This is a genomic window from Blautia sp. OF03-15BH (assembly GCF_003463065.1).
Classification (GTDB): Bacteria; Bacillota; Clostridia; order Lachnospirales; family Lachnospiraceae; genus Limivivens.
This window is the reverse complement of sequence record NZ_QSCM01000003.1, coordinates 230687-288357: the sequence shown is the minus strand read 5'-3', so window position 1 is coordinate 288357 and position 57671 is coordinate 230687. Positions and strand designations below refer to the sequence as shown.

The following is a 57671-nucleotide window of genomic DNA, read 5'->3' as shown; positions in this document are numbered from 1 at the left end:
GCTTCTGTCAGTGGGAGTTGAAAGCTCCCACTGACAGATCGCGAAGCGGATTGCGAATGTCCGCTTTACGAACATATGTGAAATGACACTGGTAACAGCGTGGAAAAGGCAGTTGAGCAGAGTACGGTTTTCCAGGAAAAAATCACGAAGATTTTCATCAATCGTAAAGACACAATGGCGGTGTTTGACATTAATCAGCTTAAAGGACATGGAAGTAGTACGTTCCATAGAATATTTGTTTCCGCAGGTAGGGCAGAAACGACTGTGACAACGGAATGGAACAAATTTAAGCTTGCCGCAGTGCGGACATCCATACATGGCACCGCCAAAAGATGGATCACCACAGTTGATCATCTTATCAATGTTTTCCGTCTCAGAAGATCTGAGATAGAGTGTACATTTAATTTCTTCATAGTAGTCAGTAAAGATTCTTTGTAAAATATTCATAAGGCTATTATGCAGAAAAAAGAAACACCTTACTTTTTCAGCTTTAAGCCATCTCGGAATGCTTCGCCCACACGCTCGGTGACTTTATAATAGCCGTGAGTGTAGGGGTCAAATGCGATGGCGTTGACCTTAGACATATCAATTTTTCCATCCACCATAACGCTCTCATCGGCAGTGATATTGACCACCTTGCCAATGACGCCGCATCCGTATTCATTGTTCTGATACTCGATGAACCTGCACTCCAGGCAGATCGGGAACTCGTTGATGACAGGGGCATCTACTGTTTCTGCTTTGCTGGCTGTCAGACCGCTGCGGGCAAATTTATCGGCAACTTTATTGCCGGACTCTATGCCGAAATAGTCTGCTTCCACTATGTGGGCAGCATCGGCAATGCTGACGGTGAATGCTCCCCGTGCCTTGATGTTCTGTACGGTCTTGTGTGTCTCGGTGAGGTTCAGAACAACGGAGTCCCGCTCCTGCATGGTGCCCCATGCGGCGTTCATGACATTGATGCTGCCGTCCTCGTTGTAAGTTGCAACCATCAGAACCGGCATGGGAAAAATGCCTTCGGTAATTTTCAGTTTTGTTCTCATGATAACTCCTCCTTGTGATCATATTGACAGGACTGTTCATCCTGCTTATAATTATATCCACGCAAATTATAAATTCAAGTACTGATAATTATGACAGGTACTATCTTAGGAGAAAGTGAATGATACAGAACTATATTGAGAACGCCAATTTCGAAGATACCGGCTTTGCCTACACGTTGTCGCTGATCTCCGGCAAGCACAAGATGGTCATTCTTTACTGCCTGATGGAGTTTGAGACGGTGAGATTCAATGAGTTGAAACGGTATCTGAAAACCATTTCCGACAAAACTCTCAGCACGAATCTCAAGGAGCTGGAAGCGGATAAACTGATCGCCCGCACCGAGTATCCGCAGATCCCGCCGAAGGTGGAATATACGCTTTCGGAACGAGGAAAAACGCTGATGACTGTGCTGGATCAGCTCTGTGTCTGGGGCGAGGAGAATCGACTGACAGAGTGACAACTTCAAGATTGTGTAATTTTGAAATTAAAAAAAGGAGGAATCGTGTACGATTCTTTAGGTATTTATCTATGAGAAGAAAAGATCGAGAAGTAACAAATATTATTGAAATTCTGCAGATTATTGAAAAAGCGAAAGTCCTGCATCTTGCTTTGTTTGATGCTGATTATCCCTACATCGTTCCACTTCACTACGGATACGAATATACGGAGGGTATCTTGATTTTCTACATGCACTGCGCAAAAGAAGGGCATAAGCTGGATCTGATCAGAAGTAATCCAAATGTGTGCATTGAGGTAGAAAGTGATGTTGAGCTTATATCCGGCGGAGATGTAGCTTGCAAATACGGAGCATCATTTGCATCTGTGATTGGGCGTGGCCGTGCAGAATTAACAGAGGATGTGCAGGAGAAAATACGAGGCCTTTCGCTCTTTATGAAAAATCAGACGGGTCGTGAATTCAATATCAATGAAGAGATGGCATCGACAGTAGAGGTCATCAAAGTTGTTATCTCAGAGTTCACAGCCAAATCAAGATCGAAAGATTAACAGCATGAGCTTTACGTTTATGCTGATTATATGAACGCAGATAAGCATTCCCCCGCTTCAAGTGCGCGGAGCACTAAGCGGTGGGTGAGGGGGGATGCTTATGTCAGTGGGAGTTGAAAGCTCCCACTGACAGATCGCGAAGCGACTGCGTTCATGAGCAAGTAGCGAAGCGGATTGCGAATGTCCGCTTTACTGTCCAAGTAAAAACCCCGCAGCACCAGTTGGATATTTACACCCACGCCACAGGCAGGATTGGTGTGGATGTCCTGATGGAGCAGGAGCTTGTTGCCCTCTACTGCCCGATAGGCATCCAGTAGAGAGATTTTCTCCGGCTCACGAGCCAGAGCAGGTCGGAGATGTCCCTTCACGCTGACCAGCAGTCCTCCCTTCCGCAGGGCGGACATGAGCTGGCGCACATAGGCAGGATTCGTCTGAATGCTATCTGCCAGCTTGTTACTGGTCAGGTCGCAGTCTGGGTACAGAGCGATAAAAGACAAAATATGAACAGCGTCGCTAAGGCGGGTAGAATATTTCATGGCCTGATCTCCTTTTTTTAATGTTATTTTTATTATAACAGCATATTGACAGTGACACTAGAGGATGCTAAAATACTTTGAAGTAAGAATAAAAATAACATCCAATCAAAAGGAATGGTGAAAATGAACTTCTATGATGATTTGGTCATGCAGACCCAGATGAATTATTCCAGGCACTATCCTATCTATGCTTCCGGCAGTACGCCTTATCAGCTGACTGACAAAAAGCCGCTGCCGTATAGCGAACAGATCCATCGTTTGGTACAGGAGGTAAAGGAAGCTGACTGTGTGGTAGTGGGCGGAGCCTCCGGCCTGTCCGCTGCCGGTGGTGGAGATTTTTACTACGAGGACAACGACTCCTACCGCAAATACTTCCGGCCTTTTGCTGAGAAGTACCACTTCAAAGGTGCTTTTGCAGGGATGATGCACCCCTGGAAGACAAGGGAAGAGTATTGGGGGTATCTCGCCACCTTCCTTCACACCACCCAGACCGCACCTGTGCGTCATTCCTATTTGGATTTAGACGCTTTGTTGAAAGGCAAGGACTTCTTCATCCTCACCACTAACCAGGATACCCAGTTTGTCAAACTCTACCAGGAGGAGAAGGTGGCAGAGATCCAGGGAGATCACCGCTTCTTCCAGTGTGCAGCCTGTTGTACCGATGACACTTGGGATGCGGTAAAGCCGGTGGCTGATATGGTAGCCGCTATGGGGGATGGCACGAAGATTCCCACGGATCTCATTCCCCGGTGTCCTCACTGCGGCGGTGAGGCATTCCCCTGGGTGCGAGGATATGGGAATTTCCTGCAAGGAAAGAAATATGAAGAACAGTACGAAAAAATTTCTCGCTACGTACTGGAACACAAAGACAGCAAAATTCTGTTCCTGGAGTTGGGCGTTGGCCGAATGACTCCCATGTTTATCCAAGAGCCTTTCTGGAACCTGACCCTCAGCTTTCCTCATGCTCGATATATTGCTATCAACAACAAGTATGACTTCCTGCCCAAGCAGTTGGAGGACAAGGGCATGACCATTGTGGCCGACATTGCTCAAGTGCTACGGGATGCACGGGATACCATGGACAGCGGAGATAACGGTCAATGAGGGTTGGAAACAATTCTTGCTGTTGGAACTTGGCGTGGGTGAGATGACACCCAGTATCATCAAATTACCCTTCTGGGAACTTACTGCCAAAAACGAAAACGTCTTTTATGCATGTCTTAATCGAGAGGCAGCTCATAGGCCAGAGCATCTGCGGGGACGCAGCCTGTATCTGCAAGGAGATTTGGCGGAAACTCTAGCTGCCCTCCGGCAGGAGCGATCCATCGCAGCAACCATAAAATAGAAAAGGAGCGAACGAATATGATTGATTGGAACCCTATTGCGGAAAAATTCAGAGAAGCGGACGCTATCCTGATCGGGGCCAGTAACGGCCTGTCCATCACCGAAGGACTGCATTTGTTTGCGGACAATGCGGCCTTTGAAAGACTGTTTGGGGATTTTAAACGGAAGTACGGCCTTGGGTGCATTTTGCAGGGCATGATGGCCGGATGGCCCAGCGAGGAGGAAAAATGGGCCTTCTGGGCCCGGCTCATCCATCATTACTGCGGGCAGTACCAGCCTACGCCGGTGATGAACGATTTAAAGGCCATTGTAGGAGAAAAAGATTACTTTGTCGTCACATCAAACGGAGAAGGTCACTTTGAACTGTGTGGTTTCGATCCGACGAAAATCTATGAGATTGAGGGCAACTGGTTTACGATGCAGTGTGCCCGCCCCTGCCACGACACCCTCTATCCTAGTCTGGAGGTGGCCGAAAAATTATCGGCTGCCGAACAGGGCGGCCATGTGCCTATAGAGTTGGTGCCGCGCTGTCCCAAGTGCGGAGGTCCCATGGACATCCACATGGGTGCGGGTCAGAGAATGATTCCGGATACCGCTGCCCAGGCACGGTTCCAAAACTTTCTGAAGATCTACCACGGAAAGAAACTGGTGGTTCTGGAGTTGGGCATTGGCTGGCGCAATCAGCTGATCAAGGCTCCGATGATGCGCCTGGTGGCCGACGAGCCAAACGCCACTTATGTGACCATCAATCTGGGGGAGATCTACATTGCGGACAATATCAAAAAGAAGTCCTTCGGACTGGACGGGCGGCTGGACGAGCTGCTGCCTGCTCTCCGGGAGGCGTGCGAGGCATGACGATTTCGGAGCAGGTTCAAAATGACTATACAAATGCATAAAAAGGTTAAAATCACCGTGCTGCGGATGGAATATTATTAGGAACTGGCAGAACAGTATGCAATTCCTAATTTGGGGAAGTGTCCTTTTCATCAGAAAGGTCAAGTGCTGTACAGCGATGGCATCAATCCACCGGATGGGATGTGTGGCGTTGCTTGGCAGGTGATTGCTCCCATGGAGCGTCAGTTATCCTTGGGGGAACCAGTTCAGCCGTCTGGCACTTGGCTCAATGATGATACGATTGGTGTGTTTGCATGTCCAGACGGGATCCGGCCTGTTATTTTTCTCTTGGAGGTGGAGTAAGGAATGCAATGGGTAGATGGAAAGATTCGATGCCATTGGGTGAACCCGACTAATACCACTTATCTGCGATACCATGACGACGAATGGGGCAGACCGGTCCACGATGACCATATGCTGTTTGAAATGTTGATTTTGGAGAATTTTCAGGCAGGCCTCACCTGGGAATGTGTCTTAAATAAACGGGAAGCGTTTCGCCGTGCTTTTGACGGGTTTGATTTACGGAAGGTGGCATCTTATAGCGAAGAAAAATTGACGGCTCTGCAAGCTGACTCCGGAATCATCCGTAACCGGCTGAAAATACGAGCTGCAGTGGTCAACGCACAAGTGTTTCAAAAGATACAGCAAGAGTGGGGCAGTTTTGATCGATACTTATGGCATTGGACAGATGAAAAAATCATCCAAGAAGTAGACAAGGTCAGCTCACCATTATCTGATGCCATCTCAAAAGATTTGAAAAAGCGGGGCATGAAGTTTGTGGGGACCATAATCATCTATGCCTATTTGCAGGCGGTGGGAGTTATCAACTCTCATGAATCAGGTTGCTTCCTGAATCCTTCGCAGCAGTAGAAAATGTAGAAAATAAAACGCCGGGAAGTTGACTCAAATTGTCAATGCCTCCCGGCTATTATCTTGCAGATATTAATATAGTTAGAATCATGGTATATATTTCATTCCCCATTGGGAAATGGCGTAAAAAACCGGAAGCAGATCCTGCCCTTTCTCAGTGAGGGAGTACTCCACTCGCAGAGGCATTTCATTATATTGGATACGCTGAACCAATTCATCCGCTTCCAGCTCCTTCAGGGCGTTGGTCAGAGCCGTATTGGTAATGGGTTTGAGAACTTTTTTCAGTTTCCCAAAATGCATTAATTCTACAAAAACATTATACACAAATCCGCTTTTTTTCAATCCCACCACAGCCCTGCATAGAACGCATAAAATTCGCCGGAAAATGGAACATGTAACCTTATCGTTATCTATGAGATGGAAGAACCAGAACAGATTTCCCTGAATGATCATTATTTATCCAGTGATTCTGGAATTTCCAGAATCTTTATCGGAAAAAGCAGAATGCAGGAAAGGATTATCTTCATAAGGTTACCAGATGGCTTGCGGAGTACTGAAAAGAAGAAGGGATGTTCGTTTTGCAACGACCGAAGCGGAGTGCGTAGACAGCAGCGATTTACGCAGTAAATCAGCGGATTTCCGTTAAATTTATCAAATCGGATATAAAAATACACCTTGCATCTGTTATTATGTGCTCGGAAGAGATATAATGAAGAAGAGTAAGAAGGCGGATTGCGCATGTCCGTCTTGCCAATGAGAAAGTCGATTAAAGGAGGACAAGTAAATGAGTAGAGTAGATTTTGGTGTAAAGCCGGTCATGTATCCGATGCCGGTATTGATCATCGGTACATATGATGAAAATGGTGTTCCGAATGCCATGAACGCCGCATGGGGAATGATCACGGACAGGAATGAGATTTCCATCAGTATGTCGGAGCATAAGACAACGGAAAACATTGCAAAGACCGGTGCATTCACGGTCAGTATGGCAACAGAAGATACCGTTATCCCGTGCGACTATGTTGGCATAGAATCTGCAGGAAAGGTGCCGGATAAATTTACCAGGGCTGGTTTTCATGCAACGAAAAGTGAGAAGGTCAATGCACCTCTGATCGACGAACTTCCAATGGCGCTGGAATGCAAATGCAAGAGCTTTGATAATGGCATTCTGATCGGTGAAATTGTCAATGTGAATGCAGATGAAAGGATTCTTACGGATGGGAAGATCGATCCGAAGAAACTGAAACCGATTACCTACGATCCGGTCAACAATACTTATATCGGTCTTGGCGAAGTGGCAGGGAAAGCCTTTGGAGATGGAATGCAGCTGAAATAAAGAGGTGATACTGATGAAACGGAAAATAATCATCGCTGTCGTTGTGCTCATCGCTGTTCTGGCGGTGATAGCCATTGTTTCCATTCTGGCACAGACACCGGCATTGATATGACAGAAGGAGAGGAAGAGGAATGCCCTTACAGATTGTCAGAAATGATATTACAAAAATGAACGTTGACGCAATCGTCAATGCAGCCAATACTTCCCTTCTGGGAGGCGGCGGTGTGGACGGCTGCATTCATCGTGCCGCCGGACCGGAACTGCTTGCAGAATGCAGCACACTGCACGGCTGCGAGACTGGCAGTGCAAAAATCACAAGGGGATACCGCCTGCCTTGCAAATATGTGATCCATGCAGTCGGCCCGCGTTGGCGGGATGGCAGGCATCGGGAACAGGAGCTTCTGGAATCCTGTTATCGGACATCTTTGAACCTGGCGAAAGAAAATGGTTGTCAGTCGGTGGCCTTTCCGCTGATTTCCTCCGGCATTTACGGCTATCCGAAAGATCAGGCGCTGAAGGTTGCAGTCGATACCATCAGCGCATTTCTGCTGGAAAATGAGATGATGGTCTACATCGTTGTCTTTGACCGGAAGGCATATCAGATCAGTGGAAAACTATTTGCCGATATCACGGCGTACATAGATGACCGGTATGTGGATGAACATACTGACAGCCGGGCAGAACAGAGACGGCGGCTCGAAGCGTTGGCAGAGGAATCCTGCTTTGAAGCTGCACCTGCCCCGCTGTCGCCCGAAGCAATCGGTAAATCTTACAGCAGTCAATCTCTGGAAGAGGCACTGGGGCAGATAGATGAGAGCTTTTCGGAAATGCTGCTGCGGAAGATTGGTGAAAGCGGCATGACGGATGCCCAATGTTACAAGAAAGCAAACATCGATCGGAAGCTCTTTTCCAAAATCCGCTCGGATAAATTCTATAAGCCATCCAAACCTACGGTGCTGGCATTTGCCCTGGCTTTGGAACTGCCGTTTGCCCAGATGCAGGAGATGCTCGGCAAGGCAGGTTTTACCCTTTCCCATTCGAACAAATTCGATATCATTGTAGAATATTTTGTCGAACGGGGAAACTATAATGTATATGAAATCAACGAGGCACTGTTTGCTTTTGACCAGAGCCTGATCGGAGCATAAGGACAAAGAAATGTCGCTTTCCATGCGACCACTCCACAAAAGAAAATCGCTATACTATGGCTGTAAGGTACGAAACCGAGCAGCCATATGCGCGTGTAATGAGCCCAAAGTTCGAGCTTGCTCGAAACCTTGGCGAATACCGCGACAGCGAGCCCGCAAGGGCGAGATTTTGGGAGGACAAGCATATGAGAAAGAATTTAATAGAGATCGTTTTTATTTTAGACCGCAGCGGTTCCATGAGCGGACTGGAACGGGATACCATCGGCGGATTCAATTCCATGATTGAGCAACAGAAAAAAGCAGAGGGCGAAGCACTGATCTCAACGGTACTGTTTGACAATGTGAGCGAAGTCCTGTACGACCGTGTAAACGTAAAGGACATCCGATCGATGACTGACCGGGATTACACGGTTCGCGGATGCACGGCACTTTTAGATGCCATCGGCGGTGCGATTCATCACATTGGAAATGTTCATAAGTACGCACGACCGGAAGATGTCCCGGAGCATACCATGTTCGTAATCACTACGGACGGAATGGAAAATGCCAGCCGCCGGTACAACAGCGAAAAAGTGAAGCAGATGATTGAGTGGCAGAAAGCGAAATACGGTTGGGAGTTTTTGTTCCTCGGTGCCAATATTGACGCAGTTGAGACCGCAAGTCAGTTCGGAATCGGCGCAGATCGTGCAGTCAACTATCAGTGCGACAGTGAAGGAACCGCGTTGAATTATGAGGTGGTCAGCGAAGCGATCAGCTCTGTCCGGTGCAGTGCCCCGCTGAGTGCAGACTGGAAAAAGCGTATAGACGAGGACTACAAAAAGCGTGGAGGCCGCAAGCACAAGTAAGTGTTTTTTGAAGCCGGGGTGATGATTCACTCCGGCGTTTTCTTTGGCAGGAACTGCCGTTGAAGCATCCGGAACGGATGCGCAGCCCGATGCCGCAGGCAGCGTTCTATGGGGATTGGGGAGTTTCCCCAACAAGCAGAAAATCGCTTTCGTGTCACGAAAGCCCTGCTTGCAGAAGAGTGGGTTCTAAAAAAATCGTTCAAAATTTGGAAGAACTTTCGATTGATTTTGTTCGTTTCTTGGAGTAGAATATAAAAATGAGAAATTTTAACTTGCTGCGAGTGACTTTAGACATCGAAAAAGAGGTTCCGTATGGATTTCATGACGATTAAGCAGGCTTCTGAAAAATGGGGCATCTGCACAAGGAGAGTACAGACATTATGCACGGAAGGGCGAATTGATGGTGCCGAGCGTTTAGGCCATCAGTGGGTCATTCCTATTAACGCCGAAAAGCCGAAGGATGCCAGAATCAAAAGCGGCAAATACATTAAAACAAAATCCGGAAATGGAGAGAACGAAGATGGAAAGAAAACCGTATAGTGCCGGAGCAGTGAAATTTTCGTTCTGGTTCATGGAATTTCGGAAAACCGTGCAGCTTTTGAGCGAGGGTAAGAGCTTTGCAGATATTAAAAAGTTGAATGAAGAGACAAACATCTATGGTGCACCGACAAAACTACGAGCGCAGCAGATTTATTCTACCGTAACAGCCCGTATCAAGACATTAGATGAAAGCTTTTATCCAATCTTTTTGAGCAGTGATCTTGCTACACAAAAACTATTTGTGCTGACTGCGGCTCTTTTGCATGACACGCTGTTCTTTGATTTTGTGTATGAAGTAGTGCGGGAAAAAATGATTCTTGGTTCCGATGAGCTGACGGATGCGGATATCCGGATATTTTTCAAAAATAAACAGGAACAGAGTGAGAAAGTGGCTTCTCTTCAAGACTATACGCTGCGCCGCCTCGGTTCCTGCTATAAAACGCAGCTTTATGAAGCGGGGCTTTTAGAAAGCAACCGGGCAAACAGCACAAGAAAAATACTGAAGCCAATTCTTGATATTGCATTTGAGCATTGGCTTTATGACCATGATCTTGGCATCATGGTAAAAACACTGACGGGGGTAAGATGAAATGGATTTAAGCCAAAGACTGGACGAGATGGAGCTTGCAATCCATAAGCCATCTTTCCGAAAAGGAACAGGCCGCGCAAATGAGGTCAACTATTGGGTGTTTGATTATCCACCGGAAAAGGAACTGGAAGTTCGGGAGCGTGTAGAGTATCTGAAAAATAAGAATGACCGGGGCGATGATGATTTTGAGCTTGTGGTTTTTGACCTGTATGATATCATCATTGACTTTTTGGAAAAGAAAAACTTTATGGAAAAGTGCTATGACTTTGAAAAAAAGCGAGGAATCGAGCGTATCGTCAAGGCAGTGACCAACTCCATGAAGGTGAATGACGATGACAGCCTGATCGTGCAATATATCAAAGAACATACGCCGGAGAATGCAGTCGTGTTCTTAACCGGTATCGGCAAGTGCTATCCGATTTTGCGCTCCCACAAGGTGCTTAACAACTTGCATCAGGCATTTGTGCGCTGCCCGGTCGTGATGTTCTTTCCGGGAACCTATAATGAGCAGGAGCTGATCCTGTTCAATGAGATTAAAGACGATAACTATTACCGGGCATTCCGACTGGTAAAGTAATGGATGGAGGAAACTGTTATGCAGATCAAGGACATGTTCCGAAAGAAAATTGACCGTGAGATACAGGGCGTTATCATTGTCGGTCAGGGTGAAGAAACAAATGTAGCGCAGGAGCTGGAAGAGTACGTTGTGACCCGTGAGCTTCAGCGTCATTTTGCGGATTTCTTTGCAGCATATAAAAAAGGTATTCAGGAAACCACACCGAAAATGGGTGTCTGGATTTCCGGCTTCTTTGGAAGTGGTAAATCTCATTTCCTGAAAATCCTGTCCTATCTGCTTCAGAATAAACAGGTCGGAGACAAACATGCCATCGACTACTTTATCGAGGATCAGAAGATTACCAATCAGATGGTGCTGGCAGATATGCAGCTGGCAGCAAACACCCCATCGGACGTAATTCTTTTCAATATTGATTCCAAAAGCGATTCTAATGGCAAAGAAAATAAAGATGCCATTGTGAACGTATTCCTGAAGGTTTTCAATGAGATGCAGGGCTTCTGCGGTTCCATGCCGCACCTTGCTGACCTGGAGCGCAGGCTTTCCGAGGAAGGACGTTTTGAAGAGTTTAAGGAAAAGTTTGAAGAAGAGTATGGCGATCCGTGGGAAAGCTCTCGTCAGGACTTCGATTTCATTCAGGATTCCGTTGTCGATGTTCTTTCTGACATGGATTTCATGAGCGAATCAGCTGCCCGTAACTGGTGCGAGAAAGCAACCGAGAGCTACCAGATCAGCATTGAGGATTTCGCCAAGCGTGTAAAGTCCTATATTGATAAAAAAGGGAACAACCATCATGTTGTCTTCCTTGTGGATGAGATCGGCCAGTACATTGGTGATGATTCTAAGCTGATGCTGAACCTTCAGACAGTGACGGAAGAACTGGGCAAGGAATGCATGGGCAAGGCTTGGGTAATCGTAACGAGCCAGCAGGATATCGACTCCATTACCAAGGTGAAGGGTAACGACTTCTCCAAGATTCAGGGACGTTTCGATACACGTCTTTCTTTGTCCTCTGCCAATGTGGACGCTGTTATCAAAAAGCGTATTCTGGATAAGACAGAGACCGCAGCACAGAGCCTGCGTCTGCTTTATGACCAGAAAGCAACCATCATCAAAAATCTGATTGTCTTCAACGACGGCGTGGAGAAAAAACTGTACGCCAACGCAGAAGATTTTGCAGAGGTTTATCCTTTTGTTCCATACCAGTTTAATTTGCTTGCCAGTGTGCTGACCAGCATCCGTACCCACGGTGCATCCGGTAAGCACCTGTCCGAAGGTGAACGTTCCATGCTGGCTCTGTTCAAAGAGTCTGCCATGCAGCTGATGGACGATGAGATGGGGGCAATCGTGCCGTTCTATCGGTTCTATGATGCATTGGAGAATTTTCTCGACCACAGCCACAGCAGCGTGATCATCCGCGCCTATGACAACAGCTATATCAACCCGGAAAAGAAGGAAAAAGATGTCTTTGCGATCAATGTGTTGAAGACCCTTTTCCTGATTAAATATGTTCTGGAGATTGAAGCCAATGTAGACAACATCGTCAGCCTGATGATTACCAGCATTGACGATGATCGTATTTCTTTGAAGGCACAGGTGGAGGATGCACTGAAAGTGCTGATGCGCCAGATGCTGATCCAGAAGAATGGCTCCATCTATGTATTCCTGACCGATGAGGAACAGGAAATTAACAACGAAATCGAAAAAGAAAATGTGGAGATGCCGGAGGTCATCACGAAGATTGCGGAGATGATCTATGAGGACATTTTCTCCAGCAAGAAGTATCAGTACCCCAGCTTTGGCGGACGGTATGCGTTCTCTTTCAATCAGACAGTGGATGACCGCCCCTATAAGGCAAACCAGAATTACGATATCGGCCTCCGTGTGCTGACCCCGTGGTATGAAGGCGGCACCGATGATGGTACGCTGCGCCTGCTCTCTGGCCAGGGCAAGGAAGTCCTTGTGGTTCTGCCGAATGATGATGCGTTCCTGACGGAAATGCGGGCATACTTGAAAATAGAGCGGTTCCTGCGCAAGAATACCTCTGTGCAGCTTGCCAAGTATGAGACCATTAAGGAAGCAAAGCGCGTGGAGATGCGGGAACGCAACGGTAACGCCAAGCTTTATCTGACGGAAGCTCTGAAAGATGCTACCATCTATGTCAATGGCGATGTGTTGCACACTTCCGGCAAGGAAGTGACCAGCCGCATCAACGAGGCAATCGGAAGATTGGTGCAGACGGTTTACCACAAGCTGTCCTACATCGACGCAGCGATGGGCGAAGCAGACATCCGGAAGATGTTCAAGACCAGCAATCAGCTGTCGCTGGCACTGGGAGATACCGGAGAATCCAATGTTCACGCATTGGATGATGTGCTGCAATTCGTGGCGGGCAATTCCCGGATGCACATGAAAACTTCTATGAAAACCATCAAGGATCGCTTTATGAAAGCACCCTATGGCTTTGTGGAAGATGACATCCATTGGCTGGTGGCACGTCTCTTTAAGCGTGGAGATCTGTCCTTTACGGTCAATGGTGAGAGCGTCAATTTGAACAACCGTTCCGAAGAAGAAATCATCGGCTATATCACGAAGAAGCAGTTCGTGGATAAGCTGCTGACGGAAGTGCGCGTGCGGGTACCGGAAAACCAGAAAAAGGCCGTCCGCACCGTAATGAAAGAGCTGTTCAAGGTGGCACCGCCTGCCGATGACGAAGATACCATCATGAAGAACTTCCAGCATTACTGCGAGAATCGAATCACCGAGATTGAGCGGCTGGAACCGAAATATGAGAATTACACCTATCCCGGAAAAGAACTTCTGGAAAAGGGCAAGAAGCGGCTTTCCGCACTGGTGCAGATTCAGGCACCGCTGGAATTCTTTAAGACCGTATTTGACGAGCAGGACGATCTGATGGATTTTGGCGAGGACTATGAGCCTATCCGTGATTTCTTTGGCAGTGAACAGCTGACCATCTTCACTCGTGCGCTGGATATGCTGAATATCTACGAGGACAGTAAGACCTACATCGTGGATGCAGAACTGGAGGACGTGGTGGCCAAGATGCGCACCATTGTCCGGATGCCGAAGCCCTACAAGGAGATTCCGAAGCTGCCGGAGCTGCGCGAGAAGTTTATGAACTGCTATATGCGCATTCTGGAAGAGCAGGCAGAGCCGGTCAAGGATTCCATCAATCAGGATCGGAACCGTGTCTTTGAAGTGCTGAACACCAAGCCCTATAAGGATGCGAAGTTCAACCGTTATCTGGAACTCTTTAAGGAGATCATGGACGGTGCGGAGCACTGCAACAATGTTTCCACTCTGCGCAGCTATGCAGATAAGGCGGAGGCACTGAAGCTGCGCCTGCTCAACGAGATGAACGCAGAGGACATTCGCCTTGCGAAGGAGGCAGCGGCAAAGGCCGAGGCAGAGCGCAAGCGTCAGGAAGAAGAGGCGGAAAAGCGCGGCGAGACCGTGAAACCGGCAGAAAAGGTGGCAGAACCGCAGCCGGTATATAAGGTGCGCACCACGAAGAATGTTTCCATCAAGACGGTTGCCAAGACTGCATCGTGGCGGCTGGAGAGCAAGGAGGATGTTGATAAATACCTTGCTGCATTGCGCGAAAACCTGCTGAAAGAGATGGACGAAGATACAATCGTCAACATTGAACTATAAATGACAGGAGGATTGGCTCCATGAACAAGACAGCCATAAAAAATTTTGCGATCTGGGCGCGGAATAAGCTGATTGCAGATGTCAGCTATGATGCCCGCCTGATCGGTATTACGGAGGACGGCATTGCCAAGCCGCTGCCGCAGAGCTTCGGCGGCACTCAGTTCTTCGATATCGGCACCGCAGAACCGTATTCGATTTCCGGCGAGGCCGTGCGGCAGCGTGACAAGTTGATAGAGGTCATCCAGCAGAAGGAAAAGGATACCGACTACAAAACCGCATATCAGTATGTGATCGAGGAGGTTGCCTATACATGGTTCAACCGCCTGATTGCGATCCGTTTCATGGAGGTCAACGACTATCTGCCTTCCCATATTCGAGTGCTTTCTTCCGAGAGTGGAAAGTTGGAGCCAGATCTGGTCACGACACCGTTTGACGCAGAGCTTCCCTTCACTGCGGAGGAAGAAGCTCAGATTTTCCAGCTGAAGCAGGACAATAAGCTGGACGAAGTGTTCCGCATCCTGTTCCTGAAACAGTGCAACGCCCTGAACGAGATTTTGCCTGCGCTGTTTGAAAAGACAAAGAACTACACCGAGCTGCTGCTCAGTTTGTCCGTTATTGACCAGGATGGTGTAGTCTATCACCTGATTCACGATATCCCGGAGGATGACTTCAACATCGAGCGCGGCGGTCAGGTGGAGATCATCGGCTGGCTGTACCAGTATTACAACACTGAACCGAAAGCGGCTGCCTTTGCAAAGAACGGTAAGATCACCAAAGAGGAAATCCCTGCCGTGACCCAGCTGTTCACCCCGGATTGGATCGTCCGTTACATGGTGGAAAACAGCCTTGGCCGTCTGTGGGTGGAAGGACACCCGGAATGCGGCCTGAAAGAAAACTGGAAATACTATCTGGAAGAGGCACAGCAGGAGCCGGAGGTGCAGGCAAAACTGGCGGAAATTCGTAAAGAGTACGCTGCCCTGAACCCGGAGGATATAAAGCTCATCGACCCCTGCATGGGTTCCGGTCATATCCTGGTATATGCTTTTGATGTGCTGATGCAGATTTACGAGAGTGCCGGCTACAGCCAGCGCGATGCCGCAAAGAGCATTCTGGAACACAACATCTACGGTCTGGACATTGACGACCGTGCCTATCAGCTGGCGTACTTCGCCGTGATGATGAAAGCACGGCAGTACAACCGCCGTATCTTAAACGGTGAAAACACCTGCCATGTCTATGCCATTCAGGAAAGCAACAGCATCAACCGTGCGCACATGAAATATTTCGGTGCAGGGATGGACAATATTGAGAAAAACGCCGCCAAGATGCAGCTGGAAGGTTTGCTGGACACCCTGACCGATGCCAAGGAGTACGGCTCTATCCTGAATGTGGAGAGCTACAACTGGGATTTGCTGCGTCGGTTTGTGGCAGCGGAAGACACCGCAGGTCAGATCAGCATGGACAGCATGGGTGTGGAAGATACCGCTGAACAGCTGAACCGGCTCATTGATATCGGCGAGAGCATGGCACGGAAGTATTGGGTTACCTGTACGAATCCACCCTATGCCGGAACCAGCAATCTGAGCGCAAATGTCAACAACTTTGTCAAGAAGAATTATCCAGATAGTAAGGCTGATCTTTATGCTGTTTTTATTGAGCGTTGCCGTCAGATGACTGTAAACAACGGGTTTCAGGCAATGATTACGCAACATAGCTGGATGTTCCTTTCCAGTTTTGAAAAGTTGCGCGAAAAGATGATGCTGATCGAAACAGTCAACATGGCACATCTTGGGGCAAGGGCTTTTGAGGAAATTGGCGGCGAGGTGGTGCAGACTACATCGTTTGTACGCTGTGCAAACCATGTGAATGGTTATAAAGGTACTTATTGTCGCTTGATTGAGCCTACTTCTCAGCAGGGAAAAGAAGATATGTTCCTTGCAGGGGAAAATCGCTATACTGCAAATCAAGATGACTTTGCAAAAATACCGGGAGCACCGATTGCATACTGGATTGGTCAGAATGTGTTTCGTGTCTTTTCAGAAAAGTGTGTGCGCAATTATGCAGAGCCGCGTCATGGAATGTCAACAGGAAATAACGATTTGTGCCTTAAAGTATGGTTTGAAATTAGTGAAGATAAAGTTTGTTTTGATGCGGGTAGCTTAGATGAATTCGATTTATCAAAATGTAAATATGCTCCCTATAAAAAGGGCGGATCTTTTAGGCTATGGTACGGCAACAATGATTATGTAATTGCGTATGATAAGAAATCACGCCAAGTTATGGAAAAACTATCGGGATATCGGTCTTCGAGTACTGGCTTCTTCTTTAAGCCATCTATAAATTGGTCTGATGTTAGCACGTCCGCATTTGGAATGAGAGTATCACCAAAGGGATTTGCTTTTGATGGTCGTGGTGCATCGATGTTTTGTGATAGCAATATAATGCTGTATATTGCGGCATTATTGGCCTCAAAATTTACAACATATATTCTGAATATTTTGAATCCGACGTTGACATTTAATATTGAAAATGTTGCGGCTATTCCTGTAATTATTGATGAAAGCCAAAAAGGTCAAATTGAATGTACTGCTGAAGAGAATGTTCAACTTTCAAAAGATGACTGGGACTCTTTTGAAACCTCTTGGGATTTTAAGAAGCATCCATTACTCCGCAACGTTTCCACGATTTCCGAAGCCTTTACCCAGTGGCAGGCGGAATGCGATGACCGTTTTAACCAGCTGAAAGCCAACGAAGAAGAGTTGAACCGTATTTTTATCGATATTTACGGCTTGCAGGACGAGCTGACCCCGGAAGTGGAAGATAAGGATGTGACCGTGCGCAAGGCGGACTTGCAGCGGGATATCAAGAGCCTGCTCAGCTATGCCGTGGGCTGTATGTTTGGCCGCTACTCGCTGGATAGACCGGGCCTTGTGTTTGCAGGCGGCAATTTTGATGCAGTATATTGGAGGTACAAGGGACAGGCTGCATTAGATGAAAATGGCGACCCAATCGAAGGTGGATATGCAGGAATTTCCTTGGCAGAGTATCATTATCCGAAGTTCCATGATACAGATGACTGGGAAACTGCAACTTGGCTTTCGTATGAACCAGACGCCGACAACGTTATCCCTATCACCGATGAAGAATATCTGGACGATGATATCGTATCGCGCCTGTGTGCATGGCTGAAAGTGGTTTATGGTGCTGATACGCTGGAAGAAAACCTTGATTACATCGCAAAAGCCCTCGGCAATAAGGGCAGCACCAGCCGGGAGATCATCCGCAACTACTTCCTGAACGATTTCTTCAAGGATCACTGCCAGACTTATTCTGTTACCGGTTCCGGCAAGCGTCCGATCTACTGGCTGTTTGACAGCGGCAAGCAGAATGGCTTTAAGGCACTGGTTTACCTGCACCGTTATACGCCGGACACCATCGGTAACCTGCGTATCGACTACCTGCACAAGATGCAACGTGTGTATGAGTCCGAGATCAATCGGATGCAGGATATGATGGATCACAGCGAGAATGCCCGTGAGGTTGCAGCAGCCTCCAAGCGTAAGGATAAACTTGCCAAGCAGCTGAAAGAATGCCGGGAATATGATGAGAAGATCAGCCATCTGGCACTTTCCCGTATCGAGCTTGACCTCGATGACGGCGTAAAGGTCAACTACCGTAAGCTCCAGACTGCGCAGGACGGCAAGTTCTATGAGGTGCTGGCAGACAGCAAAAACATCATGGCGAAGCAACGAGGAAAAGTGTGACCGTGCTTGCATGAGTCGCACCTTGACGAGTGCCGACATCGAGGCGACAGCCGAGATGGTGAAAGAAAAGAAATAAGAGGAACAGGAGGCGTTTGCAATGATTTTGTACCACGGAAGCAATGTTATCGTAGAACAGCCGAAACTTATCCGGCAAAATCGCTATCTGGACTTCGGTTTTGGATTTTATACCACCACCAACCGCGATCAGGCAATGAACTTCGCTCAGAAGGTCACAGATCGCCGCAAAACAGGAGCCGCTACGCTGAATATTTATTCCGTAGAAGAAGCAGTGGCTTTCAAGGAGTGCAGCTTGCTGCGCTTTGATAGCCCAGATGAAGCATGGTTGGATTTTGTAGCTGAGAACCGTCAGGGAACCTATCAGGGAAAGCAGCATGACCTGATTTATGGTGCTGTGGCAAATGATGATGTGTACCGCACCATTACCCTGTATATGACCGGAGTGTTGGATAAGGAACAGACACTGGCGGCACTCAAGATTCGGAAATTGTTCAACCAGCTGGTGTTTGCAACTGAGAAGTCTCTGCAATACTTGCATTTTGAAGGGAGGGAGCTTGTATGAACGAAGATCAGTTCAGCGCAATGCTTGCAATCATTGTGCCGCCCATCATCGAACAGATTACAAAAAACAGCAATGTGGATGATGAGAAAGCGATTTCTCGCTTTTATCAGTCCAAGCTCTATCAGGAACTTTCGGATGAAAAATCGAAATTGTGGCACTACAGCCCGATGACGCTGTATACCATGTATCAAGATGAACTTCTGACAGGCTCCTATGATTACCCGGAGGAGGCGTGAGCAATGAGCAAAGAATCCAATTTTTTGATTTATTGCATGGAGCGGTACCGTCATTTCAAAGGGCTTTCCGGTGCAGATGTAGCAAAGACTTTTGAAGAGTATGGCATCTATGGGTATATCACAAAATATTTTGAATCACTGCACACAATGGGGGATCATTGTATCGTGCAGGATATTGACGATTATATTAGCAGCATCACAGGCAATAAACGGATCAAGGCGTAACTGCCTGTATGATATTCCCCAAAGGGCGGAATCTATCAAGTAAAGGAAATTGATATGGCAGAATTGAACTTGAAACAAATTATAGACCGCCTGAATGCGGAATTTACCGGGGAGACCCGGAAACTGGTTTTCTGGTACGATGACAAGGCAGAATTTGCCGAGGATATGGAGGCGGTGGAGCTTCAGAATGCGAAGATCTACCATCTCCAGCCGGATAACCAGTTCTATACAAAGTATTTTCTGGAGCGTTTGGATAAGACCACGAATTATCTGATCTATGCACCGTTTCCGAAGCCGGATGTAAGGGACAACCATCTGGAAGACACAATGCTGTATTCCAGACGGTTCTTTGCCGACCGTGCTTCCCTCCTGTCGGTTGACCTCGGTATTGAGGAAAAGTACAAGCCGGTTATTGAGAAGCACATCAAGTTTTTCGCCAACAAAGAGCGCACTCAGCGGTTCTATGATTTGGAAATTGAGAACTTTAATGAAGAAAATATCCTTGTCGGTCTGCTGAGTGCAGTCTGCAAGGCGCGTACCTGCTCTTTTGAGGAAGTCGTGCGCATCGTGTTGACGGATGGCGAGCTGGTGGACAATGCTTTCTTGCAGGAGTTTGAAAAATACGATCTGCTGCCTGCATTCTGGCAGCTCTGTGAGCAGCATTTCGGATACACTGATACAAAACCGAGTTTGGAACGGCTGCTGGTGACGCTGTTCGTCACTTATACTGGGCGATATGTGCAGGCAGAACTTCCGGCAGCATGGAAGAGTTTTGTCTCCTACAAGTCCGGCAATATCATCGCATTTCTCGATAGTTTGATGAATAGCGTCCTGTACCGGGACAAATACGATGCTTTGTCGGCGCACGTTGCCAAAGGGCTGAATGTTCTTTCGGCATTTGCAGGAATGCGAGTGGACGATTTGGTGGAGTGCGACACTTTCCTTGCCGTGGATCAGGTGTTGGTAAAGTGGCTCATTGGCAGACTTGTTTCGGAAGATATCGGCGCAATCGTAAACGGATTTACCATTTCGGAACTCTGTGAAAAACGGGCTAAAATGCACTTTGGCAGAAAAACCGGGAAAACCTATCAGATGCTTTCCAGCGCGTATAGCATGGTGAAGGAGGCAGATTACCATGCCGCAGATGGCTTAAAGCCAATCATCGACCGATATCTTGCTGCGGATTACAATATGGATCAGCAGTATCGGAAATTCTACTATTATTACGACCAGCTGGAGAGCACGGAAAGTTTTGAACCGCTTCGGGAGCTGGTGGAAAATATTTACACGAACGAATATCTGGCTTGTCTGCTCCCTGCCTGGAATGCCGGAATTCAGCAGGATGCCGCATTTTCGGCAATTCCGTTGCAGCGGGAGTTTTACAATACCAACCTGCGCTATACCAAAGAACGCACCGTGGTCATCATTTCGGATGCCATGCGTTACGAGGTCGGACAGGAGTTGTTTGCCAGAATGCAGGATGACCCGAAATGCACGGCAAAACTTTCTGTACAGTTGAGTGTTCTTCCGTCTTATACGAGGCTCGGTATGGCAGCACTTTTGCCGCATAGGACACTGGAAATGACGGATGATTTTCAGGTGCTGGTAGATGGTATCCTTTGCGATAATCTGGCAGGTCGGCAGCAGGTGCTGCAAAGCTATAACCCGGATAGTGTCTGTGTACAGTTCGATGATATCAAAAATCTGAAAGTGGCAGAGCTGCGAGATGTGCTGACAAAACGTCAGATCATCTATGTATACCATAATCAGATCGACGCGCGTGGAGACAAGGCAAATACCGAGGATGAGGTGTTTCATGCGTGTGAGGAAGCCGTTCAGGAAATTGTGGATTTGATTCATCGAATCTCCGTCAGCGGCAACACCTATCATTTTATCGTCACTGCCGATCATGGCTTTATTTACAAGCGTGATAAGCTGACAGAAAGTGACAAGATTTCCGGGAAAAGTGCGGACAAAGCATTTGTCAATCGCAGATTTATTGTGTCCAAGGCGACACTGGAAGATGATGGCATCGACCATATGAGCATGGGACGCATTCTGGGGAACGAGGACAGCAAGGTGGTGTCCTATCCTGTCAGCAGCAATGTCTTTAAGGTGGCCGGAGGCGGTGCTAACTATGTGCATGGCGGTTCCTCACCGCAGGAAATGCTGGTGCCGGTGATGGAGTTTAAGATGGAACGCGGTCACATGGAAACAAAGAATGCAGAAATTGCTCTGGTCAGCATCGTCCATAAGATTACGAACCTGATCACTTCCATGGACTTTATCCAGTCGGATGCAGTCAGTGATACTGTAAAAGCGGCAAAATACCGTATTTTCTTCCTCTCAGAAGACAATGAGAAGATCTCGAACGAAAACAGCTATGTGGCGGACAGTCGCGAGGAAAATGCGCAGAAGCGTATCTTCCGGATGCGTTTCACATTCAAGAATAAGAAATACGACAAGGACAAGCAATATTACCTTGTGGTTTATGACGAAAAAAGCGGTCTGGAGCAGTGGAGGCAGCCTGTTGTTATGGACATTGCCTTTGCGGATGACTTTGGATTCGGATTCTGATATAGAGGAGGCAGGAATTCCGTATGGAAATGATGGATATGGCGGCAGATGATACCCGTGAAGAACTGCGTCGGAAGCTGCGCAACAACTTTGACGGTCGGATCGTCCGCAAAGACCTGACAAAGAAAATAAAAGAAGGAGCGAATGTTCCGGTCTATGTGCTGGAGTTTCTGCTGGGTCAGTATTGTAGTTCAGACGATGAGACAATCATTGAGCAAGGCGTTCAGAATGTGAAACGTATTCTGGCAGACAATTTTGTCCGCCCGGATGAGGCTCAGAAAATTCTTTCCCAGTTGCGCAAGAACGGGAGCCATACCATTATTGATATGGTGACCGTGCATCTGGACATCAAAAAAGATTGCTTTTTTGCGGAGTTCTCTAACCTTGGTCTCACCAATGTGCCGATTACGGATGATTATCCGGAAAAATATGACCGGCTGCTTTGCGGCGGTATCTGGTGCATTGTGCAGCTGGAATATGAGTCTGAGGGAGACAGCAGCTTTGGAATCACGGATATAGATGGACAGCCGATTTCCTCTAAACAGAAAAAGCATAAGGACATCTCTCCCATCAGCATCCATAAGCTGACTCCGATCCAGATGCCCCATATCGACATCGAAGAAGTTCGAGAGGGACGCAAGGCATTCACACAGGAAGAGTGGATGGATGTTATGCTGCGTTCCTGCGGATATGAGCCGGAACAGCTGAACAATCGGGAAAAGTGGCTGCTGCTTGCGCGTATGTTACCGCTGGTGGAGAACAACTTCAATCTTTGTGAGTTGGGGCCGCGCAGCACAGGCAAGTCCCATATCTATAAAGAAATCAGCCCGAACAGTATCCTGGTATCCGGTGGTCAGACGACCGTTGCAAATCTGTTTTACAATATGGGGCGCAAAACCGTAGGTTTGGTAGGCCTATGGGACTGCGTTGCCTTTGATGAGGTTGCCGGAATCAAGTTTAAGGACAAAGACGGCATTCAGATTATGAAAGACTATATGGCTTCCGGCTCCTTTGCCCGTGGCAAAGAGGAAAAGGCAGCATCGGCATCTATGGTCTTTGTAGGAAACATCAATCAAAGCGTGGATGTGTTGCTCAAGACTTCCTCTCTGTTTGACCCGTTCCCGCCGGAGATGGGAACGGACACAGCCTTTCTTGATCGTCTGCATTGCTACATTCCAGGCTGGGAGATTCCGAAGTTCCGTCCGGAGCATTTTACCAATGATTACGGCTTTATCACGGATTACTTGGCAGAGTTTATCCGAGAACTGCGGAAAGAACAGTATGGTGATGCGTTGGATAAGTATTTCCGCCTTGGAAAGAATCTGAACCAGCGCGATACGATTGCTGTCCGCAAGATTGTAGGCGGTTATGTGAAATTGCTTTATCCCGATGGAGAGTTCACGAAGGAACAGATTGAAGAAATTCTTGTATTTGCACTGGAAATGCGCCGTCGTGTCAAGGAGCAGCTGAAAAAGCTGGGTGGAATGGAGTTCTATGATGTGAACTTCAGCTATATCGACCTTGATACCTTTGAAGAAAAATTTGTCTCTGTGCCGGAGCAGGGCGGCGGCAAACTCATTCCCGATGGCATCTGTAATCCGGGACAGGTATATACCGTAAGTCAGGGTAAGTCTGGTATGATCGGCGTATTCCGCCTCGAAAGCCAGATGCTGCCCGGTAACGGAAAATTTGAGCGCACTGGCCTTGGCAGCGACCGTGACTGCAAGGAATCCACGAATACGGCGTTCAATTTCCTGAAAGCTAACGGAAATCGTATCAGTGGCAGCATCAGTACCACGATGCGGGATTACATCATCAACTATCAGGATTTGCAGGGCATTGGCATGACCGGAAAGCTGGCATTGCCTACATTGATTGCACTATGCAGCATCGCTCTTGGACGGCCTACGGTCAGTACACTTGCCGTGCTGGGAGAAATCAGTATTAGCGGCACGATTCTGAAAGTGGACGAACTTGCCAATAGTTTGCAGGTGTGCCTCGATAGCGGAGCAAAGAAAGTGCTGCTTCCGATTACCAGCGCAGCAGACCTTGGCACCGTGCCGCCGGAGCTGGTGGGCAGTTTTAATCTGATTTTCTACAGCAGTGCGGAAGATGCGGTGTTTAAGGCGTTGGGGGTAGAGTGAGTATGTTTGAAAATGGTTTGACATGGGTAAAGGCGGATTTTCATCTCCATACCCATAAAGATAAAGAGTTTAAGTATTCTGGTGAAGAAAACAGTTTTGTTAAGGAGTATATAGCCCAGCTAAAATCAGAGAGTGTCTCTGTTGGAGTGATTACTAATCACAATAAATTTGACGAAGGCGAATATAAAGCCTTGAAGAAAAGCGGGCGAAAAGAAGGTATTCTGATTTTGCCAGGTGTTGAATTGTCTGTAAAGGAAGCTAATGGGATACATACTCTTATTGTATTCAATCCGGATGAATGGATTGTTAATGGGGAAAACTTTATTGCTCACTTTCTGATAGAGGCATTTGCTGGAATATCAAATGCTGAAAATAGAAATACAAGATGTAAATTTGATTTGCGAGATGTCATCGAGGCTTTAGATTCTTATGGAAAAGACTATTTCATTGTATTTGCTCATGTTGATCAAGGTAGCGGATTGATGCAGGAATGCTCAGGAGGCTTGTTGGAGTCTTTATCTCAGATAAATAAATTCAAGAGCAGAGTCTTAGCTCTTCAAAAAGTACGAAAGCCAGAAACAATGAGTACTTTCCAAAGATGCTTGGGGTATTCTTGCGCTCAGGTGGAAGGGTCTGACCCTAAATCAATATCCAATGTCGGACATTGCGATAGAGCTACATATCTGAAGATTGGAGACTTATCATACGATTCAGTGAAATTTGCATTGACCGATTTTCAAAATCGGGTTTCGGGATTCATGCCGCAACTTAAACATGGGGTTATTGAATCGATTTCTTTTACAGGTGGAAAGTTAGATGGCGAAACAATCTATGTATCTCCAGCATTAAACACACTCATAGGAATCCGTGGAAGCGGAAAATCATCAATCCTAGAAGTGTTACGTTATGCATTTAACATCCAACCGGAAAGCGATAAAGAGTATAAAGAAGGGCTGGTCAAGTCGGTACTTGGTTCTGGCGGACAGATAACAGTCAGGGTTTGCGACAAATTCGGGAAAAAATATGAAATTCGACGTATTTATGGGGAACGGCCTAATGTCCTTGATGAAAACGGAAACGATCTCGGAATTTCTATAGACCAAATATTGAAAAATATTCTATATTTCGGACAAAAGGATCTATCGCAGAGTTCTTCATATGAGTTGCAGTTGTTAGATCATTTAGTGGGAAATAAAATCGGAAATTTTAGCCAAGAACTGGAAGGTTTTCATGCTGAAATTGAGGATGCAATCAAACAACTGTTAGATGTAGAAGCGATTCCAACTGAAATTGAAGATCTTAACACGCAGAAAAGCAATTTTGAGCATAATCTTCAGATTTTTGAGGAACGGGGTGTGGCAGACAAATTAAAAAAGCAGACGGGGTACGGCCTCGATAGACAGAAAATCAACGATGTAAAAATAGATATTATCAGAGATATTGCAGCTATTGAAACTATGGTCGCTGGAATAGTCACAAGAAATGATGCATTGGATGGCTATACAAGTGAATATAATGCAGAGTTAATTGAAGAAGCAATAGCTGTGCTTGGGTCAATTAGCACCCAGATCGATAGTATAAAGAGTTCACTGGTTAAGCTTGAAAGTTTGCGAGATGATTTGTCATCCATACTAACAAAACTTGATAACAAAATGGAACTGCTTAAAGGTGAATTTGCGGAGATTAAGCGTCAAATTGGTGATACAGAACTAGATGTAGACGCTTATCCACAGCTAAAGGCCAATCTGGAGTCGGTCAAAGCCAAAATAAAGAATTTAGTTGAGAAAATGGGTTCGCAAGACACCATAAAAGGTGCTTTTCGTGCATCTATGCGTAAGAGAAATGAATTGTTAGCACATGAATTTAGCGCCTATGAATCCGAAGTAAAGGCAATAAACGAAAGCCAACCAGAACTGTCCGTAGAGTTAACGTTCAAGGGAGACAAGGACACTTTTAGAGATTTGCTTAAGAATGCGTTCAGAGGTTCTAACTTAAAAGACGCTAAGCGGCAGATACTTTCTGAGAATTTTCCGGATTTCCTAGCATTGATTGACGATATTATTTTGGATGATGGAAAAAAGTGCAAAGCAATTCTTTCGGAAAACGAGTACGGAAAAGTGAAGGAAAAAATTATATCGCAATATGGTGAACTAATCCGTAAAGTTACGCCCAATAAGGTGGAGATCAAATATCACGGGAAATTGCTTAAGCAACATTCGCTGGGACAGCGCGCATCTGCACTTGTGCTGTTTATTCTTACGAAAAGCGAAAACGATGTCATCATTATAGATCAGCCAGAAGACGATTTGGATAATAAAGTGATTTATGATGAGGTAATCAAGGCCATTCGAGACAAAAAAACGGACATTCAATTCCTATTTGCAACGCATAATGCTAATATCCCGGTATTAGGAGATGCCGAAAAAATAGTGGCGGCTGAATACAGCGAAGGTAAGATAATACCTATACAGGGAAATATAGATAGTCCAGCAACGCACAAATTGATAGTTGATATCATGGAGGGTGGACAAGAAGCTTTTGAACGCAGACAAATGATCTACACAGCATGGAACTAATGATGTCACGTTCTGTAAGAGCGTATTGTGAAGCTACTGATGAGCTGGAGGCGTTTATTCTCAATAAGGACTTGGATGTAAACGCGATTGTAGGGAGAATTTGAGATGCAAGTGAGCTGTTATAAGAGATGACACGACAAGAATTATTTACATGGATACGTCAGCAGTACGGCACAGAGCCGGAGTACCCCTGGCATGACTGGAATGCTGTGCTGCGGCACAATGACAATAATAAATGGTATGGTGTAGTTCTGGAAGTATCGGCTGATAAGTTGGGATTGCCGGAGGCAGGCATTATTGATGTCCTTAATGTGAAAAGTGATCCGCTACTGATCGGCTCTCTTCGCGGGCAGGACGGCTATTTTCCGGCCTATCACATGAACAAGGAAAAATGGCTCAGTATTCAGCTTGGCAAAACGGAATTGGATGATGCCATCAAAGACCTGCTTTCTTTGAGCTATGAGTTGACAGCACCGAAAAAGCGCAACCCAAAATCGTCTGCACTATGCCGATTTCGGCATAGTGCAGACGATTTTATAGTCTTTATCCGGAAATAATTGCATCTGAGATACTGGCCTATAAGGAATGGTATGAGGATTGAAATTGTAAAAAGCAACCGAAGAAAACACGCGAAAATGTTGCCAAGACAAGCAAACAGTAGAAAATCATAAATTGTGATACCAAGAAAGGAGCTGCATTATGTATGGCGAACAGATAGTTGCATCAGGAGCACTGCATCTCATTCCGTTGGACAATATAAATGGATATGATGTCAGGCCTGGATTTTATGAAATCAGTGGAGCGACGGCACTGAGAGAGGGCGTGAATTTTACGGTCTGTTCTCTGGAAGCATCCAGTGTGGAGCTGCTTCTTTATCACAGGGGTGACAAGGAGCCGTATGCAGTTCTTCCTTTTCCGAAGCATTATCAAATCGGCAGTGTTTATTCGATGATTGTGTTTGGACTGGATATTTATGATTTTGAGTATGCGTACCGTGTGGATGGAGTGCATGATCCGGAAAAGGGGCTGATTTTTGACAAAACAAAACCGCTTCTGGATCCGTATGCGAGAGCGGTAACCGGACAGAGTGTATGGGGGGAGCAGCCAAATCAGGATCATGACTACCATGCCAGGGTTGTGGTGAATGATTTTGATTGGGGCGATCATGCAGATCCGATGAAACCGATTGAGGATCTGATTATATATGAGCTTCATGTCCGGGGTTTTACAAAAGACCCTTCTTCCGGTGTTTCTCACCCGGGAACTTTTGAGGGGATCCGGGAGAAAATCCCTTATTTGAAGGACCTTGGAATCACAGCCGTTGAATTGATGCCTGTCTTTGAGTTTGATGAGACAATGGGAAGGCGTGAAGTGAATGGACGGATGCTTCTGGATTATTGGGGATATAACCCGGTAAGCTTTTTTGCACCGAATACCAGCTATACGGCGAACAAGGAGTTTAACCGGGAAGGTGATGAGCTGAAGGCACTGATTCGCGATTTGAATTCCAATGGTATCGAAGTGATTCTGGATGTCGTTTTTAATCATACGGCAGAAGGAAACGAGCAGGGACCGTTTTTCTCATTTAAAGGATTTGATAACCGGGTTTACTATATGTTGACACCCGATGGGATGTATTACAATTTCAGCGGCTGCGGCAATACCTTGAACTGTAATCATCCGGTGGTGCAGATGTTGATCCTGGAATGTCTGCGGTACTGGACAATTGAGTATCATGTGGATGGCTTTCGGTTTGATCTGGCGAGTATTCTGGGGAGAAATGAAGATGGATCGCCGATGAGTCAGCCGCCTCTTCTGAAAAATCTGGCAGAGGATCCGATCCTTCGCAATGTAAAATTGATTGCGGAAGCCTGGGATGCAGGCGGACTTTATCAGGTCGGAAACTTTCCGGCTTTTTCACGTTGGGCAGAATGGAACGGGAAGTACCGGGATGATATGCGGAGCTTCCTGAAGGGCGATTACTGGTTTGCCGAAGCAGCAGCAAACAGGCTCACTGGTTCGGCAGATCTCTATTCCGGCCAGTATCAGGGCTATGACTCGTCGATCAATTTTCTTACCTGTCACGATGGTTTTTCGCTTTGGGACCTTTATTCCTATAACGAAAAGCACAACGAAGATAATGGTTGGAACAATACAGATGGAAGTGACGATAATCGTAGCTGGAACTGTGGCGCAGAAGGTGAGACATCTGATCCGGAGATACAGAAACTGCGCTTCCAGATGATAAAAAATGCCTGCATGTCTCTGATGTGCAGCCGCGGAACGCCGATGTTTCTTTCCGGGGATGAGTTTGGTGACACCCGTTTTGGAAATAATAACCCGTACTGTCAGGATAATGAGATATCCTGGCTGAACTGGAATCGTTTGGAAGAAAATCGAGAGCTGTATAGTTTCTTCAAAAAAATGATCTGGTTTCGCAGAGAACATCCGGCGATTCGCAGCGATCAGAAACCATCAGCGACTGGATTCCCTGCAGTCAGTGTACATACCAACAGACCCTGGGACGGCACGATTGGATCGGAGACAAAGGCACTTGCAATCTGCTATGCGGGAAAGGCCGCACAGGGAGAAGATCTGGTCTATATGGCACTGAATGTGTACTGGGAAGGTCAGAAATTTGAATTGCCGAAGCTCCCTGATGGTTACGAATGGAGATGTTTTGCTGATACGGCATTAGATGGAACCGGAAAAGCAGATCATAGTTCGGTTATTACAGAGTATTGGATGCATCCAAGATCAGCAGCCGTATTTACAGGTGTAAAAAGGTGATGTGACAAAGAATTATTTCCTGTATTGTCTTACTTCAGACCTTAATGTTCTTATACGAGGGAGGCCGGTCATGATCACCTTATTTTGCGGTTTCGGATATATGGTGGTGCTGCTGTCCGTGCTTATCTGCCTGTGGCTGCGGAAAAAAGGTGTTGCCCGTTTTTCTGCTCTATAGCGGTCTAAAGACAACCTTGTATCCGTACGTAAAATGCATGGCTTTTCGCAGGAGGAACTGGCCGAAAAGATTGGTGTAAGCAGACAGACACTGTAAAGCGGACATTCGCAATCCGCTTCGCTACTTGCTCATGAACGCAGTCGCTTCGCGATCTGCGTTCAAAATACGAAACAGGAGAATCCTTACCTGCCATTGAGAGGTGTAAACTCCTGGCAGAAGTATTGGATGTAAGTCTGGATGATCTTGTAAATTATGACAGAGAAAGCAGCAATAATCTTGGGCTGGGTGTTCCGCCAAAGGGAAAGCATGTTTTTGGGATCACGAAAGTGGGAGAGAAAGGCCAGATTGTGATACCGGCAAAAGCAAGAAAAATATTTGATATTCAGCCAGGTGATAATCTGATCCTATTGGGCGATGAAAGTCAGGGAATTGCTATTATCAAAGAAAAAAGACTGGTGGAGATATTAAACTCTATTTGACTTTTACGACAAGTCTGGTTTTGTTCTGGCCAAAACCAAGGGCGCGCATTAGGCCGGTGACCCGGATGCGGACTATTTTCTCATCAAAGAACGGAACCACGGATTTCTGGACGGCATCTCCGGCACTTACAAAGACCACGATGGGTATTTTTTGACCGGGATTTTACAACAAGTTTTCAGAATACAGATTGCATATTTTGCAGTACTCGTTTATATTGGATATATAGTTTGAGATGCTCAACATTTGACGCAACAGAGGAATAGAAGGGAAAACGTTCAGATCTTTCCAAAGAGAAAGCAAAGAAGGATCAAAGAGTGCCAGATATTCGAGGCTGTGCCTGGTGTTAAAGAACTGGAGGCTTTAAAGCATGAAGATACTTCTGATAAATGGAAGCCCAAAAGGCAAAGGCAGCAATTCATTAAAGCTTGCATACAGTTTTCTTGAGGGATTTAAAGATGGATGTGCACGTAAGGGAGAAGATCTGTCTATTGAAGAGCTGCATGTAGCTTCGATGAAAATAGGAGCGTGCAAGGGCTGCTTTGCATGTTGGAAGAAAACGCCTGGGATATGCTGTATAAAGGATGATATGCAGGCGGTTATCGAAAAACAGCTGGAAGCGGATCTTATTTTATGGTCTTTCCCACTGTATTATTTTAATGTTCCGGGAATATTAAAGAATCTGATCGATCGTCAGCTTCCGATGAGTCTTCCTTTTATGAGTGCAAGGCAGAACGGATGCGGAAGCGGCAGTCATGATGCCAGATATGATATGGAAGGGAAAAGGCATGTGTTGATCTCTACCTGTGGTTTTTATTCCGCAGACGGAAATTACGACAGTGTATTGCGGATGTTTGATCATTTTCTCGGTAAGGGGAACTATACGACCATTTTTTGCGGCCAGGGAGAATTGTTTCGCGTAAAAGAATTGTCAGCAAGAACCGATGAATATCTGGCTGAAGTAAAACGTGCAGGTTCCGAATATGCAATGACAGGAGAAATTTCCGAAAAAACGGATGAAATCCTTCACACACTTTTATATCCCCGGGATATATTTGAAAAAATGGCGGATGCCAGTTGGGGGATCAGCAAAACGACCGGTGAGAAAGAACCGGATGATCTTGTGTTTACCCGGCAAATGGCTGCTCTTTATAACAAAGACGCCTATGATGGAAAAGAACGCGTACTTGAGATGCACTTTACCGATTTGGATCATACATATCAGATCCGGCTTGGAAAAGAAGGAAGCGAGGTTGTTACAGATGGAAGGCTTTCTTCCACTACCCGCATAGATACACCTTTTACTGTATGGTCAGCGATTTCTCGAGGAGAGATCGGAGGTGCGGAAGCACTGGGGAAACAGATGTATACGGTATCCGGTGATTTTTCCCTGATGATAGACTGGGATAAATTTTTTGAAAGCACCGCTGCAGTCCAGGAAGCAGAGAAAAAGTCCCAAAATACGGTGGAACAAAAAATCCCTTCCATGACGACAATGCTGATACCATGGATCACGTTTTGGATCGCTGTTTCTATGAATGCGAAGGCAGGGGCTGTGATCACCCTTCTTGTGATTGCAGCGGTACCACTTATTATGAGAAAACATGAACTGATCATCTGGGACCAGCTTTCCATGGCAGCCGTTGCCATACTTTCTGCAGCAGCAAATATAACCGGAAATGGAGATATTCCTACCAATATAGGGTATCTTATATTTGGACTGTTCTGGCTGCTTTCATGCCTGACAAAAGAACCTTTGTGCGCTGCATATGTAAAATATAATTATGGTGGTGAACGTGCACATCAAAATCCTCTCTTTATGAAGACAAATGGTATTCTTGCAATGGCATGGGGATCCTTATATGTGCTGACTGCGATCTGGACCTTTCTGCTCCGGAAAGCCGGGCTTGGAAATGTGCTCCTCCTTGTGAATAATCTGATTCCTGTATGGATGGGGCTGTTCACCGTATGGTTTGAAAAATGGTATCCGGCATGGATGGCAGGAGGAAAGGCAGGCAGAAGGAGATGAAAATCTGAATGTGTTTGACTTTGCACTCGATCAGGCGGATGGTCAGGTTTTCATGTTGGAGATCACCCGGTCTTCAACAGGCATCACGGGATATTCGCTTCAATAACCGATAGTCCCCTTACCATGCATAAAAATACATATTGTATCTTTTATTATGTGCCAGGAAGAGATATAATAAGAGAAATACAGATGAAGCATTCTTACGAACGGGAAGACGGATTCGAAGAAAAATAAAGAAGAGAGGTGCATGTTTATGGATATATCTGAATTTGTAGAAATTGCCAAAGGATTGCATGTCCTTGGCATAAAGATCACAAAAGATGATGAGTTGATCAATGAATGGTACAGTGAAGAGGAATGTCGCAGAAATATTTATTCAGCAACAAAGAGTTTTACCTCTTGTGCCGTTGGCTTTGCAGTTCAGGAGGGCCTGCTGTCTTTGGATGAAAAGCTGACTGATGCTTTCTCAGAAGATTTACCTGAGGTGGTCGATGAAAATTTACAGACAGCAACCGTCAGGGACCTGCTTACGATGTGTTTAGGCCAGGAAGCGGGCAGCCTCATGGGAGGACAGCGTCCCTTATACCAGGAAGATGACTGGGTAAAAATGTCTTTAGCGATACCATTTAAATACAAGCCGGGTACGCATTTTGTATATAACAATGTCGGACCATATCTGGCAGGCATTCTTGTACAAAGACGTTCCGGCTGTGACCTGGTTTCCTATCTTACCCCAAGACTTTTTACACATCTTGGGATAAAGCGCCCGACATGGGAGACAGATCCTCTTGGAAACAGTTTTGGCGCAGGCGGATTATTCCTTACGCTTTCTGAACTTCATAAATTCGGCTTGTTTTATCTGAATAAGGGGAAGTGGAATGGCAGACAGATCTTATCTGAAAAATGGATAGAAGAAAGCACTGCGGCAGCTGACACAAACAATTATGGCTATCTTTTCTGGAGAGGAGAATATAATTCCTTCAGAGCCGATGGAAAATATTCCCAGATCACCATGATCCTTCCGGATAAGCATGCGGTTGTTTCACTTGTTGCAGAATGCCGTAAAGGGGAAGAACTTATGAGAGCCGTATATGATCTTGTCTGTGCAAAATTATAGTCGATTGACCTGACCGCTTCACTGTACAATCCAGTGAGGCGGTTTTTTTATATAGATACACTTCTGGATGCCATTGTGAGCCAACAGAAAAACAGCCCGTCAGACAGGTGCAATATTTATCTGTTACGGTGAAAGATTGGATGGCAGAAAAGTAGAAAAGAAACAGTTTCCAGACAAAAGTCCGAAAACATGTAACTTGTAAAGAGGAGAAAGGATTTGCTATGATGGAATAAAAGAATTCAAGAGAGGAGCAAACGGAATGAAACTGGATGAGAGAAAAAAAGAATTTCAAAATCCCGGTCCGGCTTTTCGGGCGAAGCCCTTCTGGGCCTGGAATGGAAAACTGGCTGTATGATGAGGACCGCTGGCCGTCCGGAAGTGCCGGTGGTATGGTGACCAGATATAAAAAATACCGGGCTAAATTTCTGGAGATGACTCTTTTGGACAGGACAGAGTATCGCCGGATGCGTTGGACTCAGAATCTGGTGGCAGTGTTTGCCTGCCGTATGGAGGAAGAGCTCCTGTACTCCAAACGCCGTCTTTGCAAGGGAGACCGTCTGGAAGCAGGAGAGACAGCCGTGGTCTTTCGGAAAATCTATGCGGAAAAGAATGATAATTACAATGGCTACTGCTATGTGGATACCATGAGCCGGGAGGCTACGGATTATTTCCTTAAAATCACGCATGAAAAGTATCGGAAGAAATGCGGAAAACGTCTGGGAACAAAATTGTCAGGAGCTGTTTCTGGAAAACTTTGCAATGCCCATTCAGGAATGGTGCCGCAAGAACCATATGCTTCTGACGGGGCATGTACTCCATGAGGATTCCCTGTGCTGTCAGGCTACCATGCAGGGGTCCCTGATGCGATACTATGAGTATATGGATGATCCGGGCATCGACATTTTGTCAGAGTATAATACCTGCTACTGGGCAGTTACGCAGGTTTCCTCTGTGGCAAGGCAGCTGGGCAAAAAGTGGGTCCTTTCGGAACTGGACGGCTGTACCGGCTGGCAGATGAACTTCCAGTCATATAAAAATATCGGAGACTGGCAGGCTCTTCTGGGGATCAATCTCCGATGTCCGCATTTATCCTGATATACGATGAAGGGGGAAGCGAAACGCGACTATCCTGCCAGCATTCTGCATCAGTCCCCCTGGTATCGGGAATACCGTTATGTAGAGGATTATTTCTCACGCATCCATACGGCCCTGTCTGACGGGAAAAATGAGAGCAGCCTTTTGGTCATGAATCCGATCGAGAGTGTATGGCTGGGGCATGTATTCCTGCTGCCAAAGGGCTTTACCATCATTGCCTATGAGGCAGTAGCAGAATATAAAGATATTTGGGTCGGATACCGCAATACCCTGTTTTATACCATTGTTGGTACGCTGATCAATATGATTCTGACCATCTGCGCCGCTTATCCTCTGGCTCGAAAAGATTTTATGCCAAGAAATGTGCTGATGTTCTTTTTTATGCTGACGATGTATTTCAGCGGAGGTCTGATCCCGACCTACCTGGTGGTAAATAACCTGCATCTGACGAATACGGTCTGGGCGATGATCATTCCGGGAGCGGTTTCCATATACAATGTCATCATTACAAGAACCTACTTTGTAAACAGCATCCCCAAGTCTCTGGAAGAGGCGGCAGAACTGGATGGGGCAAATACCCTGCAGCTGCTTATAAAGGTGGTACTGCCCCTGTCAAAACCGATTCTGGCAGTGATCGGTCTTTACTATGCAGTAGGACACTGGAACGATTTTTATACGGCACTGCTTTATATCAATAAAAAGAATCTTTTGCCGCTGCAGTCCTTCTTAAGAGATCTTCTGATGTCCAACAAGATGAGTATTGCAAATATGCAGGGACTGGATGCAGCTGCCATGGAGGCGAAAATGCAGCTTTCACAAACATTAAAGTACAGTGTGATCATCGTATCCACGATACCGGTGCTCTGTATCTATCCCTTTATCCAGAAGTATTTTGTGAAAGGTGTTATGATCGGTTCCGTGAAGGGATAAAAAAAGAAACGATTCGTAAGAGAAAAAGGAGGTATGAAAGATGATCATTGAGTGTCTGAGGACGAATCATGTAGAAAATCCGCTTGGATATCTGATGGAACGTGTCAGTTTTTCCTGGATCGTAACAGAAGCAGCTGGTATGCATGCAGTCAGATCCAGAGTGAGAGTGGCGTTGGATGAAGCGATGACAAACGTGATTCACGACAGCGGGGAGCAGGTGGATATCCGTTCTGTGGATTACGCGCCGGAACTGGAACTGCAGCCGGAAACACGTTATTACTGGCAGGTGGAAGTCTGGGATGATAAGGGAGATCACGGGAAAAGTGAAACCGCGTATTTTGAGACGGCAGCACAGCTGAAAGAATCCGCATGGATCAGGGCTCCCTTTGAAAAAAAGACCCATCCGCTGTTTCGGAAGAAAATATCGGTAGAACAGAAGCCGGTGAAAGCGAGACTGTACATTTGTGGACTCGGGGTATATGAGGCTTATGTAAATGGTGAAAAGATCGGCGACGAATATCTGACACCATATTGTAACGATTACAATCTCTGGCTTCAGTATCAGACATATGATGTGACGGATCAGATCCATGAGGGCGACAACTGCCTGGGTGTCATGCTTGGAAACGGCTGGTACAAAGGTCGTTTCGGTTTTGTGGAGCATATGGGAGAACTGTATGGCGATACCTGTCATATGATCTGTGAACTGCATCTGACGTATGCGGATGGTTCAAAATGTGTCATTCCATCGGATGAAAGCTGGCTCTGTGCACCCGCCCCCGTTCTGGAAAGCAGTATTTATGACGGAGAGATCTGGGACAGCAGGAAAGAAATACCGGGCTGGTCCGAGGCTGGTTGTGAGGCAGAGGGCTTTGTCCATGCTGTGCGGTATGAAGAGAAGAAGGGACTTCTGGTTCCGCGCTTAAGTCTTCCGGTGAAGATTATGGAGAAAATCAAACCGGCAGAGTTGATCCACACAGCAGCAGATGAGCTTGTGATCGATTTTGGGCAGGAAATGACCGGTTGGGTGGAATTTCTCTGCGAAGAACCGGAAGGAAGTGAGATCGTCTTCCAGTTTGGTGAGATTTTACAGGAAGGGAAATTTTATAATGAAAACCTTCGCTCTGCAAAAGAGGAATACCATTATATTTCCAATGGAAAGAAGGTCTGGGTACGTCCGCATTTTACATTCTATGGCTTCCGGTACATGAAAGTGACCGGCATAAAGGATGTGCGTCTGGAAAATTTTGCAGGCTGTGTGATGTATTCTGAGATGGAAAGGACCGGCAGGATCCAGACGTCCGATCCAAAGGTAAATCAGCTGGTGCATAATGCACTGTGGGGACAGAAGGGCAACTTCCTGGATGTTCCGACAGACTGTCCGCAGAGGGATGAGCGGATGGGCTGGACGGGTGATGCACAGGTATTTTCGGCAACAGCAAGCTACAATATGTATACACCGGCATTCTATCGTAAGTATCTGTATGATATGAAACTGGAACAGGATACCCTGAATGGTTCCGTGCCTCATGTTGTGCCGGATGTCCTGGGACAGATCGACCGGATCCTTCATGCAAAGGATAAGGAATCGGATAACGTGGCTGTCAGTACGGCACATGGCTCCTGTGCCTGGTCCGATGCAGGAACCGTGATCCCCTGGACGATCTATCAGGCTTTTGGCGATAAAACCCTGCTGGAACAGCAGTATGGTAATATGAAAAGCTGGGCAGATTACATCCGGAAAGTGGATGTGGAGAAGTGCGGCGGCTCCTTCCTATGGACGGACGGCTTCCATTTTGCAGACTGGCTGGCATTGGATAATTACCACAAAGGCAGTTGCTTCGGGGCTACAGATCCGTACTTTGTAGCCAGTGCTTACTATTATTATTCGGTATCTCTGACTGCAAAAGCGGCAAAAGCACTGGAAAAAAAGGAAGACGCTGCCTATTATGAAGATCTGGCTTTGCATATCAAAGAAGCCTTTTTGAAAGAATACTATACAGCGACCGGCCGGCTGGCACAGGAAACACAGACGGCACTGGCAATCGTTCTCTGGCTGGACCTGATTCCGGAAGGTGCGAAACAGAGGCAGATCGACCGTTTGATGGAAAAACTGGAAGAAGAGAAGATGCATCTGACAACCGGTTTTGTGGGAACACCTCTTCTTTGCCCGGTTCTGACACAGAACGGGCATGCGGATGCAGCTTATACCTTGCTTTTGAATGAAGATTTCCCAAGCTGGCTGTACGAAGTTAATATGGGTGCGACGACGATCTGGGAACGGTGGAATTCAGTCCTTCCTGACGGAAGCATCAGTGATACGGGAATGAACAGTCTGAATCATTATGCGTATGGTTCGGTTGTAGAATGGATGTATCGTTATATGTGCGGTCTGAATGGATGCGAAGAAGCTCCTGGATATGAAAGATTTATGATCTGCCCGTATGTGGATGAACGTTTTGAATGGGTTCGTATGTCTTATGATTCTGCGAAAGGCAAGATCCGCAGTGAGTGGAGAAAAAAAGACAACGGTTATTTTTACAAAGTGGAAATCCCGTTTGACACAGAAGCGGATTTTGTTCTGAATCAGGATGCAGAGACCGTAACCGTGAATGAAGTGGAACGACCGAATCTGAAAAAAGGAGACAGGATCCACCTGGCTAAGGGTGTTTATGAGATTTATATGGCATGAATGACGTGCTTGTCAAGACCACCTGTTTGATAAAATAATCAGAGAATCTCTGGAGCCACGTGCCTTCTTGCGGTATCTTCTGGTGGATGAAGCAGAAAAGAGAGGGTCAGGAAATTTTAAAGGAATAAAAAAGACAACCAACTGACGGGATTGGTTGTCTTTTTATTTTCTATATGATGATTGAAACTCGATTACTGAATGCCGTTTACAGCTTTGGTCAGACGAGAAACTTTGCGGGCAGCATTGTTCTTGTGATATACACCCTTGGTAGCAGCTTTATCGATGATAGAAGTTGCATTCAGGAGAGCAGCTTTTGCAGCCTCAGCATCTTTCGCAACAACAGCGGCGTCCACTTTCTTGATAGCGGTTTTCACACCGGATTTGATAGCCTTGTTGCGCTCCATTTTAGTATTGTTTACGAGAATTCTTTTTTTTGCAGATTTAATGTTAGCCAATCCGTACACCTCCAAATATTTTCAATCGTTTTATCTTTTTTTCTTCCCATCGAGCATGGACTTTGACACGGAGACGGACAGCCCGGTGGAACATACCTCTATAGTTTAGTCGATAAGTTCCTGCTTGTCAATACATATTTCAGAGAAAATGAGAAAAAATATAGATAAAAACATAGATGAAAACATAGAAAGGAAGGAACGTATGCTGGGAAATTTTCATGTCCGTACGGACCTGGCGCTGGAGGCAAGGGAGAACTTCGGAGAGGCGGATGTAAAGATCAGAGGTGTCCGGGTGGAGACAAGAGAAGATGAGGAAAAAGAGATCCGGACGACACTGGTAAAGATCGAAACGGAGAATGGAGCGCGTACCATGGGAAAGCCGACAGGTACCTATATCACGCTGGAGGCGCCGAATCTTTCCTGCCAGGATGAGGATTATCACAGGGAGATCTCTGAGGAGCTGGCACATCATCTGAGGAAAATGATCGGTGAACGGGAACAGTCGGTCCTGGTGGTGGGGCTTGGAAACCGGGATGTGACACCGGATGCGCTTGGACCGAGGGTGGTCAGCAATATCCGGATCACCCGTCACATGATCCGGGAATATGGAAGGGCGGCTCTGGAAGGGAAAAAAGCCAATGAGATCAGTTCTCTGGTGCCCGGCGTCATGGCTCAGACCGGGATGGAGACGCTGGAGATCATCAAAGGTGTGGTGGAAGAAAGCAGACCGGATGTGGTGCTGGTCATTGATGCCCTGGCAGCCAGAAATACCAGACGGCTGAGCCGTACGATCCAGATTTCTGACACAGGGATCCATCCCGGTTCCGGTGTGGGGAACCACAGAAACGGGATCACTCGGGAAACGCTGGGAGTTCCGGTGATTTCCATTGGTGTGCCTACGGTAGTGGATGCTGCCACGATCGTAAATGACACGATGGAAGAAATGGTGGAGACTCTAGATGCCTCCGAAAAGATCCGTCAGCTGGGAGGGGCACTGGGAACGTTCAACCGGGTGGAAAAACAGCAGATGATCCGTGAACTGCTGTCTCCGCACCTGAATACCATGTATATGACGCCGAAGGATATTGATGAGACCGTGAAAAGAGTCAGCTTTACGATTTCGGAAGGGATCAATATCGCATTGGGACAGCTGGAATAGTTTTTCCGGCAGACGAATATATTGTAAGTATGTAACTGTTGAAAGACGGAGATTTTTTACCGGAAGAATGAGGTGGGAAGTTGCACCATTTCCGAAAACTGGTTCCCTATATAATAGGAAGTGTTCTTCTCCTGCTCGGACTTTACGTTCTGTGCAGGGGACTTTTGATCGCAGGAGAAAACGGCTGGGGTGGAAACGGCTTTTTTAAGAAGCTTCCAGGAAAGCTGGAAGAACTGGCAGTGGATACCTATAACGGGATACTGACCTGGGAAACGGAGACGGAAACAGGCAGCAGGCCTGGAGAGGGTATGGGACGGAAGGTCATGGATGTACTGTTTCCGCCGATGGAAGAAGAGACAGAACAAGAAACAGTAACAGAACAAGAGACAGAAAGCGAAACAGAACAAAATCTGGTTTCGGAAGAAGAAACATCTGTGGAGGAGACATCCGCAGAGACAGATCCTTCCAGCGTCAGTGTCTTTTCCAATGCGGCAATCCCGATGCCTGCGGCAGAATCTCTCCGTCAGTCCCCACAGGTCCTTCCGTGGGACAAAATGAAGGATTTTCATTTTTTGCTTGATCAGTATTTTATTCTGGATCCTTCTGCGGCCATAGACGAAGAACTTCTGAATCTGGATGCGCTTATGGGAAAAAATCTGACGATCCATACGGATACGGATGGTCCGCAGATTCTGATCTATCACACCCATTCGCAGGAAGCCTTTGCAGATTCCCGGCCGGGGGATCTCAGGGATACCATTATGGGAGTGGGAGAAAGACTGAAAGAGATCCTGACAGAGCAGTATGGCTTTGAAGTTCTTCATCATACGAAAGTCTACGATATGATCGATGGAAAACTGGATCGGAATAAGGCCTATAATCTGGCGGCACCGGATGTCGAAGCGATCCTGAAGGCGTATCCGTCTATCCAGGTCGTCATCGATCTGCACAGGGATGGCGTGGAGGACTATCGTTTTGTGACAGAATTTAACGGAAAGCCGGTGGCAAAGATCATGTTTTTCAATGGTCTGAGTTACAGTGCCCGAAATGGTCCGGTAGAGTATCTGCCGAATCCTTACATAGCAGATAATCTGGCTTTTTCTTTTCAGTTACAGATGAAAGCGGAAGAGTACTACCCAGGATTTACCAGGAATATTTATCTTCAGAGCCTCCGTTACAATCAGCATCTGAGCTCTCATTCATTACTGATCGAATCCGGAACCCAGTTAAATACGGTAGAAGAAGAGTACAATGCCATGGAACCGCTGGCAGATATTCTCAATCAGGTCTTGCGCGGAAAATAAGATAATGTTAAACTATTCAGAGCCAAGATGGCTCGGCACTGTATATTTACGGATATTATGGTAATTCTGCAACACACTGCATCCGATCCGGCTTTTGCAAACCGCTTTGCCTTTAACGGATGTCTGCGAATTGCTGTCAGAATCCCCTTCAGGAGGAAATTAAATGGCAATGGACCAAAGTAAAATCAGAAATTTTTGTATTATCGCGCATATCGACCATGGAAAATCCACACTTGCTGACCGTATCATTGAGATGACTGGCCTTCTCACCAAGAGAGAGATGCAGGAGCAGGTGCTGGACAACATGGAACTGGAACGGGAGCGTGGGATCACCATCAAATCCCAGGCAGTCCGTACCGTTTATCGTGCAAAAGACGGGGAGGAATATATTTTTAACCTGATCGATACCCCGGGACACGTAGACTTTAACTATGAGGTTTCCAGAAGTCTGGCTGCCTGTGACGGAGCGATCCTTGTAGTGGATGCAGCACAGGGGATCGAAGCCCAGACACTGGCCAATGTATATCTGGCACTGGATCATAACCTGGATGTATTTCCCGTTATCAACAAGATCGACCTTCCAAGTGCCGATCCGGAGCGTGTGATCAACGAGATCGAGGACGTGATCGGTATTGAGGCACAGGATGCACCGCAGATCTCTGCCAAGACAGGGCTGAATGTGGATCAGGTGCTGGAAGAGATCGTACACCGGATCCCGGCTCCTGGCGGAGATGCCAACAAACCGTTGAAAGCACTGATCTTTGACTCCCTTTATGATCCATACAGAGGCGTGATCATTTTTGTCCGTGTCATGGATGGTCGGGTGAAAAAAGGCACCCTGATCCATATGATGGCTACCGGCTGTACGGAGGACGTGGTGGAAGTCGGCTATTTCGGAGCCGGTCAGTTCATTCCCTGTGAAGAACTGACGGCAGGAATGGTAGGTTATATCACGGCTTCCCTGAAAAATGTAAAGGATACCCGTGTGGGTGATACGGTCACCGATGCTTCGAATCCCTGTGAAGAAGCTCTTCCGGGCTATAAAAAGGTCAACCCGATGGTATACTGTGGTATGTATCCGGCAGACGGGGCAAAATACCCGGATCTTCGGGATGCCCTGGAGAAACTTCAGCTCAACGATGCGTCACTGCAGTTCGAGCCGGAAACTTCGATCGCCCTGGGCTTTGGTTTCCGCTGTGGTTTTCTGGGACTTTTGCATCTGGAGATCATCCAGGAACGTCTGGAGAGAGAATACAACCTGGATATCGTGACGACAGCACCCGGCGTAGTCTATAAAGTGTACAAGACCAACGGGGATGTGATCGAACTGACCAATCCCTCCAACCTTCCGGATCCTTCGGAGATCGAATATATGGAGGAGCCGGTGGTATCGGCAGAGATCATGGTGACCAGTGAATACATCGGAGCTATTATGGATCTTTGTCAGGAGCGCCGTGGTATTTATGAGGGAATGGAATATATGGAGGCTACCCGTGCACTCCTGAAGTACACCCTTCCTCTGAATGAGATCATTTATGATTTCTTTGATGCGCTGAAATCCCGTTCCAGAGGTTACGCTTCCTTCGATTATGAGATGAAGGGCTATCAGCGTTCCGCTCTGGTGAAACTGGATATTCTTGTAAATAAAGAAGAAGTGGACGCACTGTCCTTCATCATTCATGCGGATACGGCCTACGAGAGAGCCAGAAAAATGTGTGAGAAGCTGAAGGAAGAGATTCCGAGACAGCTCTTTGAGATTCCCATCCAGGCAGCGATCGGAAGCAAGATCATTGCCCGTGAGACAGTCAAAGCAATGAGAAAAGATGTACTGGCGAAGTGTTACGGCGGTGATATCAGCCGTAAGAAGAAGCTTCTGGAAAAACAGAAGGAAGGAAAGAAGCGGATGCGTCAGGTGGGAAATGTGGAGATTCCGCAGAGAGCCTTCATGAGCGTGCTGAAGCTGGATGAAAACTGATGAAAGAACTGGAGCTTTATCTTCACATTCCGTTTTGTGTGAAAAAATGCAATTATTGTGATTTCTTATCTGCTCCGGCAGGGGAAGAGACAAGAGCTGCCTATGTAGACACCCTGCTTGAGGAGATCCGGGGATTTGACGAGCCGGAGGACTATGAAGTGGTGACGGTGTTTTTTGGCGGCGGGACACCGTCGATCCTTCCGGGACAGGCGATCTTACGGATCATGGAAGCTCTCAGGGAAAAATTTTCTTTCCGCAAAGGGGCAGAGATTACACTGGAAGCAAATCCGGGAACGGTAGACAAAGAAAAGCTTTCCTTTTATAAAAAGGCAGGGATCAACCGTTTAAGCTTCGGCCTTCAGTCTGCTGATGCGGAAGAACTGAAAAAGCTGGGCAGGATCCATACCTGGGAAAAATTTCTGGAAAGCTTTCAGCTGGCAAGAGAAGCCGGTTTTTCCAATATCAATGTGGATCTTATGTCGGCACTTCCGGGACAGACAAAGGAGAGCTGGGAAAAGACGCTGCGTCAGGTCCTCGCATTGCAGCCGGAGCATATTTCTGCCTACAGCCTTATCATTGAAGAAGGTACACCGTTTTATCAGCTTTATGAAAAAGATGTGGAGCGCAGAGATGCCGGAGAAGAGCCGGAACTCATCCCTTCCGAAGAGGAAGAACGGGCAATGTATGAAGCAACCGGCAGGATTTTGAAAGAACAGGGATATCTTCATTATGAAATATCCAATTATGCCAAACCGGGCAGGGAGTGCTGTCACAACCTCGGATACTGGCAGAGACGAGACTACCTTGGCTTCGGTCTTGGTGCATCGACGCTTTTAAATCCCGTGCGTTATAAGAACACAGAGGATCTCGAAGCCTATCTTGGAGGGGACTTTTCCAAAAAGGAATTTTTTGTCCTTACCAAAGACAATCAGATTGAAGAAACCATGTTTCTGGGGCTTCGTGTCCTGGAGGGTGTGTCCAAAGAGCAGTTCCGGGAACAGTTTTCCTGTGAACTTCGCGTCGTTTATCGGAAAGAACTGGAAAAGCTGGAGAAGGAAGGATTGCTGGAAGAAGAAGGAGATTTTGTCAGGCTGACGAGCCGGGGCATAGATCTTTCCAATCCGGTACTGGCAGAATTTTTATTATCTTAGGCGTTTGCTTCGTAATGGAGAACATCTGCAACGATTATAGGAGATGAGAAATCGAAAGATGTCATGTGTTGCATGACGTATCGCTCACAGCAGGAGTACTGCTGGCATTCTGGAAAGAAAAAAGACAACGGTCTGCTTTTGATAGAAAGCAGTTCCGTTGTCTTTTTTCTTTCGCCGGACGATCAGGCGGCAGTCAGACGGCTTACGACATAATAGTGAATGGAAAGATAGGTGCTGTCCGTGTAGTGGAGACCGTCTACCGTGGAAAAATCACCGGTGAGCAGATAATTGTAAACATCCAGGTACTGCTCCGGAAAAGCGGCTTTCAGTTTCTGGTTGAAAGCGTCGATGGCCTCATTGGTAACGGTGGAGCAGTCGTCAGTTACCGGATTGACAGACATAATATGAAAGTCCGTAACGGGATAGGAATCAAAAAGCTGCTTATAATAGGAAATGTAAGCATCTGCTTCTGTGATATCGTTGACACCCAGGTTCAGGATCACAGTGGCTTCCGGTGTATCGGAGAGAGCTGCTGCCAGCTCGCCGGTTCCGGTATTTTTCAGCCATTCATAACCTTCTCCTTCTTTGGCAATGTAACGGCAGGTATCGGAGGGATCATGCGCTTTTTCGGCAGAGGCCATGCCGACAGTCCTGGAATCTCCGACAAAGATGAAACTGTGGCTGGTTGTGCCTTCTGTTTCCGTGAGGTAGATATCCGGTTCCTGGATCGTGATGATATCTCCGCTGAACCCGTTCTTCAAGACGCTGACGGATTTACCGCTCATATAGAAGGTGAGATAAACGGCTCCGGCAAGGAGTACCAGGATCGTCAGGAATGCCAGTAGGATACCGAAATTGGAAAAGCCGGATTTTCTTCTTTTTTTCATAAACTCGTTCTGCCATCTTAAAAGACGGCGCCTTTCTTTCTTTTTCTATACTATATATCAGTGAAAAGCCGCTGTCAAGAAAACGGAAAATCGCAGAGGGTCCACTTTTTCTGATATTCACAATTTTTTCACAAAAAAACTGAAAATCCCTATTGACAAAGGTATGGTCAGGTGATATGTTATGTACATAGATGTTAGCACTCTATAGAGATGAGTGCTAACAACATCCGAAAGGATGTGGGCGAGTTACAAAAGATTCACTCTCTAGGAAGAAAAGGAGGACCTTAGGAATGCAGGAACTTGATGAGCGCAAGCAGAAAATCCTACATGCGATTATCCAGAACTATCTGGAAACGGGAGAGCCGGTAGGTTCCAGAACGATTTCCAAATATGCAGACTTGGGGTTAAGCTCCGCAACCATTCGTAATGAAATGTCGGATCTCGAGGAGATGGGTTACATCATTCAGCCTCACACCTCGGCAGGACGGATTCCCTCCGATATGGGTTATCGGTTTTACGTCGATCAGCTCATGAAGGAGAAGGAGCAGGAAGTCACCGAGATGAAGGAGCTCATGATCCAGCGGCAGGACAAGATGGAACTGGTATTAAAGCAGATGGCCAAGGTCTTGGCAGCCAATACCAACTACGCCACCATGATTACCTCGCCTCAGTATCATCGGACGAAGCTGAAATTCATCCAGCTGTCGGTGATCAGCGAAGATCAGCTGTTGGCGGTTGTGGTAGCGGAAGGCAATGTGGTGAAGAACAAAGTCATTCCCATCAGCCACGGCCTGGACAATGAGACGATCCTGAAGCTGAACATTCTGCTGAACACCAGCCTGAACGGCCTGACGATGGAAGAGATCAATCTTTCCACCATCGCCAAGCTGAAAGAGCAGGCGGGCATCCATAGTGAGGTTATCAACAGCGTGCTGGATGCGGTGGCAGAGGCCATTCAGATGGATGACGACCTGGAGGTTTACACCAGCGGTACGACGAACATTTTCAAGTACCCGGAGCTGGCGGACAGCACGAAGGCCAGCGCTCTCATCAGTGCCTTTGAGGATAAGCAGCAGCTCGCAAGCCTCATGGAAGACATGAAGGACGGCGAGGATACCGGCATCCAGGTCTACATCGGAAATGAGACACCGGGACAGACCATGAAGGACTGTAGTGTGGTAACGACCACCTATGAACTGGGTGAAGGGATGAAGGGAACCATCGGAATCATCGGACCGAAACGAATGGATTACGAAAAAGTGGTTGACAATCTGAAAACACTGACAAATCAGTTGGATCTGATTTTTAATAAGAACAAAGAAGGGCGGTAACAAACGTGGCTGAGGAAACAAAGAAAACAATGGATTCCGAAGAAGTAAAAACTTCCGAGGAAGAAAAGACAACCAGAGAGGAGACCGCAGACGAGACGGAGAAGCAGGCAGAACATGCGGAGGGAGCAGAAACCGAAGAGGATGCTGCTTCAGAGAAAAAAGGCTTCTTTGGGAAAAAGAATAAAAAAGACAAAAAAGATACTCAGATCGAGGATCTTACCGATAAACTGAGACGCCAGATGGCTGAGTTTGATAACTTCCGCAAACGGACCGAGAAAGAAAAATCCGGAATGTTTGAGATGGGTGCAAAAAGCGTGGTTGAGAAACTGCTTCCGGTGGTTGACAACTTCGAGCGCGGCCTTGCATCTGTTCCCGAAGATCAGAAGGAAGACCCCTTCGTGGCCGGTGTGGATAAGGTTTACAAACAGCTGCTCACCGTATTCGATGAGCTGGGAGTAAAACCCATCGAGGCAGTCGGCCAGCCCTTTGACCCGAATTTCCATAACGCAGTGATGCATGTGGAAGATGACGAGCAGGGCGAAAATGTAGTAGTAGAGGAATTTCAGAAAGGCTACATGTATCACGATTCCGTGGTACGCCACAGCATGGTAAAGGTAGCCAACTGATGGTTGTCTTCCCGGACAGGGAAGCTCATCCAGACTCATCCGCTCCGGCGGATTTTAAATAGACAGAATAAGCAAATAAATACAGGAGGAATTGATCATGAGCAAGATTATTGGTATTGATTTAGGTACAACAAATAGCTGTGTAGCAGTTATGGAAGGTGGTAAACCGGTAGTTGTTACAAATACAGAAGGTTCCAGAACCACACCGTCTGTAGTAGCATTCACAAAAACAGGCGAAAGACTGGTAGGTGAGCCTGCAAAACGTCAGGCTGTTACCAACGCTGACAGAACGATCTCTTCCATCAAGAGACATATGGGAAGCGATTTCAGAGTAGAGGTAGACGGAAAGAAATATTCTCCGCAGGAGATCTCCGCAATGATCCTTCAGAAACTGAAAGCAGACGCTGAGAACTATCTTGGTGAGAAAGTAAGCGAGGCAGTCATCACGGTTCCGGCATACTTCAATGACGCACAGCGTCAGGCAACCAAGGATGCAGGTAAGATCGCTGGTCTGGATGTAAAACGTATCATCAACGAGCCGACTGCAGCAGCACTGGCATACGGCCTGGACAATGAGAACGAGCAGAAGATCATGGTATACGACCTGGGCGGCGGTACCTTTGATGTATCTATCATCGAGATCGGTGACGGTGTTATCGAGGTTCTGGCAACCGCTGGTAACAACCACCTGGGCGGTGATGATTTCGACCAGAAGGTTACCGACTACATGATCTCCGAGTTCAAGAGAACAGAGGGTGTAGACCTTTCCAATGATAAAATGGCTCTCCAGAGACTGAGAGAGGCAGCTGAGAAAGCAAAGAAAGAGCTTTCCAGCGCAACCACCACAAACATCAACCTGCCGTTCATCACAGCAACCGCTGAGGGACCGAAGCACTTCGACATGAACCTGACCCGTGCAAAATTCGATGAGCTGACCCATGATCTGGTAGAGGCAACGGCAGGTCCGGTAAATACCGCACTGAAAGATGCAGGACTGAATGCAAGCGAGCTTTCCAAAGTCCTTCTGGTAGGTGGTTCCACCCGTATCCCGGCTGTACAGGATAAGGTAAAAGCCCTGACCGGACATGAGCCGAACAAGAGCCTGAACCCGGATGAGTGCGTAGCGATCGGTGCTTCCATTCAGGGTGGTAAGCTGGCAGGAGATGCCGGTGCAGGTGATATCCTTCTTCTGGATGTTACTCCGCTGTCTCTGTCCATCGAGACCATGGGTGGTATCGCAACCCGTCTGATCGAGAGAAATACGACCATCCCGACCAAGAAGAGCCAGATCTTCTCTACCGCAGCTGATAACCAGACCGCTGTAGATATCCACGTAGTACAGGGTGAGCGTCAGTTCGCAAGAGATAACAAGACCCTCGGACAGTTCCGTCTGGATGGTATCCCGCCTGCAAGAAGAGGTGTTCCGCAGATCGAGGTTACCTTTGATATCGATGCAAACGGTATCGTAAATGTATCCGCAAAGGATCTTGGTACCGGTAAAGAGCAGCACATCACCATCACCTCCGGTTCTAACATGAGCGATTCCGAGATCGACAAGGCTGTCAAAGAAGCAGCTGAGTACGAGGCTCAGGATAAGAAGCGGAAAGAGGCAATCGATACCAGAAACGAAGCGGATTCCATGGTATTCCAGACCGAGAAGGCAATGGAAGAGGTTGGTGACAAACTGGATTCCAATGATAAGACTGCTGTTGAGGCTGATCTGAACGCTCTGAAGAGTCTCATCGCCAGCACCAATCCGGAAGATATGACCGATTCTCAGGTTGCAGAGATCAAAGCTGCAAAAGAGAAACTGATGGAGAGCGCTCAGAAGCTGTTTGCAAAGGTTTACGAGCAGGCACAGGGAGCTCAGCAGGCTGGCCAGGCTGGTCCGGGACCGGATATGAACGCCGGAGCAGGCACAGATAATTCCGATGATGTAGTTGACGGAGACTACAAAGAGGTATAAAATCATACAGGATGTAACACAGATCGGGGGAGGGTGAGAGCCGTCCCCCCGTTTGTGGTTTTATAAATAAGCAAGAAGAAGAGCCTGATGTGCCGAATCTGCTGTTTTTTCGCGGCACATGGAATGGAGGAGAAAAATGGCAGAGAGCAAACGCGATTATTATGAAGTCCTTGGCGTTGATAAGAACGCAGATGAGGCTACCATAAAAAAAGCATACCGGCAGCTGGCAAAGAAATACCATCCGGACATGAACCCGGGTGACAAGGAAGCTGAGAAAAAGTTTAAAGAGGCTTCCGAAGCATATGCGATCTTGAGCGATGCCGAAAAGAGAAGACAGTATGATCAGTTTGGTCATGCAGCATTTGAGCAGGGCGGCGGCGGAGCCGGCGGCTTTGGCGGCTTTGATTTCAATGGCGGTGATATGGGAGATATCTTTGGAGATATTTTCGGAGATCTTTTCGGAGGCGGTGGACGCAGCCGCAGGGCAGCGAACAACGGTCCGATGAAAGGAGCCAATTTACGCGCCAGCGTGACGATCACCTTTGAGGAAGCTGTTTTCGGTTGTGAGAAACAGCTGGAGCTGAATCTGAAGGATGAATGTACCACCTGTCATGGAACAGGAGCCAAGCCCGGAACGACGCCGGAAACCTGTCCGAAATGTGGCGGTAAAGGCCAGGTGGTCTATACCCAGCAGTCTCTTTTCGGGATGGTTCGAAATGTACAGACCTGTCCGGACTGCGGCGGTACCGGTAAGATCGTGAAAGAGAAGTGTCCGAACTGTCGTGGTGAGGGTTATACCAGCAGCCGCAAGAAGATCGCAGTAACGATCCCGGCCGGTATCGATGACGGTCAGAGCATCCGGATCCGTGAAAAAGGAGAGCCGGGCGTGAACGGAGGTCCCAGAGGAGATCTTCTGGTGGAAGTGAACGTACAGCGCCACCCGATCTTCCAGCGTCAGGATATGAATATCTTCTCCACAGCACCCATTTCCTTTGCGCAGGCAGCGCTGGGCGGTGATGTGCGGATCAAGACGGTAGACGGCGATGTGCTGTACACGGTAAAACCGGGTACACAGACCGATACCAAGGTGCGTTTGAGAGGAAAAGGTGTGCCTTCTCTCAGAAACAAAGCAATCCGCGGCGACCACTATGTCACCCTGGTCGTTCAGGTGCCCGCAAAGCTGAATGAAGAGGCAAAAGAAGCGCTTCGCAGATTTGATCTGGAAACCGGCAATTCCCTGAATCAGAGTACAGAATCCTCTGCTCCGGCAAAGGAGAAAGAAAAAACAAAGAAAAAAGGCATTTTCAAAGAAGGCTTTGAGAAACTGAAAGAAACCTTTGAAGACAGAGATGAATAAACAGAACTCTCTCCCGCAGGAAAGAATCCGGCGGGAGGGAGTTTTTTCACTTGTATGAGGAAAGGGGGCGTGTTACAATTCTGGAAAAGGGGGAGTATGAGTGAAAGAACGATTTGGGATCCATTCTATTTTTGTGAAACAGCTGATCTGTTTTGCACTGGGAAATGTGATTATCGTGCTGGTTATGACCGCTATTTTTCTGAATGCGTTTCAGCTAGCCAGAGAAGAGGTTTATGACAGAATGAACGCACAGTCCGAGTATTACCTGGAGACTCTGGATGCTCAGCTGGAAAATATTTATAATCTGGAAATTAATTTCTTTTATGACAGGCGGCTTGTTTTTCTGATGGAGGAGAGGAGCAGCCTTTCTGACTATGAGCGGAGAGACGCCCTTCTGTCTCTCGAAGAACGTCTGCAGGCGATCCAGGGCTGCAGCAATCTGATCCAAAATATCTATCTTTTTATTCCCAATACCAATTATATGATAACGCCGTCCTCGGCCGGCCGTATGCAGAACGAGGAGGACTGGGCACTTCTGGATGATTATATGCAGGACAATGTCTCAGGGCTTCATATCAATGAGAACGGTATGTATTTTCTGGAAGCGGACCGGCATAGCATCAGCACGCAGAATTACCCTTCCCATATTGTGAGTATCATCCTTTCCAGGGAAGAGATTCAAAAGACGATGCAGACGATGATCAAGGATGAGACCAGCGGCGCTTTCTTTTACCGGGATGCTTCCGTGATCCTGGATACGGGAACCAGTGCGGAATACCTGGGAAGCAATATCCTTTCGCTTCTGAAAAAAGACGAAACCGGGATTTATGAGGAAACTCAGCGCGTAAAAATCGGTTCGGAATCTTATCTTGTCATCACGAAGGAATCTCCGTCACTTGGAACCTTTGTTCAGTATTCCAAGGAAGCACCGATCATGTATAAGATCAATCGGATGAAAACGTTTATCCTTGCAGCCTGGCTGATCATACTGGCGATCACGGTGATCTTTATTCTTTACACGCAGCGTCTCATCCATACGCCCATGCAGCATCTTCTTGGTGCGTTCAACCGGGTGAAAAAAGGAAATTTCCAGGAGCATATTGAGGAAAAAAATAACAGTGAATTTGCCTATCTTTATGAAGGTTTTAATGAGATGGAAGACCGGATACAGGATCTGATCCAGGAAGTCTATGAACAGAAGGAACTGAAGCAGAGGGCGGAATTAAAGCAGCTGCAGGAACAGATCAACCCGCATTTCCTTTATAACAGCCTGTTTTCCATCCGGAGCAAGATTTACCGGGAAGAATACGAAAGCGCTGAGGAGCTCACAGAGCTTCTGGGCAGGTATTTCCGGTATCTTACGAGAAATGCCCAGGATTATGTAGAACTTTCGCAGGAAGTGGATCACGCTTACTGTTATGCCAGGATCCAGGCATCCCGTTTTGCTGCCAGAATGGAGATCCGGCTGGCAGAGCTGCCGGAAGAGATGCAGAAACTCAAAGTTCCAAGGCTGATTATACAGCCTTTGCTGGAAAATGCTTTGGAGTACGGTCTTGGGGACAAGGAAGAAAACGGACTTCTGGCGGTTTCCTATGAAGAGAAGGATGGACGTTTTTACATTCATCTGGAGGACAATGGCAGTGTGACAGAAGAAGTTCTGGAAAAAATGAGAGAGAGCCTGCAGAAGGGAGCCAATGAAAAGGGAGAGGTCACAGGAATGATCAACATTCACCGGCGGCTTCAGCTCTATTACGGCGGAATGGCCGGTCTGGAGATAAAGAGAAGTGTTTTTGGCGGGACCTGTGTGACTATTTGTCTGGAAGGAGAAGGAAAAGATGTACCGTTTGCTGATCGTGGATGATGAGATCGATAATGTCTACTGGCTGGAGGAGATGTTCCAGTATGATCTGAAAGAGGAACTGGAGGTTCATACGGCTGTTTCCGGGAAAGAGGCGCTGGAGCTTCTGAACAGGATCCGTTTTGATGTGGTGCTGACAGACATCAAGATGCCGGGCATGACAGGAATGGAACTTTACGACCGGATCCGGGAAAACTGGCCGGCCTGCAAGGTGATCTTTCTCACTGCTTATCCACAGTTTGAGGATATTTACCGGGTAAGCCAGGATAAGGATGTAAAATACATCCTGAAAAGCGAAGAAGAGAAGGTTATCAAAGCCACGGTGGAGGAGGCTTTCGAAGAGATCCGCCAGATGACACGCCGGAAAGAAGAGCTCCGTCAGGACCAGTGGATGAAGTACTGCGTGGAAAGGGAGAATTTCCGGGAACTGCTGGAAAGCCTGAGAAAGAAAGGAGAGCTTCCAAAGAAATGGGAGAAAGAGGGAAACTTTTCTCTGGATCTTACGAAGCCTATGCTCTGCACCCTGATTCGGCCGGAGCGGAGGGACCAGGCAGACCTGACGCAGGAAGAAATGCTGGAAAATCTCTTTTCCGCTTTTGATCAGTATGTACCTGCCACTGTGCGGAAGCTGTTTTTTGGGATGGAGCAGGATTTCCTTATGCTCATGACGCAGCTGAAGCAGGAAGAAACGGAAACAAACCGGCTCTTTACCGTGATCCAGGGTGCACTGGAATATGCACAGGAAACACTGGAAAATACGGCGGATATGAGTTTTTCGGCCATTATGTCCTCAGAACCTGTGACAATTTCCGCCTTCAATGCAAAGCTTTTGGAACTTCGCCAGCTCATGTCTGTAAATATGACTGGTGAGGGAAGTCTTATCGCTCATGCAGAAATCCTGAAGACAGAGATGGAGACAACAAAGCTGCCGGAAAAAGGCAAACAGATGGAATTGTTGAAACTCTATCTGAAAAATGGCCAAAGAGAGAACTACTATCTGATCCTGGGTGAGATCGTCAGCCGCCTGAACCAGTTTGAGAGCATGCACGATATGAATGCCCTGGAGCTCTATTATTCGGTCTCCGTTCTTATGATGCAGTACATCAACGAGCAGGGGATCAGTGAAAAACTGGCCTTCCGCATTGGTCTTTACAAGCTTATGAATTTTAATGAGTACGGCTCCTGGGCGGAGGCGGGAAGTTATCTCTATGACCTCTCCGATGTCATTTTTGAGGAAGGCGAAGGGACGGATGAGAGTCTTTCCGACCGTTCTCTTGAAAAACTGACTGCTTACATAGAGGAAAATCTGGCAGGAGATCTGACACTGACCCAGCTGGCGGCGGTGAGCGGTTTTAACTCCAGCTATCTTTCGCGGATCTTCAAACAGAAATACGGCATCGGATTATCGGAATTTATCCTGAGAAAACGAATGGAGCTGTCCAGACAGCTTCTCTTGTGTACCGGGGAAAAAGTCCAGACCATCGCGAAAAAAGCAGGTTATCAGTCTTCCCATTCCTTTTCGCGGACGTTCCGTGCCTGCATGGGAATGTCACCAAATGAGTACCGGGAGCAGAAGAAGTAATGAAATGAACCAAAAGTAAAATCATGCACATGGAAACTGGAGAAACCTGCCTGTATAATAAAAGTATCAAAAACAAACACAAGGAGGTTTACGGTATGAAAAAGAAAATGATGATGGCACTGATGGCATCCATGGTTTTAAGCACCGTACTCGGAGCTGCAGGAACGGCAAAGGCAGATGAGGATCTGTACGGGTTTGATGAACCGGTAACGATCAAGATCGGGTATTCCTGGGGGAAAGATTTTTCCTGGAAAGCAGGACAGGATTCCAGCAATAATGACTGGGTGAACCTGTATAAATCCCATAACATCATCCCGGATGTCATTTATGAAGTGGACAGTTCTCAGGCACAGACCAAACTTTCCACAGCAATCATGTCCGGCGATTATCCGGATATCATCAGCATGGATGCTACGGATTATGTGAATTATGCGCAGACAGGTGTGATCGCTGATATCACGGATCTTTATGAGAAGTATGCTTCTGATGAGCTGAAAGAGTATGTAGGCGTGGACGACGGACAGAGCATGAATGCCATCACGCTGGATGGAAAAATCTACGGTCTTCCCATGATGGGCAACGGTTATGATGAGGTTCCGGTCATGTTTATCCGTCAGGACTGGCTGGATAATCTGGGATTAAAGATGCCGACAACGATCGAAGAGCTGAAAGAAGTGGCAAGAGCCTTTACGGAGGATGATCCGGACGGAAATGGACAGAACGATACATACGGTCTGGCTGTGGACGGCGTGGAAGTTCTGACAAAATCCATCGGAACGCTGGAAGGTTTCTTCGAATGCTTCGGTCTCTATCCCGGCTCTGATGCCATGACTTTCATGGATGACGGAAACGGCAAGGTTGTATGGGGTGGAGAAAATGCCGAGAAAGCCAAGAAAGCCCTGACAACTCTTCAGGAGATGTACCAGAACGGCTCCATCACCAGAGATTTTATCACGATGGACAGCAACTCTATCTTTGAAGAAGCAGGTGCAGGACGCTGTGGTATCTGGTTTGCACCTATGTGGGGCGGCATGGTTCCCATGTCCAGTGTAATGAAGAGCACTCCTGAAGCACACATTACGGCAGCTCCCATTCCGGACGGAACAGGAACCGGCGATAACAAGAGTTACTTTGCACCGAGCTTTACCCAGGTTTACTGTGTAAGCTCCAAGTGTGAGAATCCGGAAGTGCTGATCAAACTGATGAACCTCAGTGTGAAAAAGCTCTGCCATCCGGAAAACGAAGAGGATTTCAATACTTATTATGGAGACAATGAGCATACCGGTTATAAGTCAGGTCTGATGTGGACGCTGGCTCCGCTGAAAAACTACGATAATTTCCAGAAAGAATCCGCAGCTCTTCAGACCGGTGATACCAGTGAACTGAATATGGAACAGATGAGTGACTATACCAACATGAAAGCTTTCGTGGATGCCAAGGAAGCAGGAACCCTGGATGCAGAAGACGCAGCCCAGAACTCAGGTGCAGCTCTTTATACCGTATTCGGTGATCCGAACGGCGGTTATGCAGCTCTTGATCAGCTGATAAAAGAGGATGGTTTCATTTCTCCGGCTTATCAGGGAATCCCGACAGAGAAAATGGCAGAGGTTTCCCCGACGCTGAAAAAACTCACCATTGAGACCATTGTGAAGATCATTACCGGCGAGTCCGTGGACAGCTATGACGGCCTGGTTTCCAACTGGCATGCACTGGGCGGCGATGATGCCCTGGCAGAAGCGCAGGAATGGGCAGACAGTAACAAGTAAGCTTTGCCATGAATGAAAAAAGAGGCTGTTATACTGAAAGAAAAGGTGTAACAGCCCTTTTTTTCTCAAAAACCGGTCGAAGAGACAGAAAGGGGTTCCTATGAAACAGAAAAAGAAACAGACACGGCAGGGAAGTGACAACAGGGCGTTCCATCTGATGCTCCTTGTTCCGGTCATTCTCCTGTTCATCTATAACATCCTGCCGATCCCGGCAGGAATCCTCATGGCCTTCCAGAATTTTCATCCGATGAAGGGTTTTTTACATTCCAGTTTTGTCGGACTGGCCAATTTTAAAAAGCTCATGCTTCTGCCTGACACCTGGCCTGCGGTACGTAATACTCTGATCATTGCCATCGGAAAGATCATCGGAAATCTTGTGGTGCCGATCAGTTTTGCCCTTCTCCTAAATGAGATCCGGGTACGCTGGTTTAAGCGGGCGGCTCAGACCATTACTTACCTGCCTTACTTTTTATCCTGGGTGGTTTTAGGAGGAATCCTGATCAAATTCCTTTCTCCGGGCAGCTCCTCCACCACACCGGGCCTTCTGAATACGCTTCTTGTGAATTTACATATCATCAAAGAGCCCATCTATTTTCTGGGCAGCAACAGCACGTTTCGGGGAACGATGATCATCAGCGATATCTGGAAAAATTTCGGTTATAACACGATCATTTATCTGGCGGCACTTACCGGCATCGATCCGACCCTTTACGAGGCGGCCATGGTGGACGGAGCCGGAAAGATCAAGCAGACGATCCATGTGACCATGCCGGGCATTGCACCCTTTATCGCACTTATGACGATCATGTCTATCGGCAGCGTTCTGAATGCGGGCTTTGACCAGATCTTTAACCTGTACAGTCCGGCTGTTTACGCAACCGGTGATATCATCGATACGCTGGTATACCGTCTGGGACTGATCAATCAGCAGTATTCCCTGTCGGCAGCCGTTGGTCTTTTAAAATCCGTAGTGTCCTGTATCCTTGTGCTTACCGGTTACAAGCTGGCGGACAAATATGCCGGATACAAAGTGTGGTAGGAGGTGAAACACATATGAATCGGAAAAAAACATCGATGGGAAGAAAAGTTTTTCTGGCAGTGGATGTGATCGTGATCCTGCTTTTATGCCTGATCTGTATGGTGCCGCTTTTGAATCTGCTGGCCTATTCCTTCAGTGCCTCTCAGCCCATCATTGAAAATAAAGTTTTTCTCTGGCCGAAGGAGTTCACACTGAAAGCTTATCAGTACGTGCTGGAGAGTAAAGAATTCTGGAGTTCTGTTTCTGTGAGTGTTCAAAGGGTTTTACTGGGTGTTCCGCTGAATACGCTGCTGACGATCCTGGTGGCCTATCCGTTATCCAAAGATGAAAGACAGTTCAAAGCCCGGAAATATTATGTGGCTTATATGCTCACGGTCATGCTTTTCAATGGTGGTCTGATGCCCACCTATTACATTGTCTCCAAGACAAAGCTGATCGATACCGTATGGGCGCTGATCATCCCGGGAGCAGTTCCTATTTTCAACTGCATCGTTCTCATGAACTTTTTCCGTGGGATTCCGTCAGAACTGGAGGAATCGGCAAAGCTGGACGGAGCCAGTCAGTGGCAGATTTTATGGCGGATTTTTATTCCCATATCCAAGCCGTCTCTGGCAACGATCATTTTGTTCAGCCTGATCAATCACTGGAATTCCTGGTTTGACGGCCTGATCTATTCCAACCATACCACCAATTATCCGCTTCAGTCTTATCTTCAGACTCTGGTCACTTCCACAACGGAGATCCTGGCGCAGGGAGATGTAAAGGCGATCGCAAAGTTAGTGGATATCAACGATACGAATATGAAGGCAGCACAGATCTTTATTTCAGTCATCCCGCTGATGCTGATCTATCCCTTCCTTCAGAAATATTTTACGACAGGGCTTACGATGGGAAGCGTGAAAGGATAAAAAATGAGACCGATCGATATTAAAATTCAAAACACAGCAGTCCGGGAAGGAATCGTAGAAGCTCCGGTGATCTGTTGGAAATTTTCTGAAAGAGATGCAGGAAAACGGCAGGCCGCCTGCCGGATCCTTTTAAAAAGGCCGGATGGCGGGTGCCTGTACGACACGGGGACACTGGAGACCGGAAAGCAGAACGGACACCAGCTGGAGCTTTCTTTTCAAACACATATCCGCTTCTTTGCAGAAGTAGAGATTACGGATACAGAGGGAAAAACGGAAAGCGGACGCTCAGAGATTTATGTAAGCGGCATTGCCCCGGAAAAGACTCCGGAGAAGAACTGGATCGGAAACGGGACGGGAGATCCGTTCTATGCTCTTCGTTTTCTTGAACCGGGAAAGAAACTGAAAAACGCATACTGCTCCGCAGCAGCGACAGGCCAGTATGAGCTTCGGATCAACGGAAAACTGCCGGATGACAGTGTGCTTAACGGTTCCTGGACGGA

General features: G+C 47.0%; 49 protein-coding genes and 2 pseudogenes (1 of these 51 cut by a window edge). 45 read left to right on the top strand and 6 right to left on the bottom strand.

What is annotated here, in order from left to right; translation table 11 throughout:
• Positions 1-63: 63 nt before the first annotated feature.
• A pseudogene (locus DXA57_RS17795) lies at positions 64-447 on the bottom strand (transposase zinc-binding domain-containing protein); the annotation flags it as partial.
• 29 nt (positions 448-476) lie between these two features.
• The gene (locus DXA57_RS05600) at positions 477-1043 is read right to left on the bottom strand and encodes a flavin reductase family protein (protein WP_117765436.1); all 567 of its coding nucleotides are present in this window, start codon (positions 1041-1043) and stop codon (positions 477-479) included.
• Between the two features lie 119 nt (positions 1044-1162).
• On the opposite strand from DXA57_RS05600, the gene DXA57_RS05595 reads away from it, so the two are divergent.
• Both DXA57_RS05595 and DXA57_RS05590 read left to right on the top strand, forming a co-directional pair.
• A complete protein-coding gene (locus DXA57_RS05595) occupies positions 1163-1501 on the top strand; it encodes a winged helix-turn-helix transcriptional regulator (protein ID WP_117765434.1) in 339 nt (112 codons plus the stop codon).
• 71 nt (positions 1502-1572) lie between these two features.
• Positions 1573-2049, top strand: a complete 477-nt coding sequence (locus DXA57_RS05590; RefSeq protein ID WP_117765432.1) for a pyridoxamine 5'-phosphate oxidase family protein — start codon at positions 1573-1575, stop codon at positions 2047-2049.
• A gap of 98 nt (positions 2050-2147) precedes the next feature.
• On the opposite strand, the gene DXA57_RS05585 is transcribed toward DXA57_RS05590, so the two are convergent.
• The gene (locus tag DXA57_RS05585) at positions 2148-2585 is read right to left on the bottom strand and encodes an Rrf2 family transcriptional regulator (protein WP_243005715.1); all 438 of its coding nucleotides are present in this window, start codon (positions 2583-2585) and stop codon (positions 2148-2150) included.
• A 123-nt stretch (positions 2586-2708) separates the two neighbouring features.
• Here DXA57_RS05585 and DXA57_RS05580 point away from each other — a divergent pair, with 123 nt between their 5' ends.
• From DXA57_RS05580 to DXA57_RS05560, 4 genes are all read left to right on the top strand, one after another.
• The gene (locus DXA57_RS05580) at positions 2709-3689 is read left to right on the top strand and encodes an NAD-dependent protein deacetylase (protein WP_199612680.1); all 981 of its coding nucleotides are present in this window, start codon (positions 2709-2711) and stop codon (positions 3687-3689) included.
• A gap of 258 nt (positions 3690-3947) precedes the next feature.
• On the top strand, positions 3948-4784 hold the full coding sequence (locus tag DXA57_RS05570; RefSeq protein WP_117765428.1) for an NAD-dependent protein deacetylase, SIR2 family: 837 nt from the start codon (positions 3948-3950) through the stop codon (positions 4782-4784).
• A gap of 111 nt (positions 4785-4895) precedes the next feature.
• Entirely contained in the window at positions 4896-5126 is a 231-nt protein-coding gene (locus tag DXA57_RS17905) for a TIGR04076 family protein (RefSeq protein ID WP_442857668.1), read from the top strand.
• Positions 5127-5129: 3 nt separating this feature from the next.
• Positions 5130-5693, top strand: coding sequence for a DNA-3-methyladenine glycosylase I (locus tag DXA57_RS05560; RefSeq protein ID WP_117765424.1), 564 nt, complete (start codon positions 5130-5132; stop codon positions 5691-5693).
• Between the two features lie 87 nt (positions 5694-5780).
• On the opposite strand, the gene DXA57_RS05555 is transcribed toward DXA57_RS05560, so the two are convergent.
• The gene (locus DXA57_RS05555) at positions 5781-6041 is read right to left on the bottom strand and encodes a winged helix-turn-helix transcriptional regulator (protein WP_243005714.1); all 261 of its coding nucleotides are present in this window, start codon (positions 6039-6041) and stop codon (positions 5781-5783) included.
• Positions 6042-6477: 436 nt separating this feature from the next.
• Between DXA57_RS05555 and DXA57_RS05545 the strand changes: the two genes are divergently transcribed.
• The 25 genes and pseudogenes from DXA57_RS05545 (at position 6478) to DXA57_RS05425 (ending at position 37807) form a co-directional block, all read left to right on the top strand.
• Positions 6478-7029: a flavin reductase family protein gene (locus DXA57_RS05545; RefSeq protein WP_117765422.1), complete on the top strand. Its 552-nt coding sequence runs from the start codon at positions 6478-6480 to the stop codon at positions 7027-7029.
• 131 nt (positions 7030-7160) lie between these two features.
• Positions 7161-8177, top strand: a complete 1017-nt coding sequence (locus DXA57_RS05540; RefSeq protein ID WP_117765419.1) for an O-acetyl-ADP-ribose deacetylase — start codon at positions 7161-7163, stop codon at positions 8175-8177.
• A 185-nt stretch (positions 8178-8362) separates the two neighbouring features.
• Positions 8363-9022 carry a vWA domain-containing protein gene (locus tag DXA57_RS05535; RefSeq protein WP_117765417.1) on the top strand — a complete coding sequence of 220 codons (660 nt, stop codon included), beginning with the start codon at positions 8363-8365 and terminating at the stop codon, positions 9020-9022.
• A gap of 312 nt (positions 9023-9334) precedes the next feature.
• Complete coding sequence (locus DXA57_RS05525) at positions 9335-9562, top strand: helix-turn-helix domain-containing protein (protein WP_005929859.1); 228 nt, start codon at positions 9335-9337, stop codon at positions 9560-9562.
• Positions 9543-10151 (top strand): DUF1819 family protein, encoded by a 609-nt coding sequence (locus tag DXA57_RS05520; RefSeq protein ID WP_007882141.1) that lies wholly within the window; start codon positions 9543-9545, stop codon positions 10149-10151. The genes DXA57_RS05525 and DXA57_RS05520 overlap by 20 nt, the downstream gene beginning before the upstream one ends.
• 1 nt (position 10152) lies before the next feature.
• Positions 10153-10728 (top strand): DUF1788 domain-containing protein, encoded by a 576-nt coding sequence (locus tag DXA57_RS05515; protein ID WP_005929853.1) that lies wholly within the window; start codon positions 10153-10155, stop codon positions 10726-10728.
• Between the two features lie 18 nt (positions 10729-10746).
• Positions 10747-14400, top strand: coding sequence for a BREX system P-loop protein BrxC (gene brxC / locus DXA57_RS05510; protein ID WP_117765413.1), 3654 nt, complete (start codon positions 10747-10749; stop codon positions 14398-14400).
• A 20-nt stretch (positions 14401-14420) separates the two neighbouring features.
• On the top strand, positions 14421-18164 hold the full coding sequence (gene pglX / locus DXA57_RS05505) for a BREX-1 system adenine-specific DNA-methyltransferase PglX (protein WP_117765411.1): 3744 nt from the start codon (positions 14421-14423) through the stop codon (positions 18162-18164).
• Between the two features lie 97 nt (positions 18165-18261).
• Positions 18262-18744, top strand: a complete 483-nt coding sequence (locus tag DXA57_RS05500; RefSeq protein ID WP_117765409.1) for a DUF3990 domain-containing protein — start codon at positions 18262-18264, stop codon at positions 18742-18744.
• The gene (locus DXA57_RS05495; RefSeq protein WP_005539002.1) at positions 18741-18980 is read left to right on the top strand and encodes a hypothetical protein; all 240 of its coding nucleotides are present in this window, start codon (positions 18741-18743) and stop codon (positions 18978-18980) included. Before DXA57_RS05500 ends, DXA57_RS05495 begins: the two co-directional genes overlap by 4 nt.
• A 3-nt stretch (positions 18981-18983) precedes the next feature.
• Entirely contained in the window at positions 18984-19205 is a 222-nt protein-coding gene (locus DXA57_RS05490; protein ID WP_013274273.1) for a DUF3791 domain-containing protein, read from the top strand.
• A gap of 54 nt (positions 19206-19259) precedes the next feature.
• Complete coding sequence (gene pglZ, locus DXA57_RS05485; RefSeq protein WP_117765407.1) at positions 19260-21782, top strand: BREX-1 system phosphatase PglZ type A; 2523 nt, start codon at positions 19260-19262, stop codon at positions 21780-21782.
• A gap of 23 nt (positions 21783-21805) precedes the next feature.
• On the top strand, positions 21806-23926 hold the full coding sequence (gene brxL, locus DXA57_RS05480) for a protease Lon-related BREX system protein BrxL (protein ID WP_117765405.1): 2121 nt from the start codon (positions 21806-21808) through the stop codon (positions 23924-23926).
• Positions 23927-23928: 2 nt separating this feature from the next.
• A complete protein-coding gene (locus DXA57_RS05475; RefSeq protein WP_117765403.1) occupies positions 23929-26502 on the top strand; it encodes a TrlF family AAA-like ATPase in 2574 nt (857 codons plus the stop codon).
• Between the two features lie 128 nt (positions 26503-26630).
• Positions 26631-27059 carry an MmcQ/YjbR family DNA-binding protein gene (locus tag DXA57_RS05470; protein WP_117765401.1) on the top strand — a complete coding sequence of 143 codons (429 nt, stop codon included), beginning with the start codon at positions 26631-26633 and terminating at the stop codon, positions 27057-27059.
• A 142-nt stretch (positions 27060-27201) separates the two neighbouring features.
• Positions 27202-29292 carry a glycogen debranching protein gene (locus DXA57_RS05465; RefSeq protein WP_117765399.1) on the top strand — a complete coding sequence of 697 codons (2091 nt, stop codon included), beginning with the start codon at positions 27202-27204 and terminating at the stop codon, positions 29290-29292.
• Positions 29293-29500: 208 nt separating this feature from the next.
• Positions 29501-29563 carry a helix-turn-helix domain-containing protein gene (locus DXA57_RS17900; RefSeq protein WP_442857669.1) on the top strand — a complete coding sequence of 21 codons (63 nt, stop codon included), beginning with the start codon at positions 29501-29503 and terminating at the stop codon, positions 29561-29563.
• Positions 29564-29619: 56 nt separating this feature from the next.
• Positions 29620-29673: pseudogene (locus tag DXA57_RS17895) on the top strand (hypothetical protein); the annotation flags it as partial.
• Positions 29674-29688: 15 nt separating this feature from the next.
• Positions 29689-29946 (top strand): AbrB/MazE/SpoVT family DNA-binding domain-containing protein, encoded by a 258-nt coding sequence (locus tag DXA57_RS05460; protein WP_334294759.1) that lies wholly within the window; start codon positions 29689-29691, stop codon positions 29944-29946.
• 368 nt (positions 29947-30314) lie between these two features.
• The gene (locus DXA57_RS05450) at positions 30315-31973 is read left to right on the top strand and encodes a flavodoxin family protein (RefSeq protein ID WP_117765397.1); all 1659 of its coding nucleotides are present in this window, start codon (positions 30315-30317) and stop codon (positions 31971-31973) included.
• 253 nt (positions 31974-32226) lie between these two features.
• Entirely contained in the window at positions 32227-33090 is an 864-nt protein-coding gene (locus tag DXA57_RS05445) for a serine hydrolase domain-containing protein (protein ID WP_117765489.1), read from the top strand.
• A 335-nt stretch (positions 33091-33425) separates the two neighbouring features.
• Positions 33426-33911, top strand: a complete 486-nt coding sequence (locus tag DXA57_RS05440; protein ID WP_117765395.1) for a hypothetical protein — start codon at positions 33426-33428, stop codon at positions 33909-33911.
• Positions 33850-34185: a hypothetical protein gene (locus DXA57_RS05435; RefSeq protein ID WP_147345659.1), complete on the top strand. Its 336-nt coding sequence runs from the start codon at positions 33850-33852 to the stop codon at positions 34183-34185. The genes DXA57_RS05440 and DXA57_RS05435 overlap by 62 nt, the downstream gene beginning before the upstream one ends.
• 6 nt (positions 34186-34191) lie before the next feature.
• A complete protein-coding gene (locus DXA57_RS05430) occupies positions 34192-35115 on the top strand; it encodes a carbohydrate ABC transporter permease (protein ID WP_243005713.1) in 924 nt (307 codons plus the stop codon).
• A gap of 40 nt (positions 35116-35155) precedes the next feature.
• Complete coding sequence (locus tag DXA57_RS05425) at positions 35156-37807, top strand: alpha-L-rhamnosidase (RefSeq protein ID WP_117765391.1); 2652 nt, start codon at positions 35156-35158, stop codon at positions 37805-37807.
• A gap of 191 nt (positions 37808-37998) precedes the next feature.
• Here the strand turns inward: DXA57_RS05425 and rpsT are convergent, their stop codons facing one another.
• Positions 37999-38262, bottom strand: coding sequence for a 30S ribosomal protein S20 (gene rpsT / locus DXA57_RS05420; RefSeq protein ID WP_117765389.1), 264 nt, complete (start codon positions 38260-38262; stop codon positions 37999-38001).
• Between the two features lie 202 nt (positions 38263-38464).
• Here rpsT and gpr point away from each other — a divergent pair, with 202 nt between their 5' ends.
• From gpr to hemW, 4 genes are all read left to right on the top strand, one after another.
• A complete protein-coding gene (gene gpr, locus DXA57_RS05415) occupies positions 38465-39421 on the top strand; it encodes a GPR endopeptidase (protein ID WP_117765387.1) in 957 nt (318 codons plus the stop codon).
• Between the two features lie 80 nt (positions 39422-39501).
• Positions 39502-40725 (top strand): stage II sporulation protein P, encoded by a 1224-nt coding sequence (gene spoIIP / locus DXA57_RS05410; protein WP_117765385.1) that lies wholly within the window; start codon positions 39502-39504, stop codon positions 40723-40725.
• Positions 40726-40888: 163 nt separating this feature from the next.
• Positions 40889-42700, top strand: a complete 1812-nt coding sequence (lepA, locus tag DXA57_RS05405; RefSeq protein ID WP_117765383.1) for a translation elongation factor 4 — start codon at positions 40889-40891, stop codon at positions 42698-42700.
• Positions 42697-43851, top strand: a complete 1155-nt coding sequence (hemW, locus tag DXA57_RS05400) for a radical SAM family heme chaperone HemW (RefSeq protein WP_117765381.1) — start codon at positions 42697-42699, stop codon at positions 43849-43851. Before lepA ends, hemW begins: the two co-directional genes overlap by 4 nt.
• A 182-nt stretch (positions 43852-44033) precedes the next feature.
• Here hemW and DXA57_RS05395 read toward each other — a convergent pair whose 3' ends face one another.
• On the bottom strand, positions 44034-44738 hold the full coding sequence (locus DXA57_RS05395) for a hypothetical protein (protein WP_117765379.1): 705 nt from the start codon (positions 44736-44738) through the stop codon (positions 44034-44036).
• Positions 44739-45028: 290 nt separating this feature from the next.
• On the opposite strand from DXA57_RS05395, the gene hrcA reads away from it, so the two are divergent.
• The 10 genes from hrcA to DXA57_RS05345 form a co-directional block, all read left to right on the top strand.
• Positions 45029-46069 carry a heat-inducible transcriptional repressor HrcA gene (gene hrcA, locus DXA57_RS05390; protein WP_117765377.1) on the top strand — a complete coding sequence of 347 codons (1041 nt, stop codon included), beginning with the start codon at positions 45029-45031 and terminating at the stop codon, positions 46067-46069.
• 29 nt (positions 46070-46098) lie between these two features.
• A complete protein-coding gene (gene grpE, locus DXA57_RS05385) occupies positions 46099-46695 on the top strand; it encodes a nucleotide exchange factor GrpE (RefSeq protein ID WP_117765485.1) in 597 nt (198 codons plus the stop codon).
• A 97-nt stretch (positions 46696-46792) separates the two neighbouring features.
• Positions 46793-48661: a molecular chaperone DnaK gene (gene dnaK / locus DXA57_RS05380; protein WP_117765375.1), complete on the top strand. Its 1869-nt coding sequence runs from the start codon at positions 46793-46795 to the stop codon at positions 48659-48661.
• 136 nt (positions 48662-48797) lie between these two features.
• Positions 48798-50018 carry a molecular chaperone DnaJ gene (gene dnaJ / locus DXA57_RS05375; protein ID WP_117765373.1) on the top strand — a complete coding sequence of 407 codons (1221 nt, stop codon included), beginning with the start codon at positions 48798-48800 and terminating at the stop codon, positions 50016-50018.
• Between the two features lie 100 nt (positions 50019-50118).
• Positions 50119-51879, top strand: a complete 1761-nt coding sequence (locus tag DXA57_RS05370) for a sensor histidine kinase (protein WP_117765371.1) — start codon at positions 50119-50121, stop codon at positions 51877-51879.
• Positions 51854-53458: a response regulator gene (locus tag DXA57_RS17620; RefSeq protein WP_117765369.1), complete on the top strand. Its 1605-nt coding sequence runs from the start codon at positions 51854-51856 to the stop codon at positions 53456-53458. The genes DXA57_RS05370 and DXA57_RS17620 overlap by 26 nt, the downstream gene beginning before the upstream one ends.
• 95 nt (positions 53459-53553) lie before the next feature.
• The gene (locus DXA57_RS05360) at positions 53554-55224 is read left to right on the top strand and encodes an extracellular solute-binding protein (protein ID WP_158571238.1); all 1671 of its coding nucleotides are present in this window, start codon (positions 53554-53556) and stop codon (positions 55222-55224) included.
• Positions 55225-55324: 100 nt separating this feature from the next.
• The gene (locus DXA57_RS05355) at positions 55325-56263 is read left to right on the top strand and encodes an ABC transporter permease (protein ID WP_117765364.1); all 939 of its coding nucleotides are present in this window, start codon (positions 55325-55327) and stop codon (positions 56261-56263) included.
• Between the two features lie 14 nt (positions 56264-56277).
• Complete coding sequence (locus DXA57_RS05350; protein ID WP_117765362.1) at positions 56278-57171, top strand: carbohydrate ABC transporter permease; 894 nt, start codon at positions 56278-56280, stop codon at positions 57169-57171.
• 3 nt (positions 57172-57174) lie between these two features.
• Positions 57175-57671, top strand: the start of a protein-coding gene (locus tag DXA57_RS05345; protein ID WP_117765360.1) for a family 78 glycoside hydrolase catalytic domain. The gene runs 2119 nt beyond the window's last position; 497 of the gene's 2616 nt are visible here — the first part of the coding sequence; it begins with the start codon at positions 57175-57177; its stop codon lies beyond the right edge, outside the window.

What these genes read in the sequence shown, in the direction of transcription:
- DXA57_RS05600 (WP_117765436.1), bottom strand. Translation starts at nt 1,043, where the DNA reads ATGAGAACAAAACTGAAAATTACCGAAGGCATTTTTCCCATGCCGGTT.
- DXA57_RS05595 (WP_117765434.1), top strand. Translation starts at nt 1,163, where the DNA reads ATGATACAGAACTATATTGAGAACGCCAATTTCGAAGATACCGGCTTT.
- DXA57_RS05590 (WP_117765432.1), top strand. Translation starts at nt 1,573, where the DNA reads ATGAGAAGAAAAGATCGAGAAGTAACAAATATTATTGAAATTCTGCAG.
- DXA57_RS05585 (WP_243005715.1), bottom strand. Translation starts at nt 2,585, where the DNA reads ATGAAATATTCTACCCGCCTTAGCGACGCTGTTCATATTTTGTCTTTT.
- DXA57_RS05580 (WP_199612680.1), top strand. Translation starts at nt 2,709, where the DNA reads ATGAACTTCTATGATGATTTGGTCATGCAGACCCAGATGAATTATTCC.
- DXA57_RS05570 (WP_117765428.1), top strand. Translation starts at nt 3,948, where the DNA reads ATGATTGATTGGAACCCTATTGCGGAAAAATTCAGAGAAGCGGACGCT.
- DXA57_RS05560 (WP_117765424.1), top strand. Translation starts at nt 5,130, where the DNA reads ATGCAATGGGTAGATGGAAAGATTCGATGCCATTGGGTGAACCCGACT.
- DXA57_RS05545 (WP_117765422.1), top strand. Translation starts at nt 6,478, where the DNA reads ATGAGTAGAGTAGATTTTGGTGTAAAGCCGGTCATGTATCCGATGCCG.
- DXA57_RS05540 (WP_117765419.1), top strand. Translation starts at nt 7,161, where the DNA reads ATGCCCTTACAGATTGTCAGAAATGATATTACAAAAATGAACGTTGAC.
- DXA57_RS05535 (WP_117765417.1), top strand. Translation starts at nt 8,363, where the DNA reads ATGAGAAAGAATTTAATAGAGATCGTTTTTATTTTAGACCGCAGCGGT.
- DXA57_RS05525 (WP_005929859.1), top strand. Translation starts at nt 9,335, where the DNA reads ATGGATTTCATGACGATTAAGCAGGCTTCTGAAAAATGGGGCATCTGC.
- DXA57_RS05520 (WP_007882141.1), top strand. Translation starts at nt 9,543, where the DNA reads ATGGAAAGAAAACCGTATAGTGCCGGAGCAGTGAAATTTTCGTTCTGG.
- DXA57_RS05515 (WP_005929853.1), top strand. Translation starts at nt 10,153, where the DNA reads ATGGATTTAAGCCAAAGACTGGACGAGATGGAGCTTGCAATCCATAAG.
- brxC (WP_117765413.1), top strand. Translation starts at nt 10,747, where the DNA reads ATGCAGATCAAGGACATGTTCCGAAAGAAAATTGACCGTGAGATACAG.
- pglX (WP_117765411.1), top strand. Translation starts at nt 14,421, where the DNA reads ATGAACAAGACAGCCATAAAAAATTTTGCGATCTGGGCGCGGAATAAG.
- DXA57_RS05500 (WP_117765409.1), top strand. Translation starts at nt 18,262, where the DNA reads ATGATTTTGTACCACGGAAGCAATGTTATCGTAGAACAGCCGAAACTT.
- DXA57_RS05495 (WP_005539002.1), top strand. Translation starts at nt 18,741, where the DNA reads ATGAACGAAGATCAGTTCAGCGCAATGCTTGCAATCATTGTGCCGCCC.
- DXA57_RS05490 (WP_013274273.1), top strand. Translation starts at nt 18,984, where the DNA reads ATGAGCAAAGAATCCAATTTTTTGATTTATTGCATGGAGCGGTACCGT.
- pglZ (WP_117765407.1), top strand. Translation starts at nt 19,260, where the DNA reads ATGGCAGAATTGAACTTGAAACAAATTATAGACCGCCTGAATGCGGAA.
- brxL (WP_117765405.1), top strand. Translation starts at nt 21,806, where the DNA reads ATGGAAATGATGGATATGGCGGCAGATGATACCCGTGAAGAACTGCGT.
- DXA57_RS05475 (WP_117765403.1), top strand. Translation starts at nt 23,929, where the DNA reads ATGTTTGAAAATGGTTTGACATGGGTAAAGGCGGATTTTCATCTCCAT.
- DXA57_RS05470 (WP_117765401.1), top strand. Translation starts at nt 26,631, where the DNA reads ATGACACGACAAGAATTATTTACATGGATACGTCAGCAGTACGGCACA.
- DXA57_RS05465 (WP_117765399.1), top strand. Translation starts at nt 27,202, where the DNA reads ATGTATGGCGAACAGATAGTTGCATCAGGAGCACTGCATCTCATTCCG.
- DXA57_RS05450 (WP_117765397.1), top strand. Translation starts at nt 30,315, where the DNA reads ATGAAGATACTTCTGATAAATGGAAGCCCAAAAGGCAAAGGCAGCAAT.
- DXA57_RS05445 (WP_117765489.1), top strand. Translation starts at nt 32,227, where the DNA reads ATGGATATATCTGAATTTGTAGAAATTGCCAAAGGATTGCATGTCCTT.
- DXA57_RS05440 (WP_117765395.1), top strand. Translation starts at nt 33,426, where the DNA reads ATGGAAAACTGGCTGTATGATGAGGACCGCTGGCCGTCCGGAAGTGCC.
- DXA57_RS05435 (WP_147345659.1), top strand. Translation starts at nt 33,850, where the DNA reads ATGCCCATTCAGGAATGGTGCCGCAAGAACCATATGCTTCTGACGGGG.
- DXA57_RS05430 (WP_243005713.1), top strand. Translation starts at nt 34,192, where the DNA reads ATGAAGGGGGAAGCGAAACGCGACTATCCTGCCAGCATTCTGCATCAG.
- DXA57_RS05425 (WP_117765391.1), top strand. Translation starts at nt 35,156, where the DNA reads ATGATCATTGAGTGTCTGAGGACGAATCATGTAGAAAATCCGCTTGGA.
- gpr (WP_117765387.1), top strand. Translation starts at nt 38,465, where the DNA reads ATGCTGGGAAATTTTCATGTCCGTACGGACCTGGCGCTGGAGGCAAGG.
- lepA (WP_117765383.1), top strand. Translation starts at nt 40,889, where the DNA reads ATGGCAATGGACCAAAGTAAAATCAGAAATTTTTGTATTATCGCGCAT.
- DXA57_RS05395 (WP_117765379.1), bottom strand. Translation starts at nt 44,738, where the DNA reads ATGAAAAAAAGAAGAAAATCCGGCTTTTCCAATTTCGGTATCCTACTG.
- hrcA (WP_117765377.1), top strand. Translation starts at nt 45,029, where the DNA reads ATGCAGGAACTTGATGAGCGCAAGCAGAAAATCCTACATGCGATTATC.
- grpE (WP_117765485.1), top strand. Translation starts at nt 46,099, where the DNA reads ATGGATTCCGAAGAAGTAAAAACTTCCGAGGAAGAAAAGACAACCAGA.
- dnaK (WP_117765375.1), top strand. Translation starts at nt 46,793, where the DNA reads ATGAGCAAGATTATTGGTATTGATTTAGGTACAACAAATAGCTGTGTA.
- dnaJ (WP_117765373.1), top strand. Translation starts at nt 48,798, where the DNA reads ATGGCAGAGAGCAAACGCGATTATTATGAAGTCCTTGGCGTTGATAAG.
- DXA57_RS17620 (WP_117765369.1), top strand. Translation starts at nt 51,854, where the DNA reads ATGTACCGTTTGCTGATCGTGGATGATGAGATCGATAATGTCTACTGG.
- DXA57_RS05360 (WP_158571238.1), top strand. Translation starts at nt 53,554, where the DNA reads ATGAAAAAGAAAATGATGATGGCACTGATGGCATCCATGGTTTTAAGC.
- DXA57_RS05355 (WP_117765364.1), top strand. Translation starts at nt 55,325, where the DNA reads ATGAAACAGAAAAAGAAACAGACACGGCAGGGAAGTGACAACAGGGCG.
- DXA57_RS05350 (WP_117765362.1), top strand. Translation starts at nt 56,278, where the DNA reads ATGAATCGGAAAAAAACATCGATGGGAAGAAAAGTTTTTCTGGCAGTG.